The sequence below is a fragment of the Microbulbifer sp. genome (assembly GCF_051659245.1).
Lineage (GTDB): Bacteria > Pseudomonadota > Gammaproteobacteria > Pseudomonadales > Cellvibrionaceae > Microbulbifer.
The window spans coordinates 1-54,933 of sequence record NZ_JBOFOC010000176.1; the positions used below are offsets into that span (position 1 = coordinate 1).

Annotated in this window: 41 protein-coding genes, 1 tRNA gene and 1 other RNA gene; 12 read left to right on the forward strand and 31 right to left on the reverse strand. The window is 60.5% G+C overall.

The window, feature by feature from the left end:
* Positions 1 to 113: 113 nt before the first annotated feature.
* The 13 genes from ACRC0P_RS16670 to acs form a co-directional block, all read right to left on the reverse strand.
* A complete protein-coding gene (locus ACRC0P_RS16670) occupies positions 114 to 1,034 on the reverse strand; it encodes a DUF6999 family protein (protein WP_438632429.1) in 921 nt (306 codons plus the stop codon).
* Positions 1,034 to 1,711: an iron-containing redox enzyme family protein gene (locus ACRC0P_RS16675; RefSeq protein ID WP_438632430.1), complete on the reverse strand. Its 678-nt coding sequence runs from the start codon at positions 1,709 to 1,711 to the stop codon at positions 1,034 to 1,036. Before ACRC0P_RS16675 ends, ACRC0P_RS16670 begins: the two co-directional genes overlap by 1 nt.
* Positions 1,712 to 1,713: 2 nt before the next feature.
* Positions 1,714 to 2,841: a 3-oxoacyl-[acyl-carrier-protein] synthase III C-terminal domain-containing protein gene (locus ACRC0P_RS16680; protein WP_438632431.1), complete on the reverse strand. Its 1,128-nt coding sequence runs from the start codon at positions 2,839 to 2,841 to the stop codon at positions 1,714 to 1,716.
* A gap of 209 nt (positions 2,842 to 3,050) precedes the next feature.
* The gene (locus ACRC0P_RS16685) at positions 3,051 to 3,755 is read right to left on the reverse strand and encodes an aspartate/glutamate racemase family protein (protein WP_438632432.1); all 705 of its coding nucleotides are present in this window, start codon (positions 3,753 to 3,755) and stop codon (positions 3,051 to 3,053) included.
* The gene (locus ACRC0P_RS16690; RefSeq protein WP_438632433.1) at positions 3,752 to 4,123 is read right to left on the reverse strand and encodes a VOC family protein; all 372 of its coding nucleotides are present in this window, start codon (positions 4,121 to 4,123) and stop codon (positions 3,752 to 3,754) included. The genes ACRC0P_RS16685 and ACRC0P_RS16690 overlap by 4 nt, the downstream gene beginning before the upstream one ends.
* Positions 4,124 to 4,241: 118 nt before the next feature.
* Positions 4,242 to 4,745: a DNA-deoxyinosine glycosylase gene (locus ACRC0P_RS16695; RefSeq protein WP_438632434.1), complete on the reverse strand. Its 504-nt coding sequence runs from the start codon at positions 4,743 to 4,745 to the stop codon at positions 4,242 to 4,244.
* Between the two features lie 6 nt (positions 4,746 to 4,751).
* Positions 4,752 to 5,078 carry a low molecular weight protein tyrosine phosphatase family protein gene (locus ACRC0P_RS16700; RefSeq protein ID WP_438632435.1) on the reverse strand — a complete coding sequence of 109 codons (327 nt, stop codon included), beginning with the start codon at positions 5,076 to 5,078 and terminating at the stop codon, positions 4,752 to 4,754.
* Positions 5,079 to 5,087: 9 nt separating this feature from the next.
* Positions 5,088 to 5,510, reverse strand: coding sequence for a hypothetical protein (locus tag ACRC0P_RS16705; RefSeq protein ID WP_438632436.1), 423 nt, complete (start codon positions 5,508 to 5,510; stop codon positions 5,088 to 5,090).
* 16 nt (positions 5,511 to 5,526) lie between these two features.
* Positions 5,527 to 6,060 (reverse strand): GNAT family N-acetyltransferase, encoded by a 534-nt coding sequence (locus ACRC0P_RS16710; RefSeq protein WP_438632437.1) that lies wholly within the window; start codon positions 6,058 to 6,060, stop codon positions 5,527 to 5,529.
* A gap of 30 nt (positions 6,061 to 6,090) precedes the next feature.
* Positions 6,091 to 7,347 (reverse strand): alpha/beta hydrolase-fold protein, encoded by a 1,257-nt coding sequence (locus ACRC0P_RS16715; RefSeq protein WP_438632438.1) that lies wholly within the window; start codon positions 7,345 to 7,347, stop codon positions 6,091 to 6,093.
* A 105-nt stretch (positions 7,348 to 7,452) separates the two neighbouring features.
* Entirely contained in the window at positions 7,453 to 8,127 is a 675-nt protein-coding gene (locus tag ACRC0P_RS16720) for a hypothetical protein (RefSeq protein ID WP_438632439.1), read from the reverse strand.
* A 512-nt stretch (positions 8,128 to 8,639) separates the two neighbouring features.
* Positions 8,640 to 8,834 carry a DUF433 domain-containing protein gene (locus ACRC0P_RS16725; protein ID WP_438632440.1) on the reverse strand — a complete coding sequence of 65 codons (195 nt, stop codon included), beginning with the start codon at positions 8,832 to 8,834 and terminating at the stop codon, positions 8,640 to 8,642.
* 99 nt (positions 8,835 to 8,933) lie between these two features.
* Positions 8,934 to 10,871 (reverse strand): acetate--CoA ligase, encoded by a 1,938-nt coding sequence (gene acs, locus ACRC0P_RS16730; RefSeq protein WP_438632441.1) that lies wholly within the window; start codon positions 10,869 to 10,871, stop codon positions 8,934 to 8,936.
* Between the two features lie 141 nt (positions 10,872 to 11,012).
* Here acs and ACRC0P_RS16735 point away from each other — a divergent pair.
* Positions 11,013 to 11,093: non-coding RNA, sX9 sRNA (locus ACRC0P_RS16735), on the forward strand.
* A 22-nt stretch (positions 11,094 to 11,115) separates the two neighbouring features.
* On the opposite strand, the gene ACRC0P_RS16740 is transcribed toward ACRC0P_RS16735, so the two are convergent.
* The 3 genes from ACRC0P_RS16740 to panC are packed head-to-tail and all read right to left on the reverse strand — an operon-like array spanning position 11,116 to position 13,312.
* The gene (locus tag ACRC0P_RS16740) at positions 11,116 to 12,039 is read right to left on the reverse strand and encodes a histone deacetylase family protein (RefSeq protein ID WP_438632442.1); all 924 of its coding nucleotides are present in this window, start codon (positions 12,037 to 12,039) and stop codon (positions 11,116 to 11,118) included.
* Positions 12,040 to 12,064: 25 nt separating this feature from the next.
* A complete protein-coding gene (panD, locus tag ACRC0P_RS16745) occupies positions 12,065 to 12,451 on the reverse strand; it encodes an aspartate 1-decarboxylase (protein WP_183462159.1) in 387 nt (128 codons plus the stop codon).
* 12 nt (positions 12,452 to 12,463) lie between these two features.
* The gene (gene panC / locus ACRC0P_RS16750; protein WP_438632443.1) at positions 12,464 to 13,312 is read right to left on the reverse strand and encodes a pantoate--beta-alanine ligase; all 849 of its coding nucleotides are present in this window, start codon (positions 13,310 to 13,312) and stop codon (positions 12,464 to 12,466) included.
* Between the two features lie 143 nt (positions 13,313 to 13,455).
* Here panC and ACRC0P_RS16755 point away from each other — a divergent pair, with 143 nt between their 5' ends.
* From ACRC0P_RS16755 to ACRC0P_RS16795, 9 genes are all read left to right on the forward strand, one after another.
* A complete protein-coding gene (locus tag ACRC0P_RS16755; protein WP_438632444.1) occupies positions 13,456 to 14,145 on the forward strand; it encodes a DUF6515 family protein in 690 nt (229 codons plus the stop codon).
* Positions 14,146 to 14,408: 263 nt separating this feature from the next.
* Complete coding sequence (gene speA, locus ACRC0P_RS16760; protein ID WP_438632445.1) at positions 14,409 to 16,331, forward strand: biosynthetic arginine decarboxylase; 1,923 nt, start codon at positions 14,409 to 14,411, stop codon at positions 16,329 to 16,331.
* 282 nt (positions 16,332 to 16,613) lie between these two features.
* A complete protein-coding gene (locus tag ACRC0P_RS16765) occupies positions 16,614 to 17,822 on the forward strand; it encodes a saccharopine dehydrogenase family protein (RefSeq protein WP_438632446.1) in 1,209 nt (402 codons plus the stop codon).
* Positions 17,823 to 17,929: 107 nt separating this feature from the next.
* Positions 17,930 to 19,123, forward strand: a complete 1,194-nt coding sequence (gene nspC / locus ACRC0P_RS16770) for a carboxynorspermidine decarboxylase (protein WP_438632447.1) — start codon at positions 17,930 to 17,932, stop codon at positions 19,121 to 19,123.
* A 135-nt stretch (positions 19,124 to 19,258) separates the two neighbouring features.
* The gene (gene speB / locus ACRC0P_RS16775) at positions 19,259 to 20,125 is read left to right on the forward strand and encodes an agmatinase (protein WP_438632448.1); all 867 of its coding nucleotides are present in this window, start codon (positions 19,259 to 19,261) and stop codon (positions 20,123 to 20,125) included.
* A gap of 22 nt (positions 20,126 to 20,147) precedes the next feature.
* Positions 20,148 to 20,300 (forward strand): hypothetical protein, encoded by a 153-nt coding sequence (locus ACRC0P_RS16780; protein WP_438632449.1) that lies wholly within the window; start codon positions 20,148 to 20,150, stop codon positions 20,298 to 20,300.
* 76 nt (positions 20,301 to 20,376) lie between these two features.
* Positions 20,377 to 20,979 carry a DUF6515 family protein gene (locus ACRC0P_RS16785; RefSeq protein WP_438632450.1) on the forward strand — a complete coding sequence of 201 codons (603 nt, stop codon included), beginning with the start codon at positions 20,377 to 20,379 and terminating at the stop codon, positions 20,977 to 20,979.
* Between the two features lie 245 nt (positions 20,980 to 21,224).
* Positions 21,225 to 21,989: an SDR family NAD(P)-dependent oxidoreductase gene (locus ACRC0P_RS16790; protein ID WP_438632451.1), complete on the forward strand. Its 765-nt coding sequence runs from the start codon at positions 21,225 to 21,227 to the stop codon at positions 21,987 to 21,989.
* A 253-nt stretch (positions 21,990 to 22,242) separates the two neighbouring features.
* Entirely contained in the window at positions 22,243 to 22,959 is a 717-nt protein-coding gene (locus tag ACRC0P_RS16795; protein ID WP_438632452.1) for a FadR/GntR family transcriptional regulator, read from the forward strand.
* A gap of 44 nt (positions 22,960 to 23,003) precedes the next feature.
* Here the strand turns inward: ACRC0P_RS16795 and ACRC0P_RS16800 are convergent, their stop codons facing one another.
* The 13 genes from ACRC0P_RS16800 to rnr form a co-directional block, all read right to left on the reverse strand.
* Positions 23,004 to 24,086, reverse strand: a complete 1,083-nt coding sequence (locus tag ACRC0P_RS16800) for a winged helix-turn-helix domain-containing protein (RefSeq protein ID WP_438632453.1) — start codon at positions 24,084 to 24,086, stop codon at positions 23,004 to 23,006.
* 189 nt (positions 24,087 to 24,275) lie between these two features.
* Positions 24,276 to 26,987, reverse strand: coding sequence for a replicative DNA helicase (locus ACRC0P_RS16805; protein ID WP_438632454.1), 2,712 nt, complete (start codon positions 26,985 to 26,987; stop codon positions 24,276 to 24,278).
* Between the two features lie 270 nt (positions 26,988 to 27,257).
* Positions 27,258 to 27,704: a 50S ribosomal protein L9 gene (rplI, locus tag ACRC0P_RS16810; RefSeq protein ID WP_438632455.1), complete on the reverse strand. Its 447-nt coding sequence runs from the start codon at positions 27,702 to 27,704 to the stop codon at positions 27,258 to 27,260.
* Positions 27,705 to 27,740: 36 nt separating this feature from the next.
* A complete protein-coding gene (locus ACRC0P_RS16815; protein WP_438632456.1) occupies positions 27,741 to 28,571 on the reverse strand; it encodes a hypothetical protein in 831 nt (276 codons plus the stop codon).
* A 56-nt stretch (positions 28,572 to 28,627) separates the two neighbouring features.
* A complete protein-coding gene (rpsR, locus tag ACRC0P_RS16820) occupies positions 28,628 to 28,858 on the reverse strand; it encodes a 30S ribosomal protein S18 (protein WP_067084304.1) in 231 nt (76 codons plus the stop codon).
* 12 nt (positions 28,859 to 28,870) lie between these two features.
* Positions 28,871 to 29,329, reverse strand: a complete 459-nt coding sequence (rpsF, locus tag ACRC0P_RS16825) for a 30S ribosomal protein S6 (protein ID WP_438632457.1) — start codon at positions 29,327 to 29,329, stop codon at positions 28,871 to 28,873.
* Between the two features lie 212 nt (positions 29,330 to 29,541).
* Positions 29,542 to 30,240 (reverse strand): hypothetical protein, encoded by a 699-nt coding sequence (locus ACRC0P_RS16830; protein WP_438632458.1) that lies wholly within the window; start codon positions 30,238 to 30,240, stop codon positions 29,542 to 29,544.
* 759 nt (positions 30,241 to 30,999) lie between these two features.
* Entirely contained in the window at positions 31,000 to 32,310 is a 1,311-nt protein-coding gene (locus ACRC0P_RS16835; protein ID WP_438632459.1) for a tetratricopeptide repeat protein, read from the reverse strand.
* A 104-nt stretch (positions 32,311 to 32,414) separates the two neighbouring features.
* Entirely contained in the window at positions 32,415 to 32,942 is a 528-nt protein-coding gene (locus ACRC0P_RS16840; RefSeq protein WP_438632460.1) for a hypothetical protein, read from the reverse strand.
* Between the two features lie 39 nt (positions 32,943 to 32,981).
* A complete protein-coding gene (locus ACRC0P_RS16845) occupies positions 32,982 to 33,611 on the reverse strand; it encodes a hypothetical protein (RefSeq protein ID WP_438632461.1) in 630 nt (209 codons plus the stop codon).
* A gap of 20 nt (positions 33,612 to 33,631) precedes the next feature.
* Complete coding sequence (locus ACRC0P_RS16850; RefSeq protein ID WP_438632462.1) at positions 33,632 to 34,201, reverse strand: RNA polymerase sigma factor; 570 nt, start codon at positions 34,199 to 34,201, stop codon at positions 33,632 to 33,634.
* A 676-nt stretch (positions 34,202 to 34,877) separates the two neighbouring features.
* Positions 34,878 to 35,636 (reverse strand): 23S rRNA (guanosine(2251)-2'-O)-methyltransferase RlmB, encoded by a 759-nt coding sequence (gene rlmB / locus ACRC0P_RS16855; RefSeq protein WP_438632463.1) that lies wholly within the window; start codon positions 35,634 to 35,636, stop codon positions 34,878 to 34,880.
* Positions 35,637 to 35,938: 302 nt separating this feature from the next.
* Positions 35,939 to 38,437, reverse strand: coding sequence for a ribonuclease R (gene rnr / locus ACRC0P_RS16860; RefSeq protein ID WP_438632464.1), 2,499 nt, complete (start codon positions 38,435 to 38,437; stop codon positions 35,939 to 35,941).
* A gap of 262 nt (positions 38,438 to 38,699) precedes the next feature.
* Between rnr and ACRC0P_RS16865 the strand changes: the two genes are divergently transcribed.
* Positions 38,700 to 38,786, forward strand: a tRNA-Leu gene (locus ACRC0P_RS16865).
* Between the two features lie 297 nt (positions 38,787 to 39,083).
* On the opposite strand, the gene ppc is transcribed toward ACRC0P_RS16865, so the two are convergent.
* Positions 39,084 to 41,747, reverse strand: coding sequence for a phosphoenolpyruvate carboxylase (gene ppc / locus ACRC0P_RS16870; RefSeq protein WP_438632465.1), 2,664 nt, complete (start codon positions 41,745 to 41,747; stop codon positions 39,084 to 39,086).
* A 696-nt stretch (positions 41,748 to 42,443) separates the two neighbouring features.
* Between ppc and ACRC0P_RS16875 the strand changes: the two genes are divergently transcribed.
* Entirely contained in the window at positions 42,444 to 44,546 is a 2,103-nt protein-coding gene (locus ACRC0P_RS16875) for an Ig-like domain-containing protein (protein WP_438632466.1), read from the forward strand.
* A gap of 463 nt (positions 44,547 to 45,009) precedes the next feature.
* On the opposite strand, the gene ACRC0P_RS16880 is transcribed toward ACRC0P_RS16875, so the two are convergent.
* Positions 45,010 to 54,864 carry a beta strand repeat-containing protein gene (locus ACRC0P_RS16880; RefSeq protein ID WP_438632467.1) on the reverse strand — a complete coding sequence of 3,285 codons (9,855 nt, stop codon included), beginning with the start codon at positions 54,862 to 54,864 and terminating at the stop codon, positions 45,010 to 45,012.
* Positions 54,865 to 54,933 lie beyond the last annotated feature (69 nt).

The following is a 54,933-nucleotide window of genomic DNA, read 5'->3' on the forward strand; positions in this document are numbered from 1 at the left end:
GATTACGAGCGTACAGGGACGTATTTAAGGGGGGCGCCCAGCCCGTGTCCCGGAAAGAGGCACCCCTCCCGACCCCGCGCTGGACGAGCAGAACCATAGATCGCAAACAGGCTCTAAGCGCCCCCCGCCTCTACACAAAGCTGCTGCGCAACATCCTCACGCGCCGCGGCTGCCTTCAAATTACGCAGATAGCCGTGCAGCAATTCCGCATCCAGCCCGTGCAACATCAACCGGAAGCCGGCCTGCAACGTGGAGTGCGGCACCATCGGGTGCCGGTTGCTGACCAGGGACAGGGCGGTGCCGTCGTTCAGCAGCCTGCCGATATAGATGGAAACCGTCTCGTCCAGCTGCAGCGAGTTGCTCGCGCGCCAGAAATCGTGGTCCGAGAGAAACAGTGCGTACAGCGGCGTGTACAGTTCAATCGCGGTCTGCAGGTCGATCACATTGGTGAAATGCGCCTCGCCCGGGTCCAGCTCGAATTCCGCGGAGGAGATCGCACTGAAATCCAGTTGCCCAGGGGGCACGATCTCCCGGTTTTCCTCGCGCAGCTTCTGGCTCAGTTCGGCGACAAAATTGTAGATATTCAGGTCGTGGATCAGGAAGGTGTCGTCCAGCAGGTCTTCCAGCCGGCGCGGCCGCAGCGGCCGGGTGCTCTCTATCTCGACCCCGTCGATATTGTCGGCGATAAACTGCAGCAGTTCGGTGCCGATATTGAAGTGGCGCAGGATCAGGTAGTTGGCATCCGGGCGCACGAAATACTTGAGCCCCCAGTAGATGGTGCGGTGGAGAATTTTCGAGGAGTTCCAGCGCTCCGGAATTGCGATGCGCAGCAGCTGCACCAGCACGATACTGAGCCGCGCCAGCGGCCGCACCACCGGCAGCAGCAGGCGGCGGGACCAGGTATTGTGGCCGGCGAGCAGCGCCCGCTTGGCGCCCTCGTTTATCGGCAGGCTTCTGTCCAGATACAGGGCCAGCCAGGGGTTCGGGTCCCGCCGGTTGATGGTGCCCTGTTCGAAATCGCTGTTCCAGCCCATTAATAGTTCCCCAGCTCCTCCAACTGCAACAGATACAGGCGCCCGGTGACCCGCGCGGTTTCCAGGATGCGCTCCGCCAGGCCATCTGTGTCCAGGATGCCGGAGCCCAGCGTTTCCGCCAGTTCCGCCAGATGGTCCTCATCGTGCTGCGCATGGTAGAGGTAAAACGAGACCTGGTCTTCGCGCAGCCCCAGGTGCTTTTGCAGCGACTCGGCAAAGATGCCGGCGAAGTGTTTGCCCAAGCCCTCGATCATAAACATCGCCCCCAGCAGGTCCAGCGGGTTCGGCTGCGAGGCCCGGTGGTACATCCACGCAGAGAGGGCGTTGGAGCCGATATTTTTCCGCCCGCCGCGCAGCGTCGCGAGATCGCCGCCCACGGACTGGTAGTCCCGTTCCAGCATCCGGTAGTCCAGGTGCTCGGTTTTCGCGTGGGAGAGGAAGCTCGAGCGCAGCTCGAGGTGCCCGCGGTCGATGGAGGACACCGCGCGGGCGATCCAGCAGGCCCCCTCGATCACCTGCTGGTAGTGGTCGCAGAGGATGGTTCGGTAGTCCTCCAGGCGCAGCGCACCCCGCAGAGCGCGGCTGATCATCGGCACCTGGACCAGACGGCCCTCGAAATCCGCCCAGGTTTTGGTGAGTTCGCGGATCAGCCGCGCCGTCTTGTCGTTTTCATTCACTGTTAAACCACCGTCATACACATAAAGGCCGCCAGGCAGCGCCCGCTCTCCGGCACGAAGCAGAGCACCCGGTCGCCGGGTTGCAGCGCGGCCTCGCGCATCAGTTGATCGATCATCAGGAAAATGGAGGCCGAGCCCACATTCCCCACCCGGTGCTGGTTGTTGAACCAGCGCTCCTCCGGAATCATCGCCCCGGAGCGGGTCAGCAGGGTTTTCATCCGGTTGCCAAGGGATCTGGCCGAATAGTGAGGCAGAAAGTGGCGGACATCTTCCGGCGACAGCCGTCGTTTGTCCAACACCTCCAGAAAGTAACCCATCCACACCGGAAACATCTGCTGTAATAAATCGAAGTCCTGGCGCAGCGCCACGGCGCCGTCAGCGCAGGCCTCGGCGGGCGCCCCGTAGTGGGCCCAGGGTTTGAACTGCCCCGGGTCCGCCGTGCGGCTTCCGGCGTACATGCAGTTGGGAAAGCGGTCCGCAAAGGATTTCTGTTCTATCCAGTCGATGCGCAGGCGGGGCCGGCTGTCGTCGGCCCGGGATTCCATCACCAGCGCCGCGGCGCCGTCGGACAGCGTCCAGCGCAGGAATTCGTATTGCAGCGCCTCTTCCGCGGACAAACCGGCAAAATCGATCGCCGAGTAGAAACCCGGCTGGAACCAGCGGCTGGAAAACTCGCTGCCGCAGGCAACCGCAGTATCGTGCTCTCCGGCGCGAATATTCAGGTAACTGGATTTGATCGCCATCATGCTGCTGCCGCACACACTCTGGTGCGAGGAGACTTCCATCGGCCCCGCGCCAAGTCCGGCGTGCACCGCACTGGCGTGGCCCGGCACCAGCAGATCGCCCTGGGTGGTGCTGGTGGCGAGATAACCGATACGACGGGGGTCCAGTCTCGCCAGGTCGCAGGCGGAAAGAATAGCCTGTGCCGCCATTTCCGCATTGGTAAAAAGGTAATTGCCCCCGGCGTCGATGGCGTAGTGCCGGGACTTGATGCCGTTTTGCCTCAGGGAGGCGGCTTTCAGTTTTCGGCTGTGTTCGCTGAGGAGGCCGATGCGCTCCTCCATGCTCCCATTGTCCACCGGCGCGCCCGGCAGGAAGCTGCCGGTCCCGGTGATAAAAACATCCTGCATGCAATATGTGCCTGTTTATTGGTTTATGGTACCTGCTCGCCCCCCCCCGGGACTCGGGAACAAAGTACCGGAGCTTGATGCGAAGGCCCTGATACCGGGAGCCGTTCGAGAAAAGCGCCTGCGGATAAATAGACCGATGAGGCTGTTGAACGAACGGCTACCGGTAGCAGGGCCGCCCAGGCCCCGGCTTAGTGTCACAGGGGTTACGTTTATTGTTTTATGTCGAGTAGGGCCCGGTCCACCGCCGCCTGCGCGTGTATTTCAGTGGTATCGAACAGCGGCACCCGAGCATCCGCCGTCGTTACCAGCATACCGATCTCTGTGCAGCCGAGAATAATCCCTTCCGCGCCCCGCTCCACCAGGCGCCGGATAATGTCCCGGTAGACAGCGCGGGACTCGTCGCGCACAGTGCCCAGGCAGAGCTCCTGGTAAATCACCTGGTGCACCAGCGCCCGCTCTTCGGCATCCGGCAGCAATACGGGGATGCCGTGCTCCTCCTGCAGGCGGCCGCGGTAAAAATCCTCCTCCATGGTAAAGCAGGTGCCCAGCAGCCCCACGGTGCGGGCACCGTCGCGCCCGATCTCCGCGGCAGTGGCATCGGCGATATGCAGCAGAGGAATGGAGACCGCCGCTTCCACCGCCGGCGCAATCTTGTGCATGGTGTTGGTACAGATCAGCAAGAAGTCGGCGCCCGCCGCCGCCAGTGACCGCGCCGCGGCCGCCAGCAGTTCACCAGCCTCTTCCCAGCGACCGGCGTGTTGCAATTGCTCTATCTCGTGAAAATCGACACTGTAGAGCAGCAGGCGCGCCGAGTGCAGGCCGCCGAGGCGCTCCTTCACCAGTTCGTTGATACGCCGGTAGTAGATCTGGGTGGACTCCCAGCTCATTCCCCCAATCAGGCCGACGATCTTCACGGCTGCACCGGCGTGTGGCAGACCGCTTCGATGTTGTGCCCGTCCGGGTCCATCACGAAGGTGCCGTAGTAATCGGGGTGGTAGATCTCGCGCAGGCCGGGCGGGCCGTTGTCCTTGCCGCCGGCATCCAGCGCGGCGCGATAGAATGCGTCGACCATTTCCCGGCTATCCGCGCGGAAGGCGATATGCAGCCCGGGCCTCACCTGCTTGCCCACCTGTATCCAGAAATCCGGCTTGCCGCCGATTCCGAAGCCGCCCCAGTCGGCGTACTCCAGGATCAGCTGATAGCCCAGCGGCGCCAGTGCTTCCTGGTAGAAGGCCTTGCTGCGCTCGTAACTGTGCACCTGCAGGCCGATATGGTCCAGCATCCTTCTCCTCCTCAATCCGTTTTGGCGTTCCCGAGCCTGGCGATGGTTCCATAGGCTACAGGCTGGCTGACGAGCACTTCACGCCCCATGGGCAATAACGAATCCATGATAACCTCTCTTACTCAACGATAGCGCGCCACCGCTCGAGTTTACCCGAAAAGCTGAGCGAGGCGTGGGCCGGACTGGTGGAGGGCAACCTCAGGGCGGGAAGAGCGGCGTATTGCTCGGGCAGTGTTGGAAGTACATATTTCCGGTACATCTGCTCCGCCTTGGCGCCGTTGAAATAGATATGCCCGATTCCCGGGTGATCGGCGAGAAATCCGGCAAAATCGTTCGGTACTATGGACGAAGCGACAATATCCGAATCCAGGCTGCCCGATCGGGTGCAGCTCTTCACTACATCCCAGAGCGCGATCCGATGCTTTACCAGCTGTGCACAGCGTTGCTCGTAGCTCAGCCCGGGGGCAAGCGCCAGCACCGATTCAATAATTCGCCAGAAGGCATTGCGCGGATGAGCGTAATACTGCTTCGCGCGCAGCGAAGCCCTGCCCGGCATGGAACCGAGGATCAGGCGTTCGACGCCCCCGGCCGCAATCGGTTCGAAGCTGTGAATGCAGGTCATTCGGCTTTAGTCCGGGCGGAGGTATTCGGATACTCCGGACTCCAGCAATTCCACAAGCTCCGGGTCCATATAGGCAAACCTGTCAGGGATATTCAGGCACACCAACCGCCTGTCATTGAGCAGATCCGGGTATTTTTCCAACAGCAGTTCCCGGTGGAAGGCCTCCATAACAAATACCCGGTCCGCCCACTCGATCAAGTCCCGGCTCACCGTCCTGGCCGCAGCCGGATTGATCCCCGCGCCAAGCGCATTGACACCCCGGTAATGTGAAAAAACCGCTTCCGCAGTGGGGCTGCGCAGGCGGTTTTCACTACAGACAAACAGCAGGTTCACGGCTCCGCCCTATGTTGTCGGCACCAGCAACCACAGATAGAGGCCGTAGCAGGCCACGCCGGTGCCAAAGATAAACTGGCCGATAAGCAGCGCGCGTATCGCGAAGGTGTATCGGACAAAGCTGCCCTTTTCCGCGCTGTCCCGGGTAAACAATCTGCACTCCTCCGAAAGATCGCCTTCCAGTTTTTTGAGCCCTGGAACCGCCAGGCTGAGCAGCTCCCGGCTGCGCGCGTCAACCAACCAGAAAACCGATGAGAGTATCACCACAAAACCGCCGAGCAGCGCCAGGCTCAGGGGATGGAAGCCCTTTTCAACCGCGGTAAAGATACCGCCTTCGGCGAACATCGACAGAACGACGAAAAAGTTGAAGCCCTTCAGCCGCTGCTCGGCGTTGAACCTGTAGTGTTCGCAAAGATACTGCTGTTCGTTCACCCGGCGTCCCCAAAACCTATTTGCAGGGATATTCTGCACGTTCCAGGCGAAAGACGAAACAGTCGTCCTCGCCAAACTGGCGCCGCTCGACAAACCTGAAGCCGACCCGCTCGTAAAAACGGTGCGCACGAACATTGCTTGCCAACGGATCGATCAATACCGCCGTCACCGCCGGATCCGCGAAACAGCGGTCGAGAGCCAGTTCCATCATCCGGGTGCCGTAGCCCCGGCCCAGGTCCCGCGCCTCGCCGATCCAGATATCGATGGCGCGGAGATTCCCCGGCACATCGCCCCAGTAGTGGCTGTCCTCCAATGCGGGATCGATAATCTGCATAAAACCGATCGGCCGGCTATCCAGCTCGGCGATCAGTTGCTCGCGCCAGTCGGGATTGCGCGCCAGCTCCTCCTCCCAGTCCCAGTCGTCGTTCGGGTCTGCGGCGATCACGTGGGGTTGCTCGTCCCAGTGGCGCAGCAGGTCCAGATCGGCGGGAGTGGCCAGGCGCAGTTTCATGGCCGACTGCCCGCAGGGGGTGGCTGGTGTATCGGACATAGCTGTGTTCCTGTTGGGTAATTTTCAGGGTCAGGCTTCGGTGCGCATCAGAGCCGCATTAAGAATGTTCATCTGCCACTGCCCCGCATTTTGTCGCTCCGCCAGTACGGCGGCCCTCTGGTAGTATTCGCGGGCCTTCCGGAGGTTATCCAACTGTTCATAGACGCCGGCGATTTCCTGCAGGTACTTTACCGAAGCGGAAAAACGGGACTCCGATTCCCGGAGTATTTCCAGCGCCCTTTTCGGGGAGTCGAAATGGCCCGCATAGGCGGCCTGCATAATGATAAAATCCCGCTCAGACACGGGGAGATCCCGCCTCACCCGCGCAACCAGTGCGTCAATTTCCCCGGTCCTCTCCCGGTTATACAACGCCCGAACCACGCTTTTTACGCTGGACGTCGGTATGGGCTGGTTGATGCCGAATGCATCCATCCGCGCCCTGTAATGCGCCAGGACACCGTCCGGTTCCATTGCGGATATCTCGCTCCCGGACAGGTACCAGCCGTCGAAGATATCTTTCAGGCTGTCGCGCAGCGCGGGCAGGCCGACGGAGTTATGGTTTTCATCCCCGTAATGGGTGAACTGCCATTCGATGCCCTGCACATCCTTCCGGTCCAGCACTTCCAGGAATCCGTAGACCCCCATACGGGTCTCGTCCGCCAACGACAAGTGGAGGGTTTTCCCCCGATAGCTCTTTTTGCCGACCAGCTCCGCCGCGTTTTTTTCCAGTTGATGGTCACTTACCCAGAGAGCGGGACTGATGGCCACGTAATGGTCGAAGCTGTCCGGCTTTTTCAGTAGTGCATTGATCGTGAACAGGCCACCGATGGACTGCCCCACCAGCGTCGCGTTTGGCGCGGACCGATAGTGCCGGTCGATATAGGGTTTCAGCTCCTTTTCCAGGAAATTCAGGAATTGACCGGCTTTCCCTCCCTTGCCGTCGCCGTTGGCCGGCGTCATATTCTCCCGGTAGCGGAGTGTTCCCTTGTCGGCAATCCCGACAAGAATCACTTCCGGGATCATCTGCCCCTTGTTCGCCAGCAGGTCGAGCATGCCGGACACGCCGTGAAAGTTATAGTCCCCGTCCAGCAGGTAGACCACCGGGTAGCTGGTGTCTTTATCGACCCAATAACCCTCCGGCAGGAGAACCTGTATCGCGCGCTCCTCCTGCAGCACCTCCGACTTCAGGGCGATGCGCTCTCCGGAGGCACCGGCGTTGGCAGCGGCACCCAGAACACAGAGCAGAAGAAGTACAACTATCGAGTTGATGTCGGTATTTTTATTCATTATTTACACTCATTGGAATTATCTTCTCCCCGCTGCCAGCAGGTATATCGATAAAAACCCAAAGCCGGTAGCCGCCAGCATCAGATTTCCCGGAATGATTATCGCCTATTGTGAATCTTCCTTGACGGCCTGCATAAGAGCCCTAAGAAGATCCTGTGTCATTTTTTCCCTGTGAGCCGCCCGCAGGTTTTTCATATACACAGATTCCAGTGGAACTTCAATTGCCGGAAGCAATTCTTTAACAGCCTCATCTCCATCCCACTCCACTGTCGCCCTGCTATCGAAGCTCGTACGAAATTTTATAAATTTATCTTCTGCGATAAACACATAGGCATTGGAGTGAAGCATTACATTGTCTTTACTATGCAGGGCGAATGAAGATTTTCCGCCTTTGAAATTTCTCTCCCCTGAGCTGAAGCTCCAGGCACCGGTTTCCTCCTCCTCCCGAGAGGCGTAGTAGCCATACTCAATTGCTCTGTCTATCTCCTGGAGCACAGATTTCAACTCGTCATCTATTACAGAATCCCGGTCGTCCCAGTTGGTCCTGCTGACTGGATATACAAACACATCGATATTATCAGTTGGATATCTTTTGTTTTCGTATTCCAAAATGATTCCGAGCAGAGGGTCGTCATAGACCTCTTTATTGACGAGGACAAAATTTTCCGTCTCTTCGGGAGCCCGAAGATCGACCTCATAGTTCGAGGCTTCTTTTGGACGTACCGAGGCACAAGAAGCAATAAGGATAGACAGCATCAAAGCTATTATTTTGTTTTTCATTGGAATTCCCTTATCAACACAGCAATCAAACCGGGCAATTGCCCGGTATCATTCTCGTTTTCACCTGTCGATCAGCTCGTCCCCCACCGACGGGTCCGGCAGCGTCGATACACCTAACCGATCTCCACCAGCGGCTCCCTCTGCTCAAAAAGTGCAACCGCTCCGGGCAAAACTTCAATAGCACTGAGACGGCAGGGCAATTTTCGCAGGATTCGCTGGGCAAGACCTTTTTAAGGCAGTCCACATAGGGTAACTACTCCCCCTGTAGGAGCCTGCTTGCAGGCGAAAAAGCTACGAAGCTCTGACCCGTTCGCCTGCAAGCAGGCTCCTACAGGGTGGTTCCCTTAGATCACTGCGGGATCCCCTATGGGTGAGCAGTTACGTTTGAGGTATTGCCCGAGGTGATCCACAACAAAAAAATTCATTGCCCGCGGATATCGACAGCCCAGCCATTGCACCGAGTAGGATCCGATGCCAAATTCCTTGCCGGCCAGGATCGGATGGTCAGTGCATCAGGCAGCGAACTGTAGCGCGGCAGAGATGTCTTCCGGCTCCAAATCGGGCATTTCCGCCAGTACCTGCTCGGTGCTGAGCCCGTTTGCCAGCAGGTCCAGTACATCGGATACGCGGATGCGCATTCCGCGGATGCAGGGGCGCCCGCCGCACTGTTGTGGGTTTATGGTGATTCGTTCGCTCAGGGTGGACATATCGGCAACCTCGTTGGTGCTACCTCCCAACTTTAGCGACCTTCCCCGCCCCGGGCAAACCACAAGCCGGGCATTGCCCGGCCTCTCCGATGGCGGTGATCAGCGATTGGCCCTGTGCTCGATCAGTTGATCCACCACCGACGGATCCGCCAGGGTGGAGGTGTCGCCGAGGTTGTCCAGCTCATTGCCGGCAATCTTGCGCAGTATGCGGCGCATGATCTTGCCGGAGCGGGTCTTGGGCAGTCCCGGCGCCCACTGGATCACATCGGGTTTGGCGATGGGACCGATCTCCTTGACGCAGAGGTCGATCAGTTCCTTGCGCAATTCGTCGCTCGGCTCGTGGCCCGCCTTCAAGGTCACATAGGCGTAGATCCCCTGGCCCTTGATATCGTGGGGATAGCCCACCACCGCGGCCTCGGCGGTGTCGTCGTGCAGGACTATGGCGCTCTCGATTTCCGCGGTGCCCAGGCGGTGGCCGGAGACATTGAGCACGTCGTCGATACGGCCGGTGATCCAGTAGTAGCCGTCGGCATCGCGGCGGGCGCCGTCGCCGGTGAAGTAGTAGCCGGGAAAACTGGAGAAGTAGGTGTCCACCATGCGCTGGTGGTCACCGTAAACGCTGCGGATCATGCTGGGCCAGCTGGATTTCATCACCAGCGCGCCCTCGCCTTCGCCCTCGATCTCTTTGCCCTTTTCGTCCAGCAGTGCCGGCTGCACGCCGAAAAAGGGGACTGCGGCGGAGCCGGGTTTGAGCTCGGTGGCGCCGGGCAGCGGGGTGATCAGGTGGGCGCCGGTCTCGGTCTGCCACCAGGTGTCGACGATGGGACAGCGCTCGTCGCCGACCACCTTGTAGTACCACTCCCAGGCTTCCGGATTGATCGGCTCGCCCACGGTGCCGAGCAGTTTCAGCGAGCTGCGGTCGGTTCTGGTGACGAATTCGTCGCCGGCTCCCATTAAAGCGCGGATGGCGGTGGGGGCGGTGTAGAAGATATTGACCTTGTGCTTGTCCACCACCTGCCAGCAGCGGGAGGCGTCCGGATAGGTGGGCACGCCCTCGAACATCAGGGTGATAGCCCCCGCGCATAGGGGCCCGTAGACGATATAGCTGTGGCCGGTGACCCAGCCCACGTCGGCGGTGCACCAGAAGACGTCGCCCTCCTTGTAGTCGAAGACGTACTTGAAGGTCATGGCGGTCATCAGCAGATAGCCGGCGGTGGTGTGCAGCACCCCCTTGGGTTTGCCGGTGGAGCCTGAGGTGTAGAGGATAAACAGCGGGTCCTCCGCATTCATCCGCTCCGGTGCGCAGTCGGCTTCCATCTCCGCAACGGATTCGGCATACCAGATATCGCGCTTGCTGTTCCAATCGATATTGGCGCCGGTGCGCTTGACCACGACGGCGGTGTGTACGTCGGGGCAGTGGGCGAGGGCCTTGTCCACATTCGCCTTGAGCGGGACTTTTTTGCCACCGCGCACGCCCTCGTCAGCGGTGATCACCAGGCGGCAGTCGGAGTCCAGGATGCGGTCTTTCAGCGAGTCGGGGGAGAAGCCGCCGAACACCACCGAATGCACCGCGCCGATGCGCGCACAGGCGAGCATCGCGTAGGCGGCCTCGGGGATCATCGGCATATAGATGCACACGCGATCGCCCTTTTTCACCCCGCGGGATTTAAGCAGATTGGCGAGACGGCAGACATTTTCATGCAACTGGCGATAGGTGATCGTCTGGCTGTCGGCGGGATCGTCGCCCTCCCAGATAATCGCGGTCTGCTCCGCGCGATTGGGCAGGTGGCGGTCGATACAGTTGACGGTGACGTTGAGCTGGCCGTCGGCGAACCAGGCGGCGTGGCCGCGCTTCAGGTCTTCCTCGACCACCCTGGTGAACGGCTTCTCCCACTGCAGGAAATCCTTGGCCTGTTGGGACCAGAAGGCCTCCGGATTTTCGACCGACTCGCGGTACATTTTCTCGTAGTCTTCGGCGCCGATATGCGCTCTATCGGCGAATTCTGCGGGTACAGGGCGGGTATGTACTTCAGACATCATTTTCTCCCTTATTATTCAGATGTTTCTCTCCATAATAGCCCGATGGCAATGGGCTTTCATAGAAGCTGCTTCATAACTACTGCGCGGGCGCCTGGCGGCGTCCGGCGGTGCTGGTGCGCCAGCCCGGTCGGCATCCTCAGGTACTACGTGTACATTCCGGTGCCTCCGCTCCGGCGGCCGCCACCAGCCACCCGCTCGCTACGTTATGAAACGGCTTCTACCCGGGGAGACCAATTGGCCGCTAACTGCCGATCAGACCCTGAAGGTGGGCGACGACGCTGCGGCCGAGCGCGCTCAATGCATAGCCACCTTCCAGTGCGGATACGATACGCCCGCCCGCATGGCGGTCGGCGACCGCTTTGATCGTTTCCGTAACCCAGCGGTAATCGTCCTCAACGAAGCGCAACTGGGCCAGGTCGTCTTCCCGGTGGCCGTCGAAGCCGGCCGACACGAACAGCATCTGCGGCCGGAAATTCTCCAGGGCCGGCAGCCAGGTATCCTCGACGGCGCGGCGCAGCCCGGCCCCGCCGGCGCCGGCCTCCAGCGGTGTATTGATCACATTGTCCGGCAGCTCGCCGGTGCCGGAAAACGGGTAGTAGGGGTGCTGGAAGCTGGAGCAGAGCAGGTAGCCCTCCCGCCCCTTCACGAAATCTTCCGTGCCATTGCCGTGATGCACGTCGAAATCGACGATGGCGACGCGCTCCAGGCCATATTGCTCACGCGCCCAGGCCGCACCGATAGCAATATTGTTGAACAGGCAGAAGCCCATGGCCCTGTCCCGCTCGGCATGGTGGCCCGGCGGGCGCACGGCACAGAAAGCGGAGGGTATCTCCCCGGCCATCACCCGGTCCACCGCCGACACCACCGCGCCGGCGGCGTGCAGCGCGGCGTCCAGCGAAGCCGGATTCATGCAGGTGTCCGGGTCCAGCTGTTCGATGCCCTCCTTGGGCGCGCGCGCAAAGATGGATTCGACATAATCCGGATCGTGTACCAGCTCCAGCTGCGCGCGGCTGGCCGCCGGCGCGTCGAAGTGACGCAAGGCTACATCGATACCACTGGAGAGCAGCTGATCGCGAATCGCATCGAGGCGCGCCGGGCACTCCGGGTGCCCTGCCCCCATATCGTGGCCGGTGCAGGCGGGGCTGGAAATAAAACCGACGGGCATGGCGGCAAGGCTCCTACGAGGGGAATCAGGCTTCGGCCAACTGCACGGGGATGGTATTGGTACTGCGCTCCACCCGATTGCTTTCGTCCAGGTAAACCAGTTTCGGTTTAAAGCTGTCGGCCTCCTGCTCGCTCATTTGCGCGTAGGACGCGATGATGATGCGGTCGCCCACCTGCACCCGGCGCGCCGCGGCGCCGTTCATGGAGATGGTGCCGGAGCCGCGCTCGGCGAGAATCACATAGGTGTGGAAGCGCTCGCCGTTGCTCACGTTATAGATATCGATCTTCTCGAATTCGCGCAGGCCGGCCAGCTCCACCAGATCCTGGTCGATGGCGCAGGAGCCGTCGTACCAGAGTTCCGCCTGGGTGACGGCGGCCATATGCAGTTTGCACTTCAACAGCTCAATTTGCATCTTCACCCCCCTTTAAAGTTGCAGGGATACGTTGTCGATCAGCCGCGCGGCGCTGGTGTAGATGGCGCCGAGCACGGTGATCTCCCCGTCGTCGTCCGCGGCGGGCTCCAGGGTTCTGCTGTTGCAGATGGAGAAATAGTCCACGCGGAAACCCGCCTGCTCGATACGTTTCTTCGCCTCAGCCTCCAGGTCGGAGAAGTCGCGGCAGCCGCTCTCAATCTGCTCCCTGGCCCAGTTCAGCGACTGGTTGAGCACCGCCACCCGCGGGCGCTCCTGCGGGGTGATGTAGCCGTTGCGCGAACTCATGGCCAGGCCGTCCGCCTCCCGGTGTACCGGCGCGGCGATGATCTCCACCGGGATGCACAGGTCCTCCACCATCCGCCGGATCACCGCCAGTTGCTGGAAATCCTTGATACCGAACACCGCCCTGTGGGGCTGCACGATATTGAACAGCTTGGCCACCACCGTGGTCACACCCTCGAAATGGCCGGGTCGGCTGGCACCGCAGAGCACGTCGGTCATCGCCGGGCAGATCACCCGGGTCTGCTGGTCCATCCCGTTCGGGTAGATCTCGCTCTCCTCCGGGTGGAACAGGAAGTCGCAATCCGCCTCGCGCAGGCGCGCGGTATCCTGTTCCAGGGTGCGCGGGTACTTGTCCCAGTCCTCGTTCAGGCCGAATTGCAGCCGGTTTACAAAGATGGATACGACTACCTGGTCACAGTGCTGTCGGGCGGTTTTGACCAGCTCGATATGGGCGTCGTGCAGGTTGCCCATGGTGGGCACGAAGCCGATGGTCTTGCCGGCGGCGCGGGCCTCCGCCAGCGCCCGGCGCAGGCTGGCCACATGGTGAAACACTTGCATCGCGATCTCTACCCCTGTGGGAGGATGAGCGCGGCATCATAGCAAAAAAAGATTTCGCCCGGTTCAGGAATGATTCAGTCCCCCGGGGACACACTGGCCACCAGTATTACGAGATGCCGTTCAACGGCACTGGAGAGAGCGCCATGAAAAAGCCCCTGAGCAAACTGACCACCCTCGCCGCCATTGCCGGCCTGCTGTTGGCGGGACCGGCCCTGGCGGACCGCGACGACCGCTTCGGTTACAAGGGCCCGGAACGCAAACTGTCCTACGCCGCCGGACCGGCCCACCGCGAAGATCGCGGGCACGACCGGGGCCGGGGACATCGCGACAAAGGCCGCAAGCACCACGACAAGGGCCGGAGGCATCACGACAAGGGCCGGAGGCATCACGACAAGGGCCGGAGACATCACTACAAAGGCCGGAGGCACCACGACAGGGACTGGGGACACCACAACAGGGACTGGGGACACCGCGACAGAAAGCGCCACTACGGTGATCGCCATCACTACAAGCACGGCTACAGGCACCGCCACCGCTGGCGCCCGCGCCACTACGGCTACGGCTACCGCTGGAACCGCCTGCCGCGCAACTTTGTACGCATCAGCTTCGGCGGACTGGGCTTCTATTACAGCGACGGCATCTTCTACCGTCCCCACCGGTACGGCTATGTGGTCGCACAACCGCCGATCGGCGCCATAGTGTACAGCCTGCCCGCCTCTGCGGTGACCCTGGCGTTCGGCGGCCACAACTACTACGTGGCCTACGATACCTACTACCTTTGGGACGCTCGCCATCGGGGCTACCGGGTAGTGGCCAACCCAGGCTTCTACTGAGTTTTCAACCCCTGTTGCCGGCGGCCCCTGTGGCCGCCTTTTTTTTGTGGAAAACGGGTTGCAGCGCCCCGCCCCGTTACTTACTTTGCGCCGGCGAGGCTTACTCGCGCACTTCATCTGGATCTTCTTCCACCCGGCAAAAACTGAACAAAAATTTAATTTTACCCGCTAAAAAACAGCGTTTTTCTTATCTATAGTTATTGCTTTCCGCCCTTTCTGGGCCCAAGATTCGCGCCCCGAAACACTCCAACCAAACAGGCGCCATGAAACAGCGACAAATACAGGACTGGACCTGCGAAGACTCCGCCGAACTCTACGGAATCCGCAACTGGGGCGCCGGCTATTTCGACCTGGACAAGGCCGGTGAAGTGACCGTGCAGGTGGAGACCGCGAGCGGTGAAACCCGCGCCGTTTCCCTGATGGACATCGCCCGCGGCGCCACCGAGCGCGGCCTGGGCATGCCGCTGCTGCTGCGCATCGAGAACCTGCTGGACGCGCAGATCGCCCGTATCAACGAATCCTTCGCCCGCGCCATCGCCGACTGCGGCTACCGCAATGTGTTTCGCGGCGTCTTCCCCATCAAGGTGAACCAGCAGTGCCAGGTGATCGAGGAGATCGCCAGCGCCGGACGCCGCTTCGGCCACGGATTCGAGGCGGGCAGCAAGGCGGAGCTGATCGCCGCGCTGTCGATCCTCGACAACACCGAATCGCTGATTATCTGCAACGGCTACAAGGACGAGGAATTCATCAACCTGGGCCTGCAGGCCCAGCGCCTGGGCGTGCAGATTTTCTTTGTGGTGGAAACCCCCGCGGAAGTGGAAACCATCATCCGCTGCGCGGAGCGGGAGCAGGTGCGCCCCAACATAGGGGCGCGCATCAAACTCGCCTCCAAGGTGGGCGGCTACTGGAACGCCACCAGCGGCGACCGCAGCATCTTCGGCCTGGGCAGCAACGACCTGATCGCCATGGTGGACCAGTTGCGCCGCCACGATATGCTCGACTGCCTCAAGCTGCTGCACTACCACCTGGGTTCCCAGGTGCCGAATATCCGCGATATCCGCACCGGGGTACTGGAAGCCTGCCGCTACTACGCCGACCTGGTGGAAGAGGGGGCGGCCATGGGCTACCTGGATCTGGGCGGCGGTCTGGCGGTGGACTACGATGGTTCCAAAACCAACTACACCCACTCCAAGAACTACTCCCTGAACGAGTACTGCGTGGACGTGGTGGAAGCCATTATGGGCACTCTGGACAGCGAGGGCGTCGCACACCCGGTGATTATCACCGAGTCCGGACGCGCCACCGTGGCCTACTCCTCGGTGCTGCTGTTCGATATCCTCGACACCACCCGTTTCGAGCCGGTGGAGCTGGAACACACCAAAATCAACGAGGGCGACCACCCGATGCTGCGCAACCTGCAGGATGCGGTGAACAGCGTCAGCGCGAAAAACCTGCAGGAGAGCTATAACGACACCCTCTACTATCGCGACGAGGTGCGCGCCCTCTACCTGCACGGCCAGGTCAGCCTGCGCGAGCGCGCCAACGCGGAAAACCTGTTCCTGCAGGGCGCGCAGAAGATCCGCGCGCTGCTCGACGAAGCGGAGGAAGTACCGGTGGACCTGCAGGCGCTGCCGGAAGTACTGTCGGACATCTATTACGCAAACGTCAGCGTCTTCCAGTCGCTGCCGGATATGTGGGCCATCGACCAGGTATTCCCGGTGCTGCCGATCCACCGCCACGGCGAAGCACCCACCCGCTCGGCGATCATCGCCGACATCACCTGCGACTGCGACGGCAAGATAGACCGCTTTATCGGCCGCCAGGAGGAGCACAAGACGCTGCCGCTGCACCCCCTCGTGGGCGACGAGGACTACATCCTCGGCGCCTTCCTGGTGGGCGCCTACCAGGAGACCCTGGGTGACCTGCACAACCTGTTCGGCGACACCAACGTGGTCTCAGTGCGCATTCACGACGACGGCAACTTCGACTACAGTCGGGAAATCCACGGCGACAGCATCGCCGACGTGCTCAGCTACGTGGAGTACCGGCCGCAGGACCTGTTCGAGCGCTTCCGCAAGCTCGCCGAGCGCGCGGTGAAGGACGGCAAGATCAGCCCGCAACAGCGCAAGCAGATTTTGCACACTTATACCGCTAGTATGAGTGGTTATACGTATTTTGAAAAATAAGGACTCGGGACTCGGGACTCGGGACTCGGGAAAGATTGTAGGGTGGATAAGCGCCAGCGCATCCACCAACCTTTCGCGGCGGATGCGCGTGACGCTTATCCGCCTACGCGCTGAGGCGAAGGCACTGATGCCGGTGGCCGTCCGCGAAACGATTGCCGATGAGGCTGTTGAGCGGACGGCCACCGGCAGCAGGGCCGCCCGTACACCCTATCGAGGGTATAGCACTTTCGGCATCCTAAAATTTTAAGCGGCTTAGGTTCCGCAAAGAATAAGGAGATTTTTATGGCCAATGTACTGATTATCGGCGCCGGCGGCGTCGGCCAGGTGGTCGCGCACAAGTGCGCGCAGGTACCGGAGGTATTCGAGAAGATCACCCTGGCCAGCCGCACCAAGAGCAAGTGCGACAAGATCGCCGAGATGCTGCCGCGCAAGATCGACACCGCGCAGGTGGACGCGGACCACGTGGGCGAAATGGTGGCGCTGATCGAGAAGGTCAAGCCGGATATGGTGATCAACGTGGCCCTGCCCTACCAGGACCTGCACATCATGGACGCCTGCCTGGAAACCGGCGTGCACTACCTGGACACCGCCAACTACGAGCCGCCGGAAGAGGCCAAGTTCGAATACAAGTGGCAGTGGGCCTACCACGAAAAATTCGAGAAAGCCGGCCTGATGGCGCTGCTCGGCAGCGGCTTCGACCCGGGCGTGACCAGCGTGTTCACCGCCTACGCGAAGAAGCACCACTTCGACCGCATCAAGACCCTGGATATTCTCGACTGCAACGCCGGCGACCACGGCCTGCCGTTTGCCACCAACTTCAATCCCGAGATCAACATCCGCGAGATCACCGCCAACGGGCGCTACTGGGAAAACGGCGAGTGGGTCACCACCAAACCGATGGAAGAAAAGCGGGTTTTCGACTTCCCGGCAGGCATCGGCGAAAAGGATATCTATCTCCTCTACCACGAGGAACTGGAGTCCCTCAGCAAGCACTTGCCGGAAATCGAGCGCGCGCGTTTCTGGATGACTTTCTCGCCCAACTATTTGAAACACCTGGAAGTGCTGCAGAACGTCGGCATGACCAGCATCGAGCCGATCGAATTCCAGGGCCAGGAAATCGCGCCGATCCAGTTCCTGAAAGCGCTGCTCCCCGACCCCGCCAGCCTGGGCCCACTGACCAAGGGCAAAACCTGCATCGGCAATATCATCCGCGGCATCCCTAAAGACAGAACAGGGGGCGACCAGGAAAAAATCTACTACGTCTACAATATCTGCGACCACCAGGAGTGCTACAAGGAGGTCCAGTCCCAGGCCATCTCCTATACCACCGGCGTGCCGGCGATGATCGGCGCCAAGATGATGTTGGAAGGCAAATGGATGAAGCCCGGCGTGTGGAACATGGAGCAGATGGACCCGGACCCATTTATGGCCGACCTCAACCAGTACGGCCTGCCGTGGCAGGAGACCTGGCTGGACAAGCCGTTCCAATAGAAACTTGCGGCCACCTGTAGGATGGGCAAAGCGCAGCGTGCCCATCAGCGCAAATTGATGGGCACGTCGCTGCGCTCCTTTGCCCATCCTACGAGACAAAGCTGCCTATGGACCTGACTCCCCGAATCGACTACTTCGGCAACTTCGACCCCAGCCGCGTGCCGTCCCCCTGTTTCGTCGTCGACGAAAGAGCGCTGCGCGACAACCTGGAAGTGCTGGCCGATGTACAAAAACGCAGCGGCGCCAAGGTGCTGGCGGCGCTGAAAGCCTTCTCCATGTTCAGCGTCGGCCCCATCGTCGCCGAGTACCTGTCCGGCACTGCTGCCTCCGGCCTGTTCGAGGCGAAACTCGGCTACGAGGAGTACGGCGGCCGCGCCCTCGACAAAGAGGTGCACGTATTCAGCGCCGGCTACAAGGAGAGCGAACTGCGGGAAATACTGCAATTCGCCCACCATGTGGTTTTCAATTCCTTTTCCCAGTGGAAGCGCTACAAAGATCTGTGTCTGGAAATGCAGAACAAAAGGCCGGAGTTGCGCTTCGGCCTGCGCATCAACCCGGAACACTCCGAGGGACACACAGACCTCTACGATCCCTGCGCGCCCTGCTCGCGCCTGGGCATAGTGCGCTCACTGTTCGACGGAGAGGATCTCCACGGTATCAGCGGCCTGCACTTCCACACACTGTGCGAGCAGGATTTCAAACCGCTGGAGCGCACCATCGCCGCGGTGGAGGACAAATTTAAAGACCTGATCCCGCAGATGGAGTGGATCAATTTCGGCGGCGGCCACCATATCACCCGCTGTGACTACCAGGTGGATGAACTGGTGAACGCAGTGCGCGCCTTTGCCGACAGACATAATGTGCAGGTTTACCTGGAGCCCGGCGAGGCGATTTCGCTGTTCGCCGGCGTGCTGGTGGGCGAAGTGGTGGATCTCACCTGGAACGGCCGCAATCAGGCGATCCTGGACACCTCCGCCACCTGCCATATGCCGGACGTGCTGGAAATGCCCTACCGCCCGGACATCACCGGCGCCGCCCGCCCCGGCGAACTGCCCCACGACTACCGCCTGGGCGGCCAGAGCTGCCTGGCTGGCGACAGCATCGGCGAATACAGCTTCGCCGATCCGCTGAAAATCGGCGACCGCCTGGTGTTCGAGGAAATGGCCTACTACACCATGGTCAAAACCAATACCTTCAACGGCATTCCGCTGCCGGCGATCGCGCTGTGGAATTCGAAAACCGACGAGCTGAAAATTGTCAAAGAGTTCGGCTACGAAGACTTCAAGGGCCGCCTTTCATAATTCGGGACTCGGGACTCGGGACTCGGGACTCGGGACTCGGGACTCGGGACTCGAAAGAATAGCTCCCCTCTCCCGCTTGCGGGAGAGGGGCCGGGGGAGAGGGGCCAGGGGCCGCTCCTACTAAGGGGTTAATTCATGGACGACGAGAAAGCCATTTTCCTGGGCTCGGAAATCGAACAACCCAGACCGGAAGAAGCCCTGTTCCATATCCTGCCGATTCCCTACGAGGCCACCGTGTCCTACGGCGGCGGCACCGGCCGGGGCCCCGCTGCGATTATCGAGGCTTCGCAGCAACTGGAAACCTTCGACAACTTCTCCTCCCCCTGCGAATTGGGCATCTATACCCGCGCTGCGGTGGACGTCTCCGGCAAGCCCGAGCAGGTGATGGGCAATATCGCCGCGGCCACCCGCGGGATTCTCGAGCTTGGCAAAATGCCGGTGGCCATCGGCGGCGAGCACTCGGTGACCTGGGGCGTGATCAAGGGCTACCTGGACGCGGGTGTAGAGGACTTCGGCGTGGTGCAGATAGACGCCCACGCGGACCTGCGCGACCGCTATGAAGGGGAAAAGCACAGCCACGCCAGTGTGATGCGCCTGGTGGTTGAGGCCGGTATTCCGCTGTTCCAGTTGGGTATCCGCGCCTACTGCGAGGAGGAAATGGGCGCGCGCGACAAGTACGGCGTGCACTACCTGGACGCCCACCAGCTGGTGCCTACCGATGTGCAGGAATTCGATCTGCCGGAGGACTTCCCGAAGAAGGTATTCTTCACCCTGGACGTAGACGGCATAGACCCGTCGGTTTTCCCCTCCACCGGCACTCCGGTGCCCGGCGGGCTGGGCTGGTACCAGACCCTCAACCTGTTCGAGTCGGTGGCCCGGCAGCGGGAGATTATCGGCTTCGACCTGCTGGAATTCGCCCCTATCGAGGGCTTCCATGCCTACGACTTCGCCGCCGCGCAACTGCTGTACAAGCTGATGGGAATCGTACAGCGCAACCGCTGACGCATTTTGTAGGAGCGGGCCAATGCCCGCGACTGGACTACACTACGAAGCGGGCTCGATCGCGGCCATGGGCCGCTCCTACGCAGACCTCTCCAGTACATCGATGACCCTGTGGTCCGCGGATAACCTCCAGCGACCGCCCGGCGAAGGCCGGCGTCCGTTTGGCACTTCTTAACGCGCAGGCGTGGCGCTCCCGGCCCAAAGAGGGTTAATATTTAAACGATGTAAGTAATCGCTTAGTAGGAAAGGCTGTGAAAACGTTAAAAACCCTGATCGGCGCCGCAGCTATCGTGGCCTTGGGGGCATTCGCCTTCATCCCACCCGCCGACGCGCGAACACCCGGCCACCAGCGCCACGGCTACGACCATCACCACCACTACCGGCACGGCCGCCGTTACCGTGGACCGCGGATATCCATCGGCTTCAGCGCCCCCATTCTGCCATTCGGCTACATGAGCCTGGCAGTGGGCGGCCGCCCCTATTACTACCACAGCGGCTATTTCTACCGGCCGGCACCGGCGGGCTACGTGGTGGTCTCCGCCCCCCTGGGCGCCTCGGTGATGACGCTGCCGACCAGTGCGGTGCGGCTGGAGATCGGTGGCGCCACCTACTTCCAGTACGCAGATGCCTACTACCAATGGCACCCGGCCAGCCGCGACTATGTGGTGGTCCCGCCGCCGGTGACTGCGGCCAGCACCTCTTCCGACTATACCCCGGGAGAAGTGGTGGAGACCCTGCCCCCCGGGTACACCGCGGAAACCGTCAACGGAGTGCAGTACTACCGCTACGGCAGCGACTATTTCCTCCCGACCCAGCGGGATGGCAGGGAAGTCTATGTGGTGGTGAGGCTCTGAGAGCAAACGGCTTTTATCGCCACTGATCGCGGCCAGCGGCCGCTCCTGCAGCAGGAGCGGCCGCTGGCCGCGATCGGTTTTGCCCCTTAACCACCCTGCCGCAGCCCCGGATAACGGAAGTCGCCTGGAGGTTGTCCCGCTTTATGTGGCCGGAAACGGATAGAAACCGCTTGGCAGACCCGCGCCGTCAATTTATCATATAAATATGCATAAAATCATAAGGCCATAAAGGGGAAAGTGCAGCGATGGCAGTAACGACCTATTCCGATCTCAAAGACACCTCGGTCTTTATCACTGGCGGCGGTTCCGGTATCGGCGCCGCCTTTGTCCGCGCCTTTGTCGCCCAGGGGGCGCGGGTCGCCTTTGTGTCCCTGGACGCGGACAAGGCCGGGCATCTGTGCGACGACATAGAGGCCCAATCGGGTGCGCGGCCCTTCTATCGGAGCTGCGATATCTCCGATGTGGACCACCTCAAGGCCTGCGTGGCGGAAGCGGTACAGGAGATAGGGCCCATCGATGTACTGATCAACAACGCCGCCCGCGATACCCGCCACACCCTCGACGAATTCACCCCCGAAGACTGGGACCAGTCCATCAACACCAACCTGCGCCCCCACTTCTTTACCGCCCAGGCGGTAGCGGCGGGTATGCGCGGGAAAGGGCAGGGCAGCATCATCAATGTGGGCTCCAACTCCTCCCTGCTGGGACTGAGCGGTTACCCGGCCTACGTCACCGCCAAGGCGGCGATCATCGGCCTCACCAAGGCACTGGCGCGGGAGCTGGGGCCGGACAATATCCGCGTTAACGCCCTGATTCCCGGCTGGGTGATGACCGAGCGGCAGAAGGAGCTGTGGGTGACCCCGGAGGCATTGCAGGAGTGCCTCGACCAACAGTGCCTGAAAGACACCATTTCCGAGGAGGATTGCGCAAATTCAGCGCTCTTCCTCGCCTCCCGGGCGTCGAGGATGATCACCGGCCAGTCCCTGGTGATCGACGGCGGCCGGGTGTAGAGATGGACGCCTCCGGCCACTGGCGAATGGCCCGTGGCCGGGAGGCGGGAGGCGGGAACCTGCCGGGCAGAGATCTCTCACCTGGTTCCAGCATCATCTTCGAAACGATGGCGAAATATCGTGATATCATCGCCAAATCACCCCACCACTCCTCCGAACACCGACAGCCAGACTCGAACTATCGTACCGGGGGTAGCCGTGGCCATTGTGTAGATTTATCATATGAATATTCACTCCACGGACCGACGTTAAGATGGATAGAGAACAGAGTGGGCGCAACCTGACCCAGCAACTGGTGCACACCCTGGGGGCCGCCATCGCCAGCGGCCGCTACAGGGTCGGCGAGGGCCTGCCCTCGGAGGCCCACCTGTGCGAGGAGTTCGGCATCAGCCGCAGCGCCACCCGCGAGGCGATCAAGATGCTCACCGCCAAGGGGCTGATCAGCTCGCGTCCGCGCCAGGGTATCCGCGTACAGCCGCGGGAGACCTGGAACATGTTCGACCCGGATGTACTCGGCTGGATACTGCGCGGCCAGCCCACCCTGGAAATGCTCAAGGAGTTCCTGCAGCTGCGGGTGGCCATCGAACAGGAAGCGGCCGCGCTGGCGGCAGAGGACCAGGACAAGCCCAAGATCGCCGCAATCGGCGCGGCCCTGCGGCGCATGAAAGAGGCGGAAGAGGGGCTCGGCGATCCGGTGGAAGCGGATATCGCCTTCCATATCAACATACTCAAGGCCACCAACAACCCCTTCTATATGCAGCTCTCCAGCTTTATCGAGACGGCGCTGCGGGTGAGCATCCGCTTCACCAACCGCATCAAAGGAGTGGAGACGGCCAGCTACAAAAACCACAAGCGGCTCTACGACGCCATCGACCAGGGCAATGTGCGGGCCGCGCGCAAGGCCTCGGACACAATGCAGATAGAGGCGCTGGAGCTGATCAAGAGCGAGCTGGCGAACAAGGTGGCCTAGAATCAGGGGCACAGCCCCTTTGTTCGCGGCGCGCGCGGCGCACCCTACAGGGCCTGGGCCTCCAGGCCGTGGAAACGGGCAAAGCCCGCCAGGGCGCGGGTAAAACTGGTCTTCAACGCCGCGCCCGGGTCCGCCTTCCAGTGCAGGGATTTGATCCGCAACAGCCCGCCCTCCCGGTCCGCCTTCAAATCCGCCACACCGGCAAATTTATCCCCGTACAGAATCGGCAGGCAGAAATAGCCGTAGCGCCGCTTGTGTGCCGGCAGGTAGCACTCCAGCTGGTAGTCGAAATCGAACAGCCTTTTCAGTCGCTTGCGCTGCAACACCAGCGGATCGAAGGGGGACAGCAGGCGCGCCCGGCGGGCCGGCCTGGCCGGAGTCGGCCGCCCGTCCTCCGCCAGTATCAGCTCCTTCCCCAACGGCATCAGTTCGCCGCTTTTCAGCATGGCGTCCACCGCGCATTTGATCAGCGGCTTGTCGTGGCGGCGCAGGTAGGCGATCTCCTCCGGCCGGCCCACGCCCTGGCAGCGCAGGAAAGTGCGCACCAGGTGGCGGCCGTAGTCGGCGTCGCTGGCGGTATCGGTGGCGATATGGGAGGGCAGCAGGCGCTCCGGCAGGTCGAAGACTTTCTGGAAGCCGTCGCGGTGGCTCACCATCAGTTCGCCCTCGTGAAACAGCTGCTCCAGGGCTTTCTTTTCATCGGACCACTCCCACCAGCCGCCCTTCCCCTTCACGAAGTCACTGGCCTTGAGCGCGCCCTCGGCGCGCACCCGGTCCAGCACATAGCGGCACAGTTTGGCGTTTTTCTCAAACCAGTGCCGCTGTCCCTCGCGGAGGCGGTCCATGCGCACCCGCGCGTAGCGGTAGTGCTCCATGGGCAGGTAGGCGGCGGCGTGGGACCAGTACTCGAAAATCTCCCGGCGCCGCTCCGCTTTCTGCAACTGGCTCTCGCGGTAGCGCGACAGGCGGTTGTAGAGCTGGTGGTGGTGGGCGCGGGCGATCACCTGGATGGCATCCAGCTGCAGCGCGCCCAGGTGGCGGATCAGCGCCGGCAGGTCGCCGGGCCAGGGTTTGTGGATATGCTGGCGTTCAATAACCAGCGCGCGGGTTTCTTGTACGGATAACAATTCAACACTCCCGTAGGGGCGGACCTTGTGTTTACCCTGTTGCGGGCCTGGGCCCGCTTGCGGAGCTGGAGCTCCGCGGTCCCGGGTTCGGCGAACACAAGTTCACCCCTACACCGTGCCGTTGGCCACCCTGGGAACGCGGAGCTCCAGCTCCGCATGCCGGCCAGCGGCCGGCCATCTCCGACGCGATCAATCTCCCTGGTAGTACTCCGGCGCCAGGTTGTCGAAGCGGGTGTACTTGCCCACGAAGGCGGCGCGGCAGGTCCCGATCTCGCCGTTGCGCTGCTTGCCGATAATCAGCTCGGCCATGCCCTTGTCCGGGCTGTCCTCGTTGTAGTATTCGTCGCGGTAGATAAACAGGATCACGTCCGCGTCCTGTTCAATGGCACCCGAGTTATGGCTGACAATACCGTCCGCGAACCAGCTTTCGTGGAGGGGCACACTGAGATCGTAGACATCTTCCTCGCCGTCCGGCTCCACCCGCACCACCCGGTCCCAGAAGAGGTCGCTGTCCGCCTGCTGCACCAGATCTTCATCTTGCAACAGCTGCGCATAACCCCGCACAGTATCCCGTGACGGCGCGAAGTTGAAATGGGCCGAGCCCCCGTAGGATGTTCCGCGCAGGGCCGCCATCCGCCGCTGTGAAACACCCCGGGCCCGCATGGTTGCCTTCACCTGAGAGAATATCGAAGGCGGCAGAGTGTCCACATTGGTATTCCCCCTTACCGACGCCAACCTCTTGCTCAGTGCGTCGGCCTGGACAGCCCTGGGCCCGAAACCGCCTACGAGGTCGAGGAACCGGCGCTGCATGTCGGCGCCGGTAATACACACCAGATAGCCGGGGCGATGGTCTCCTTTCTGGTTTTTCTGTATGCGGGCGATGATCCCCAGCCTCTGCAACAGGAGCGCAACGTCCCGGGCCAGTTGCGGGCTATTGGTGGAATAGTGGATGAGGTTGCTGCCCCTGCGCTCCGCAGGGCGCGTATAGATGGTCCCGTCCGTCGCCCACAGATGTTGCAAAAACAGCGCCACCTGTCTGTCAGACAAAGAGAAAACACCACCGGGAATGCATTTTTCGTGGGAGCGTTGGTCAAATACGCCCAGCTCCCGCAGCCATAAATTCATTCCCGCCGGGTGCCAGCGATTGCCATTGCCACTAAAAACCAGTTGGTGCCAGCTCGCATCCTTGTGGACGTGGCGGTTGACGGCAACTCCAAACTCTTCGCTTGCCGCACGCCTGACAGCCTCGCTGTTAGTCTCGGAATTGGTGGTATAGCGCAATGGCTGGCCTTTCAGGTAGCTGCCGTCACCGATCAAATGACCGAGCAGAACCACCTGCTGATCCGGCATCTCCTCAACCTTTTCGGGCTGCGGCAATTTGCGCGCGAGCGCCAGGCGGTCCCCGACAGAGATTTCTCCAACCGTTTTCCAAGACATATCCACCAGCAGGCGGTGTTCGGCCGTGGCGCGAATGCTGCGGCCGCTGGCCAGTTGGATTTTAAACACCGGCTTGCGCCCGACCTTCCAGACCTTACTGCTGGCGGCACTGACGATTTTCCCCGCCTTATCCAGGGCCAATACTTGGGGCGCCTGCCCTTCCAGTTCGCGGATCGGCATCCGTTTACCATCGGCCAACAGGACGGGGGTGTCCCCGGTTACACACTCCCTCAAGTCGGAGTTCATCGGTCGCTTGTTGGGGCGCTGCTCCACACCGCGGTTGAGCTGGGACAGGGCGATCACCGGGCAATCGTACTCCTTCGCCAGGGCCTTCAAAGACCGCGAGATCTCGGAGATCTCCTGGGTGCGGCCTTCGGTGCTGCCGGCCACCTGCATCAGCTGCAGGTAGTCCACCATGATCAGCGCCGGCATGCTTCTGCGCTCGGCCTCCTCTCGGCTGAGTTTGCTGTCCGCCTGCATCAGCCGGTTGGTGTGGTCGCGCACCGTGCGCTTGGTGCGCGCGCGCACTTCGCTGGGGGTCAGCGCCGGGGTGTCGTCGATGTACAGGGCCCTGCCTTTCATCTTCTGTACCGCGCTGGAGAGCTTGGGCCAGTCCTCTTCCTGCAACTTGCCGTTGCGGATGCGCCCCTGGTCGATGCGGCCGATGGAGGACAGCATACGCATCACCAGGCTGTCCGCGGGCATCTCCATGCTGAACACCAGGGTCGGGCGCTCTTGGGACAGCATTGCGGTTTCCACGAAGTTGAGCGCCAGTGCGGTCTTGCCCATGGAAGGGCGCGCGGCGAGCACAATCAGCTCCCCCGGCTGCCAGCCGGAAGTGCGCTGGTCCAGCTCGGTGAGGCCGGTGCCCAGGCCGGTGATGTCCCCCTCGGATTTGAACAGTTCGTCGATGCGCTCGACGGTCTTTTTGAGCAGCGCATCGACGCCGACAAAGCCCCCCTCCTTGGCGCGCCCCTCGGCGATCTCCGCCACCCGGCGCTCGGCCATCTGCAGCAGGTCACTGGAGGCCAGACCGCCGGGGTTGAAGCTGGTGCGGCTGATCTCGCCGGCGGCGGCGATCAGCTGGCGCAGCATGGAGCGCTCGCGCACGATTTTGGAGTAGGCGACGATATTGGCCGCGGAGGGCGTATTCTCCGCCAGTTCCGCCAGATAGGCGGGGCCGCCCACTTCCGCCAGCAGGTCGCGGCTGGCCAGCGCCTCCGCCAGGGTGACGATATCCAACGGCTGCTCGCCGTTTGCCAGTTGCACCATCACCGAGAAGATCACCCGGTGCCTGGCGACGAAGAAATCCTGCTCCCCCAGCTGTTCGGCGACGCTGTCCAGGCGGCTGGAATCCAGCATCAGCCCGCCCAGCACCGACTGTTCCGCCTCTACGGAGTGAGGCAGCGGCGAGGATTCCTCGGTCTGTAGTTCATCTTCGGGGACGGCGTACTCGTCGTGCATAGGGATTTGCCGGTTACCAGAAACAAAGCGGGCGCTGAATCCGCGAAGGAATCAGCGCCCGATTGTAGCGCGACAAATTCGCCCGGAGCGAATTTGGACAGCCGAAGGCTGCCCGCGAAGCGGGCGAGCCACAGGGACGTAGCGAGTCAGTCGCGTCCCTGTAGGAGCGGGCCATGCCCGCGATCGGCCATTCTTCGTAGCGAAAGCCGATCGCGGGCATGGCGGATGGCCGCCCCGCCGCTCCTACAGGAGTAAACAGGCGAGGCCGGTTTACTCGGCTTCGATGATGACCTTGACGGTGGGGGTCACATCAGAGTGCAGCTGTACGTCGACTTCGTACTCGCCCACTTCGCGCAGCGCGCCCTCCGGCAGCTTGACTTCAGCCTTGGTCACTTCCACGCCGGCGGCGGTGATCGCCTCGGCGATATCGCGGGTACCGATAGAACCGAACAGCTTGCCTTCGTCACCGGCCTTGGCGGTGAGGGTTACAGACAGGTCTGCCAGCTTGGCGGCGCGGCCCTCGGCTTCGCCGATCTTGGCCGCAGCGGCCGCTTCCAGTTCGGCGCGCTTGGCTTCGAACTCGGCGACATTGGCTTCGGTGGCGGCCACGGCCTTACCGGTGGGCAGCAGGTAGTTGCGGCCGAAACCGGCCTTCACTTCAACGCGGTCGCCCACGTTGCCCAGTTTGCCGACTTTATCGAGCAGAATAACTTCCATCTCGGTTTCCTCAATTTCAATTTTGTGCGGGACCGCCTATTTGGCGGCGCGCCCGCGAATATCTATCCAGCTATCTATCAGCGCCAGCCCACAAAGGAAGCCAGCCAGCGGCAGTGCCGCGATTACCAGCATCACATACAGGGCCACCAGCGGTCCCCTGCCCCAGCCGCGCCTTGCCACCAGCCAGTGGATCAGGGCGATGCCGGCCACGACCATCGGAAAGGCGACCACCGCCCCCCAGAACACCAGGCCCTCGCTCACCAGGCCGAAGACCCACAGCAGCATTCCCGCAGCCGCCAGCGGCAGGGGCATGCGCAACTGGTGAAACTCCTGGCGAAAACCTCCGGGGTTGTACAGCAGCGCTTGCCACCAGCGGCCCAGCACCAGGGCCAGGGCCACAGTGATCGCCGACACCCAGCTGAGGTAGCCGGTGGCCAGGGGCTCGCTGCCGAACACCTGGCGCAACTGCTCCGCCTGGCCGCCGCCGGAGGCCTCCGCGGCTTCCAGCAGGCTCTGCAGCAGACCGCCACTAAAGTGGGCGGTGAGCAGAATTCCCGCTGCCGCCACCGCGGTGACCCCCACCAGCGCCGCACCCCAGGAGCGGGTGCCGCGCAACAACATCGCGCCGCAGAAGACCGCGGCGAAATGACTGGCGGCGAGGCCGGTCATCAGCGGCGACATATAACCGCTCAGGCCCGCGGCAATCACCGGCAGCAGGGCCCAGGCCAGGACCATCAGGCCTTCGCTGCCGCCGCGACGCAGGCTCACCAGAGCCAGCGCCGCCGGGCTGATCAGCGGTATACCCACCATAGTGATGAGCACCGCGCGCACACGCCCGCGCATGATGAATTCGGCCAGGGCGCGCACGACTAGATAGCTTCTCTTGTAAAACGTCTAAGTCCGAAAACCTCTGGTTCCCGGGCTCAGGCCTCGTGGCTGTCCGTGTACGGCAGCAGGGCCAGATAGCGGGCGCGCTTGACCGCGGTGGCCAGCTGACGCTGATACTTGGCTTTGGTGCCGGTGATACGGCTCGGAACAATCTTGCCGGTTTCGGAAACGTAGGCTTTCAGGGTATCGAGATCCTTGTAGTCGATACGCTTGACGCCTTCGGCGGTGAAACGGCAGAACTTGCGACGACGGAAAAAACGTGCCATCTGATAATCCCCTTACTCTTCGTCTTCGGCGGTATCGGAAGATGTTGCTTCCGCTTCATCGGAGGAAGGTTTTTCTTCCTGCTCGGTGCGCTCGCGGCGTTCAGTGCGTTCGCCGCGCTCCGCGCGTGCGGCCTTGCGCTCGCGGCTCTCTTTCTCCGCCTTCATGATCGGGCTTTCTTCGCTGATCGCCTCGTCTTCGCGCATCACCAGGTTGCGGATGATCGCATCGTTGTAACGGAAGTTGGTGGTCAGCTCGGCCAGTGCCTCTTCGCCGCACTCGACGTTCATCAGCACATAGTGCGCTTTGTGGATCTTGTTGATCGGGTAAGCCAGACGGCGGCGGCCCCAGTCTTCCAGGCGGTGGACCTGACCACCGCTGTCCTTGATGGTCGCGCTGTAGCGCTCCACCATACCGGGCACCTGCTCGCTCTGGTCGGGATGGACCAGGAATACAATTTCGTAATGACGCATTTTCGCTCCTTACGGGTTAAACAGCCTCCCGGACAATCCAGTGAGGCAAGGAGAACAACGGACCTTTTGAGGGGCACATTGCGGGCGGCGTATTCTATGCACTCCCCCCGCTGCTTGCAAGTTGATCAATTCCCCCGGGAGGCCGCCCCAAACACAAAAACGGCCGGGCGCAACCGCCCGGCCATTCATACTGCGGGTCTCTGCTTCCGGTATCAGCCAGCTGAAGCTGCCTCCCCGGCATCGTCCATGGCGTCTTCGGCTGCTTCGTCGGCATCCTCCAGCGCCTCTTCAGCAGCTTCTTCAGCGGCGTCCTGAGCCTCCTCGGCAGCTTCTTCGGCAGCTTCTTCAGCGGCGTCCTGAGCCTCCTCAGCAGCGTCTTCAGCGGCTTCCTGTGCCTCTTTGGCAGCTTCTTCGGCAGCCTCCAGGGCTTCTTCGGCGGTCTCCCGGGCCTCCTCGGCAGCTTCTTCGGCGGCCTCCCGCGCCTCTTCGGCAGCTTCTTCGGCGGCCTCCCGGGCCTCATCGGCAGCTTCTTCGGCAGCCTCCCGTGCCTCTTCGGCGGCCTCCCGCGCCTCTTCGGCAGCCTCCCGCGCCTCCTCTTCGGCTTCGCGCGCCTCCTCCGCCGCACCGTCCATATCGTCCAGCGCGTCCTCGGTGGACTCGTCTATATCGTCGCTCTCGAATTCCCCGCGCTGGCGCGCCGCATTGGCGGTGGCCAGACCGAAGGCCGAGGCCTCTTTCGCCACGTCGCTGGCCTCTTCGGGGAGTTCAATCACCTCCACCGCGTCCTCGACACCGCCGTCGGCCTCGACCACAGCCACTGTCACATCCAGGTCGTCGTCAGCAATGGCCGGAACCGCCATTTGCGCGGAGACGAACATCGACAGGACCATTGTCTTCTTGAATATATTCATTTTTATTGAGCCTCATTTTTTAGAAAAAATTTTCAAATCATCGTCGTCGAATCGAAGGGGCTGCCGTACCATCCTGAGTCCCCCGGCGTACTCGCGACAGCCGCACCCGCGGAGGTAGATCAACAGGGCGCTGCTGTTCCGCTCGCGCATCAACCCCAGCCCCCGCCTGCCTGATTGCAGTCCAACCTCGCCTCCTCGACACCGGTTAACACGCTTGGCTGCCGCCAATGGTTCCCGGTGCCAGAGACCTTCAGTCTTTCTTGAAGCGGATTGGGAATACGGGGGCCCGTTGTCGGGGCAGTGAACCGCCGGCTGGAGGGGAAACCGGTCGTAATCCAGAGCCTGACCTGAATGGCACTGACTTAAGCACAAATGGCCTGTGGATAAGCGAAGCGCATCCACCAGTTACAAGGCCTGGGGCGGCGGATGCGCTTCGCTTATCCGCCCTACGGGAGCCGGAAACCGCTTAAGTCAGTGCCATTCGAGCCCGACCTCTTGATAGCTGGCGGGCTGGGTGGGACGCCTTTAGCGGCGGATGACCCGCGCCGTCCCTGGCGCGCGCCCTAAGGGCACCTTCGCCGTCCAAATCCGTTGTCGACGAGTTTGTGAGGCGGGGAGACCGATTAATGAGCGGCGACCTACAGGGATTGCGGTAAAAAACGCAGGGAGCCGTTTTCTGCCGGGGATGTATTCACTGCATGTCCCGCAAAAAAAACCATCCCACCCGGTTGCCGGACATGCAGGGTTATAAAGAGGCTCTCAGAAGACGTATCTCACTCCCAGGCTGGCCTCGGTCTTGTCGTGGGTATAGAGGCCGAAGTTCTCTTCGTTGTCGCTGACAGAGATCTTTCCTGCCAGCTGCAATCTGGGCGACAGTTGCAGCTGGGACCCCAGCCAGGTTTTCACCCGGTCGGCCTGCCTCACCTCGTTCTTCTGTACCCCATCGGTATCGGTCAGACTGTTGCGGCCGTCGTATTCGCTGGCCCGGTACTCGAAGCCGGCGGACAACTCCCAGCTGTCCAGCAGCTGCCAGTCCAGCTCCAGGCCCAGACTGTGCCGGGTGGGGGAATAGCTGTAAAACTCGCCCTCTCCGCCCTCGAGGTCGGCGCGGTCCTCGATATCCAGCCGGTAGAGGGCATTGGCGGTAACCGTCGCTCCCAGCGGGCGCTGCCACTTCGCCTCCAGCCGGTGGCGCCAGCCGTCGAGGTGGGTGTATAGGTCCCCCCCGCTGTAGCGGGCGGGCAGGTAGGCGAGCGTCACCCGGGCGTCGCCGAGGCGGCGCTTAAGCCGGGCGACCAGGGCGGTTTTGTCGGTGAGATTTTCCCCGTCCAGGGAGGTGCGCTCCGCGGCGATACCCAATTCGGTCTGCCAGCTGCCCCACCGCATGTCGCGGGACAGGCCCAGGCTGTAGCTGTTGAGGTCCAGGGAGCTGTACTCCCCATAGCGGCGGCTGAAGCCGAAACCCTGCAGCCGCCAGCCGTCGCTCGCCGTCCCTGAAAGCCGGTACTGGCCCCAGGCAAACAGCTCCGAATAGTTGTCCTCGCCGGTGGACGAGTCCTGTTGCAGCTCCTCCTGCAGCGCAAAGACGTTGTCGTCGTAACCCGCCGAGGCGCTCACCAATCCCAGCCAGGAGGACCTCGGCTTATTGTTCACCGCGCGCGATTCCTCCGGGGCCAGGGCGGCCAGCCTCTTGTCCGCGAGGCGGCGCAGCTTGGCCGATTGCGACCGCTTTGCGACCTCTCGATAGAGACGAACCGCGCGATCTTTGTGCCCCCGTTTCTCCGCCGTCAGCGCCAGTTGGAAATGCGCCAGGTCCCGCCAGTGGGGATCGTCCCCCAGTTGCAGGAAGGTCCGTTCCGCCTCGTCATAGTCGCCAAGCTTGAAATGGGTGACGCCTATGTTGTAAAGCAGCTTGCCGTCGCTGTTGCCGCTCCGCCGCTCCCCCTCGAACAGCGCCAGGGCTTGCTGGTAGTTTCCGCTTTTGAAAGCGGCCGTGCCGCGGCTGAAATTGTCCTGTGCCTGCGCCTGTGCCACCAGCGCCGCCCCCAGCAGCCCCCCTAGAGAAATCATTTTTATCGCTTTTGCCAACATTATAATTTTCCCGCATCATCAAAACGTAAAAAGATGGCTGGGCAAAGAGCTCAGCCATCGAAGCCACTACGAGGGAAGCCGTATCAACTGCCCGGGCGATGTTCCTCCCCCGGATTTCCGGCGTCGTCGATCACCGAGCCCGGATCGATCGGCAGTCTGTCTTTTACATCGCCGGGGATATTGTCCAGTACATCCTCCGGGACATTTTCCGTGCCGCCGCCGGAGAGCGCGTTCTTCACCGCCTCCTCCGCGGCCTCATTGGCGTTCTTGGCGGACTCCCGAGCCGCTTCCCGCGCATTTTTGGCGGCTTCCTTCGCCTGCTCGGCGGCTCCTGCGGCCTCGCCTTCTATCTCGTCCGCCCCCTCTTCTCCGCGCTGGCGAGCGGCGTTGGCGGTGGCCAGACCGAACGCGGCGCTCTCTCTCGCCACCTCGCTGGCCTCTTCGGGCAGTTCGATGGTGTTCACCGCATCCTCGACATTCTCATCGGCCTCCACCACGGTCAGGGTGATCTCCAGCTCGTCGGTATCGACCTCGTCATCGGCCTGCGCCGGAACAGCCAGCTGCGCAGCGAAGAAAAGAGCCATTACCAACAGTTCTTTGTGCACCTTCATCCTATAAACCTCTCAGGTTTTTCTCCGGGGAAAAATTGTTCAAACCTTGTGTACCGGCTCCGCCGCCATCTGGCCGCCGGATTTTTGCCGAACGGGCACCCGGAACCGCTTGCGCGCGCCCCCGTGCTCCACTTCGATCAGCACTTCGCCGACGCTCTCCGCGCCCTGCAACTGCACCGGCAGGGTGAGCCGGTTACTTCCGGCGCTCAGATTCGCCCGCCACTCCAGCTCCTGAACCCCGGGGTAGCCATCCAGCGCCAGGTGGGGCGGCAGCGACACCCGGATAACGGCGCCCTCCAACGGGCGGGCGCTGTCGAGGGATACGCTGACCGGCAGCGTCGAGACGACCTGCGGCGAAGCGGGCTGCGGCGACTGCCAGCGGGGCACCGTCATTATTACCGCCAGCAGCAGACTGGCGGCGGTCGCCAGTTGCCAGCCGCGCAGCCGGGCCTGCGGCTCCACCCGGGACTGCGGAAGCACCGACTGCAGCACCCGTTTCTCGAAACCCTCCGAGGGTTCCGGCGCGGGCATGCCGCGCAGCAGGCGCACCACCCGGAGTTCTTCCGCGTAGTCGCGGCAGTTGGCACACTGGCGCAGATGATGCAGCAGACTTCCGTCGTTCTGCTCGCGCATCAAGTCCAATTCCTGTTTTGCCCGATTGCAATTCATAATCATCTCCTCGCCACCGGTTAACACGCGTGGGCGCCCTCAATGGTTCCCAGCTGCAGCGCCGCTTTCAGTTTTTTTCTCGCACGGTGGAGGCGGGATTTCACGGTGCCCACATTGATTTCCAGGATTTCCGCCACTTCCAGGGCCGAATAGCCCTCCACGTCATGCAACAGCACCACGTCGCGCCAGCCGTCATCCAGCTCTTCCAGCGCCCGGTTCAGGGCCCGCTTCAGTTCCAGCTGATGGAAATGGTTACGCTCATCCAGAAGGTGCCCCTGAAAGAAAGCGTCATCGCTGCTCCAGGAAACGCTGTCGTCGACCGGCGAATTGAGCCGGCGGCGGTAGAGGTCCACGTAGCGGTGATAGAGCACCTTGACCAGCCAGGGGCCCGGCTTGTCCAGTGCGACCAGCTCCTCCAACCGCGGGAACAGGCGGGCCAGCACGTCCTGCACCAGATCCTCCGCCTCCGACTGGTTTTGCGTCCAGCGGTAGGCCATCCGGTACATCAGCTGGATATGTGGGCGCACCAGGGCGGTAAAGCGGTCCCCCGGCGCCGCGCGCCGGCGGAAAATCTGTATCAGGCTCGTCAAGCCATCACTCCTCTCGCGGATTACTCCAATCGACCTGTTAACACGCAGGGCAATCCGGAAAGGTTCCCGAAAATTCAAAATTTTTCAAATAAACTTCAGGGCCAGTGGGGCTTGCACCTGTTCGTCCCTGGAGTCGTAAAGAAAAATTGTTCCAATCAATCGTTAAAATAGGAATTTAATTCTACTAAAGTCTCTGGCCGCGCTACTTTAGCGCCAAAAAAAACTCCGCCGACTTCATTCGCCGGATTTTTGAAAAAATCGGTGTGGCACCAGTGGTAGGCCACCGGACACCGATCTCGGGCCCCATTATCCATAGATGGCGTTTGTGCCATCGTCGGGCATTTCTATCAGTCTGGTATTCGGAGTGGAGAGTATGGATTCGCTGATTCTGCTGCTTGAGAATATCGCCCCCCGGAAGCCTGCGATCATTTGATCCGGCGCTTTCGCGAATCCCCGGACAAACAGCCGGGCCGGACGGCTCCGGAGTGGATCGCAGCAAGAAAACAGTTCCGACCTGAATGGCAAGAGGATTGCGCTGTAGGAGCCTGCTTGCAGGCGAACATTCCCGGTGCTTTGCCGCGACCTCAATTCGCCTGCAAGCAGGCTCCTACAGGAAAGTTCTGTTTAACTTGGTCATTTTGGTCAGGGCCGACCGGCGCCAAGACCAGGGGTAGGTTTAAATTCGCACGCGTTGCCGAACCGCTTCAAACAGACATACACCGGTAGCTACCGAGACATTCAAACTGCTCACCTCCCCGGCCATGGGGATCCTGATCAGGTGATCACAGTTTTCCCGCGTCAGCCGGCGCAGGCCGGAACCCTCGGCGCCCATGACCAGTGCCATGGGGCCTGTGAGCTGGCTCTGGTAGATATCCTGCTCCGCCTCGCCGGCGGCGCCGAAAATCCATATTCCCGCCTGCTGTAACTGCTGCAATGTGCGCGCTAAATTGGTGACGGTGACAAAGGGCAGCACCTCCGCGGCGCCGCAGGCGACTTTTCTGGCGGTGGGTGTCAGGCCGGCGGATTTGTCCTTGGGAGCGATCACCGCGTGTACGCCGGCGGCCTCGGCGGTGCGCAGGCAGGCGCCGAGGTTGTGGGGGTCGGTGACGCCGTCGAGGACCAGCAGGAACGGCGCTTCGGATTTCTGTTCCAGTTTCTGCAAGAGGTCTTTCAGAAAACGCTCGTCGTGAACTTTCGTTTCGCCGGCGCATAGGGCGATCACGCCCTGGTGGTTGCCTTCGTCGCCGACCTTTTCATCCAGGGTGCGGCGGTCGACAAAACGCAGGGGAATATCGTTTTGTTCCGCCTGTTTGAGAATTTTCTGCAGGCGCTGGTCTTTGCGGCCGCGCAGCAGAAGCAATTCCTGTACTTGGTGGGGGGAACTTTTCAGCAGTGCCTGTACGGCGTGGAGGCCGTAGACCAATTGTTGGCTCAAGGTTTTCCTCGACAATTATTGACTGAAGGGGCGCAGGTAACTCAGGGTGATGGGCACGCTACGCTTTGCCCATCCTACGCGCATCTTCTGCGAGTCCCGAGTCTACTTTTTCTTTTTGCCTTTAACGGCCTTTTTCTTCTTGCTCTTGCCGTTTTTGGCACCGGCCTTTTCCGCTTTTTGTGCGGCCTTGCGCGCGGCTACCGATGGGCGCTTGCCGCCCTTGCGGGGCGGGGTGCGTTTGGGGCCGCGCTTTTTGCGCGGTGCCTCTTCCTCCGGGGCGGGTGTTTTTTCCGGCTGGGCCTCTACCGGTTGCGCTTCGGTGGAGCCGACTTTGCGTTTCCGGAAGGGCGTCGTCTTCCCCGGGATTTCCTCGCGCCTGGTCCAGGGGCTGGTCTTTCCTTCCTTTCCTTTCGGGGTTTTTCCGGCGGCGTCTCTGCTTCGCCTTTCGCGCTCGCGCTGGTGCTCCACGGCCATTTCCATAGCGCGCGCACTAACTTGCGGATTCTCTCTGGGCTTTTTTGTTTTTTTTTAGTCTTGCTCAGCAACTCGCCGAAGGCGAAGTCCACCTTGCGCTCTTCGAGATCCACCCGTGCCACCTGCACGGTGACCAGGTCTCCCAGGTGATACCGGGCGCCGCTGCGCTCGCCGATCAGGCGCTGGTGGGCCTGTTCGAAGCGGTAATAGTCCTTGGGCAGGGCGGTGACGTGGACCAACCCCTCCACGTAGAGGTCCTCCAACTCCACGAACAGGCCGAAGCCGGTGACGGCGCTGACCACGCCGCGGTAGACCTCGCCGACATGTTCCTGCAGGTATTCGCATTTGAGCCAGCTGACCACGTCGCGGGTGGCGTCGTCGGCGCGGCGCTCGGTCATGGAGCAATGCTCGCCCAATTGGACCATGGCGGGCATATCGTAGGGGAGGATGCGCTCCCGCGGCAGCGCCTTGGCCCCGGGCTCTACGTGGACCTTTTTCGCCACCATGCGCTCGTTGACGCTGCCGTTGCGGACCAGCCAGCGCAGGGCGCGGTGCAGCAGCAGGTCCGGGTAGCGGCGGATGGGGGAGGTGAAATGGGCGTAGGCGCGGTAGTCGAGGCCGAAATGGCCGCGGTTTTCCGGCTGGTACACCGCCTGGTTCATGGAGCGCAGCAGCATCATCTGGATGATGTGCGCGTCCGGGCGCCCCTCCACGGATTCCAGCAGTGCCTGGAAGTCCTTGGGCTGGGGTTCGGCGCCGCCGGGGAGGCGCAGGCCCAGTTCGCCCAGGTACTCGCGGAGGTTACTGAGCTTCTCCTCCTTGGGGGTATCGTGCACCCGGTAGAGCATCGGCAGCTCGGACAGCTCCATCAGTTCCGCCGCACACACGTTGGCGGCGAGCATGCACTCCTCGATCAGCTTGTGGGCGTCGTTGCGCTGCACCGGCACGATGCGTTCGATCTTGCGCTTCTGGTCGAAGATGATGCGCGTCTCGGTGGTTTCGAAGTCGATGGCGCCGCGGCGGTCGCGGGCCCCGCGCAGGGCCTTGTAGAGGTCGTGCAGGTTGTCCAGGTGCGGCGTCAGGGCGGCGAACTGCTTGCGCAGGCCGCTGCTGCGCTTGCCGCGTTCCTCGATCATCTGTCCCACCTGGGTGTAGGTGAGGCGCGCGTGGCTGCGCATCACGCCCTCGAAGAAGCGGTAATCGAGGATGCGGCCGTCGACGTCGATGTGCATCTCGCACACCATGCACAGCCGGTCGACGTCGGGATTGAGGGAGCAGAGGCCGTTGGACAACTTCTCCGGCAGCATGGGCACCACGAAGTCCGGGAAGTAAACCGAGTTGCCGCGGCTGTGGGCCTCCTCGTCCAGGGCGCTGCCGGGGCGCACATAGTGGGAGACGTCGGCGATGGCCACCAGCAGTTTCCAACTGTCGTCCTTTAATGCCTCGCAGAAGACGGCGTCGTCGAAGTCGCGGGCGTCCTCGCCGTCGATGGTGACCAGCGGCAGCTGGCGCAGGTCGACCCTGTGGACCTTGTCCTCCTCCCGCACCTCGTCGGCAATGGCGTCCACTTCGCTCTGCAGTCCCGCCGGCCAGGTGTGGGGGATGCCGTAGTTGCGGATGGCAACATCGATTTCCATGCCCGGCGCCAGGTGGTCGCCGAGCACTTCCGTTACTTCGCCCTGGGGCAGGCTGGTGCGGCTGGGCTGGGTGACGACATCCACCACTACATACTGGCCGTGACTGGCGCCGGCGGTCTTTTCCGCCGCCACCATGATGTCCAGGTTGATGCGCGGGTTGTCCGGGCGCACGAAGCAGATGCCGTTCTCGCGGAACAGGCGCCCGGCCAGCTCCCGGGTGTTGTGCTTGATCACCCGCACCACCGCCGCCTCGCGCTTGCCGCGGAAGCCGCCGGGGGTCTCGCGCACCAGCACTTCGTCGCCGTCGAACACCTTCTTCATCTGGCGGTGGGAAAGATAGAGGTCGTCGCCACCATCCCGGGGGGAGACGAAGCCAAAGCCGTCCCGGTGGCCGATGACGCGACCGCGCACCAGGCTCATCTTGTCCAGCACGCCGAAATCACCGGCGCGGTTGCTGGCGATCTGGCCGTCGCGGGACATGGCGATCAGGCGCCGACGCACCCCCTCGCGGCGGTCTTCGTCGTGGATATCCAGGGCGTCGGCCACCGTCTCCCAGGAGACCGGGCCCGGCTGCTGCTCCAGCAGTTGCAGCAGGTACTCGCGGCTGGGGACGGGTTTTTCGTATTTCTCGGCCTCGCGCTCGGCGTGGGGATCGGCCTGGGTGTGGTGTGTGGGTTTCTTTTGAGTCAAAGCAGCATCCGTTGTTCGAGGTGACCGCCGGTCTGCGGCGGCTCCCGGGACAGGGTCCGGGGATTGGTAGATTGCGACACGGGGCTCGGCCAATAACGGCGCCAAGGGCCGCGGCAGAAGGTCGCATTGCTGGCAGTATAAGCCATTTCCCGCCCTATCCCGACTCCTGCGAACGATGACGAAGCAAACGCAAATTGGCCGTTGACACCCCTGGGGCAAATCTCTATAGTTCGCGACCTCAACGGGGCACACCGTTGAATTTGCCCAGGTGGCGGAATTGGTAGACGCGCTAGCTTCAGGTGCTAGTGGCCTTACGGTCGTGGAAGTTCAAGTCTTCTCCTGGGCACCATATTCAAAAAGGCCGACTCGCGAGAGTCGGCCTTTTTTATTTGGCCCTCGCCACCACTAAGCGAAGGCCCGGGCGGCCCCGCTGCCGGTGGCCATTCGGGAAAAAGCCTGATCGGCACAAATCGGCAGGACAGCCGATTTGGACGCCGTAGGCGCCCGAAGGGCAAGGGCCATGGATGGCCCGAGTCAATCATTTCCCAAATGGCCACCGGCATCGGGGGCTTCGCATCAAACTCCAGTATTCTTCTCCGCCCCCGGAGTGAGTGGTCACCGACTCTCACCAAAACCCCGCACAGCATCATCCGGTGTTGCGCATCCCCGCGGCGATTCCCGCGATGGTTACCATCAACGCACTTTCCAGCACCGGGTCCGCGTCCCGCTCGCGCAGGCGGGCCATCAGTTCCGCCTGCAGCAGGTGCAGCGGATCGGTGTAGGGGTCGCGCACGCGGATCGACCAGCGCATCACCGGGTTGTTGTCGAGGAGGCTGTCGTGGCCGGTGAGGCGGTGCAGTGCTGCCACAGTGTCCGCCAGGTGCTCGCGCAGTGTGTCGCCGAGGCGGATCAGCTCCCCCTCATCCGTAAGCCGCTCCTCATACCAGGACGCGACCCGGGTGTCGGTCTTGGCGAGTACCATCTCCAGCATATCCACAGCGCCTTGAAAGAAGGGCCACTGCTCGTTCATGGCGTGTAGGATGTCGGTTTCGTCACGGCTCCCCAGCGCGCTTTCCAACGCCGCGCCGGTGCCCAGCCAGGCGGGCAACATCAGGCGGATCTGTGTCCAGGCGAACACCCAGGGAATGGCGCGCAGGGTTTCCACCCCGCCGCCGGGTTTGCGCCGCGCCGGGCGGCTGCCCAGGGCCAGGCGGCTGAGCTCGGTTTCCGGGGTTACGGTGCGCAGGTAGGCAACCAGAGCCGGATCGTCGCGCACCACCTGGCGGTAGCCCTCCACCGACACTTCGGTCAGGCGGTCCATTTCCGCGCGCCACTCCGGGCGCGGTTCCGCCGGGGGCATCAGTGTGGCTTCCAGGGTGGCGGCCACATACTGCTCCAGGTTGTAGGCCGCCAGCGAGGGGCGGCCGTATTTGACCCGGATCATTTCGCCCTGTTCGGTGACGCGGATGCGACCGGCCACCGAACCCGGCGGCTGCGACAGCAGCGCCATGCGGGTCGGTGCCCCGCCCCGGGAAATGGAACCGCCGCGGCCGTGGAACAGGGTCAGTGGAATACCGTGCTCGCGGAAAATCGCGGTGAGCTTTTCCTGGGTGCGGAATTGAGCCCAGGCGGCGCCGAGGAAGCCGGCGTCCTTGGCGGAATCGGAATAGCCGATCATCACTTCCTGACCGTCGCTCACACGCTGTTTGTACAGCGGAATATCGAGCAGCGCGCGCATGGTGTCGCCGGCGTTATTGAGGTCGTCCAGGGTTTCAAATAGCGGCACTACGCGCATCGGCTGGCGCACACCGGCGATCTTCTGCAACAGCATCACGGCGAGCACATCGGAAGACGTCCTCGCCATGGAAATCACATAGGCGCCGAGCCCTTCCGGGCCCTGCTCCGCGATCACCTTGCAGGTGTCCAGCACCTCGCGCACGTCTTCATCACAAAGATCGCTGTGATAGAAAGCCTCGTCCACCAGCGGACGCCGGCTCTCCAATTCGCTGAGCAGGAACTGCTGTTTCTGCGCCTCATCCCAGTCCGCGTAGCCACCGAGATCCAGGTAGCGGGTGATGGCGTCCAGCGCGTCGGTATGGCGGGTGGACTCCTGGCGGATATCCAGGCACAGCAGGGTGATGCCGAAACAGTTGAGCCGGCGCAGTGTGTCCTTGAGCTGGCCGTCAGCGACGGCCGACAGGTCCACCGCGCGCAGGGAGCGGTCTATCAGGCTCAACTCGTCGAACAGTTGCCGACCGCTGGTGTAGCCCTCGCCTTCCGGTTCCGGGCGGCCGGCCACCCGGGCCTCCATGCGTGCGCGGGTGGTGCGCAGGTGGTCGCGCACGCGGCGCAGCACCAGCCGGTAGGGTTCGTGGCTGGGGCCGGTATGTGCCAGCAGTTCGTCGCTGGCCCGGTGCATGGACAGGTCCGCCAGCAGGTTTTCCACGTCCCGCAGGTACAGGTCGGCGGCCATCCAGCGGGCCAGCAGCAGCACCTGGCGGGTCACCGCGGCGGTGACATTGGGGTTGCCGTCGCGGTCGCCGCCCATCCATGAGGCGAAGCGGATCGGCACCCAGTCCGCGGGCAGCGGTTCCAGGCCGGCCAGGGCCAGTTCCGCTTCAATCTCGCGCATGCCCCGGGGCACCGCCTGCCAGAGGGACTGCTCGATGGTGGCGAAGCCCCACTTGGCCTCGTCCACCGGCGTGGGCCGCTCGCGGCGGATTTCGTCGGTACTCCAGGCGGAGAGAATCTGTTCGCGCAGGTGACGGCGCAGGTCCTGCACCTCTTCTTCGGTGAGATCGGGCCGGTCCAGGTCGGTGAGCAGGTCGGCGATCCGGTCGTACTTGCGGATCAGGGTGCGACGGGTGACCTCGGTGGGATGGGCGGTGAGCACCAGTTCCACGGACAAGTCTTGCAGCACCGACCTGACCTTATCCTCGCCGACGCCGGCCTTTTTCAGCTCCACCAGCACCTGGCGCAGGCCCCGGTCCGTATCCGGGTCGCCGGGATAGCGCTGGTGATGGCGGTGCAGGCGTTCGCGGTGGCGTTGCTCGGCGATATTGGCCAGATTGAGGAACTGGCTGAATGCCCGCGCCACCTCCAGCAGTGTTTCGTCGTCGAGCGGGTCCAGCAGCTCACGCAGGCGCTTCACCGGCATCTCGCCCTGGCTGCGGCTTTCCACCGCCACCTGGCGGATGGTTTCAACTGTATCGAAAAGTTGCTCGCCGGCCTGCTCCCGCAGTACCGCGCCGAGTTCCTCGCCGAGCAGGCGGACGTCTTCTCGTAGGGGGACGTTTTGATCCCGATTCACAGATATCTTCTCCCTGGAGGAATGATTTGGGACATTTTCGCATATATCCACGGAGAGGGGCCGATCCGGTGTTGGCTAACGGCAAGTATGGACGGGCCCAACGCTCGCAACCATCCGGACTGAGCTTGTGATCACAACCACTACCGCGTCGAGCGAAACGAGAAAGACATCCAGATGATGATGCCGCCTGCTTTTGGCAACAGCTCTGCATTACATACGATTACAGAGACCTAGCACTGCCCCCCCAAATAACTACTCCAATGCTTTGAAGTGGTAGCAACCGATTTCTCTAGTCCAAAGTGCGATTTACCTCACTAATTGCGACTGCGTTGGTGGATATGGCATTTGTCTGTGGGTAAAATCTGTGCTGAATAGCCACGGAGGTGGCAGGAAAACTGCCAGGGAATTGAGATATGCCTGCCAGCATAGCGGCCAAGCAAACAGCTAATTACACCTCCTCCCGGATACACCCAATCCGGCTCTCCTGGTTACAATCGACTGCCGGTAGCGGGCTTCACCAGCCAGCCTTTCACCCTGCCCACAGTCAGTCCTATTTACTGCGGCTGCAGAATATGCATTTTACAAAAATAATCGAATAGCCTCCTTGAATTAAAAAGCAAATACCGGTCTATCAAAGAATACCTTACAGCAACACTATCGAACGGACCCTACACAGTCAGTTGAAAAGGAATAGCAATGTTCACAACCAGTAACAGCATCAGCCAGGGGCTTGAGGGCCTTACCGGCAAATTACCAGTACTACTTCTGACCGCAATGCTGGCGGCCTGCGGGGGCGGGGGCGGGAGCAGTGACAATGGGGGCGGCAGCTCCAGTAGTAGCAGCTCCAGTAGCAGTAGCAGTAGCGGCGGCGGCGTCGATACACAGCCTCAAGCAGTCGACGACACCGTCACCGGCGACGAAGATACCGACATCGTTATCGCTGTGCTGCAAAACGACGATCTTGGAGAAAATGGAATCAGCACACTGGTGGTGAAGACGCCACCCCAATACGGCCAAGCGACGGTCAACGACTCCGGCACACCCGATGACGCAAACGATGACACCATCACCTATGTTCCCAGTGTAGATTTCAATGGTGAGGACAGCTTTACCTACGAAATCTCCGACGCGGATGGAAACGCCTCCGAAGCGACGGTGACGGTGACGGTGACGGTTACACCCACCGCCGAGCTGTCAGCGAGCGCCGCGGCAGGCGGTGACGGCACAAATCCGAAAAAGCTGAAGATAAGCTGGACGATCGATGTGCCCGTCGATCACTATCGCGTTGAAGTCAATCCGGATGGGAGCTCCGGCTTCACAGACTCAGGGTTTGAAGTCATTGCTGGTGACCAGACTGAAGTGGAATTCGAAGTTCCGTTGCACCTTACGCTCTGGGACAGAGCTCGCCTGCAGCTGATTGCACTGGATCAGGATGAGCGAATTATTGAGCGCTCGAATGAAATCGCATTGGATGAGGTGGATACGAGGTCCATGATCGGATACTTCAAGGAAACTTTACCTGAAAGCGATGATGCCACTCCTGATGAATTTCTGAATTTTGGCAGCGCCATATCGCTTTCCGCAGACGGGTCCGTTATGGCCGTTGGTGCCCCGGGGTACGGGAGCAGAAGCTGGGGAGGTGTATACATGTTTTATAAAACGGCGCAGGGATGGGCTTCGTATCTCAATAGCGCGGGAGAGCCCTTACAAACCGAAACGGCAAGAACAAGAATTAGCAATGATAATTTTGGCGAGGTTCTTTCCCTCAGCGCAGACGGAGAATTCCTGGCGGTCGGAATGCCAAGTTCAGGATTGATGCTCGATGGAAGTATTTACACAGACAGGGACAACGGCGCCATTTACTTCTTTTCATACGATGCCAGCGCTGCAGAAAATGAAAAATGGAAACTGCTCTGGAAGGACGCCAATCCGCTAGAGGACGAAAACCGCTACGGGACAACATTAGAACTTTCAGGAGATGGACGAACTATTGTGGTCTCCTCCGGAGATTATTTAAGCACTGGCCTGCGCAGAGTCGATGTTCTGAAACTGGACGGAGCTCACCAAATTTCCAGCAGACAGACAATTTATACGGAGGAAACCACTTATCAACTCAGTGTGGCAGTGTCTGAGGATAGCAGCACCGTGGCCGTAGGCAGCCCCAGCAATAATGAAACTTACCTGTATAGCGCCGATGATAATTATTTAACCAAAGAAACCGTTGTTGGAGAATCACTTGACACAGAAGATTCTTTCGGCTTCGCCATTGAGCTTTCCAGTGATGGCAAAACGCTAGCAGTGGGCGCCAAGGGCGACGACACTTCAGGCGCGGGCATAGATGCAACACATGACAATCTACTACCGAATTCAGGCGCCGCCTACATATTTGAGAGAACAGTCTCTGGCTGGCAGCAATCCGCTTTCATCAAGCCGTCCAACCCCGAGGAAAATGCTGAGTTTGCACAATTTCTTTCACTTTCCAATGATGGCAATAGCCTGGCCATCGGCAGCTATGACGACAGTTCAGGCATAGGCGTCAACCCTGCCCATGATGGAACCGCTACAAAATCTGGTGCTGTATACACTTTCCGTAAAACTGGCGATCAATGGGTTGAAAATAACTTTGTGAAAGCCTCGAATACCGGAGAGTATGATCAGTTCGGCAGTGCTATAGCACTCTCCGAGGATGGCAGCACGATGGTTGTTGGTGCACCTAGGGAATCAAGCATGTCGACAGGGATCGGCGGAGATCAGGAAGATGACAGCAGCGACGGTGCCGGCGCCGTGTATATCTATTAAGCTTTTCTGATCTATCTGCTACGAGCATCTTATTTTTTGTCAACCCTACAGCAAGGCCGACTCACAAGGAATCGGCCTTTTTTAGTCCAAAAAAAGACGAATACCGATAGAAAGTAAATTGCTGAGGAAATTAATGATGCTGCCCATGGCGACCTTCTGGAGGATTCAGATTCAGGTGCTGAATATGTGTTCGAAAAAACTGAATCTGGATGGAAGCAGGTAGCTTATATCAAACCATCGCATCCTGAAAAAATATCTATTTTGGTCAGCCTTGGTATTTCCGGCGGACAGTAAACACTTGGCCGTAGCATCCAGTGAAGAATTGTCTGCCTGCGATGCTTAGTCAGCTTGGCAAAGCCGTCTAAAGAAAGGGCCGACTCAAGTGAGTCGGCCCTTTTATTTGCTATGGACTGGACTACCTCAATGCATCCGGAAAAGATCTCCAGATCGCAGCCTACAGCGATCAGCCTCCCAATTCGGCGGGGGCCAGCGCGCTACGCTTGCGCTCTTCCTCAGCGGAGTCTTCGTCCTCTCCTGGCTCAGCGGACCTGCCCGGAAGCCTTTCCTCATCGTCAGGCGTTGCGGAGTTGGCCGGAACCAGCGCCTCGCCCGTTAAACGCATCTCCGGCGTATTGACCGCATCCACGCCAGTACTGTAGGGATTAACCGTGTTGAAGATACCCGGGTCCACCTGGGCGAAATCCTCCACCGCATTCTGCACCGCCGACTTGAGGCCCTGAGCGGCCTGGGCCCCGGCCACGGATTGCAGCTCGTCACCGGTACTGGTGAAAGCTGGGATCTGGCCGATAAAGTCCGGCTCGAAGTAGCTGATGGATAGGATATCCACCGACTGGGAGACATCCATGCGCAATGGGTTGATCGCACTGCCGATCACGGTCCACTGCTGCAACTCGGAGCCCAATTTCACGGTGCCGGCCGTCAGGTGAGTATCGCCGAAAGCCTCCGCAGTAAGGCTACCGAAGCTGGCACTGTTCAATGTGATATTGCCGCGGCCTGCGTTGATCTCATCGATGATCAGGTCCTTCTGCGCCAGCACTGAGATATCGATATCGTCACCGGACGCCTGGATATTGAGTATGTTCACGTCAGTGGTGATATCCACATTGCCGGCAACGGTCAGGTCGGCGCGATTTGCCTGGAAATCCCCACTGATAGTTTCGGTATTGGTGCTGGTAATGGTGACGTCCCCACTACCATCGTAGCCCAACCGCATACCGATGCTGGAAAAGAGAATTCCGGCTCCGTTGCGATTGAACGTCGCGGAGTTGACACCGCCATTATCAAAGTCAAAATTCAGGTCGGTTTCCAGACTCAAACTACTGGTAGTGTTATCCAGCCACTCGAACCCGGTAAAATGGAAGTTCCCCACCCGACTACTATTGCTGGAAACCTGCCAGGTTTTACCGGCAACATTAAACTGGAACTGATCGTCACCGCCGCCGCCGGATAGAGCAACGGCCTGGCTGCTATCGGCGTCGATCTGCAGCAGGTCGTTCCCTTCGCCGAGCGCCAGGCTATCGAGAACAGTTCCGGCAAGCAACACCGTATCATTACCTGCACCGGTATCAATGGACGTGAATTCTCCCCCGGAAAGAGTAAACTGGTCGACGCCGCTACCCGCAATAATTGACTCCACACCGCTAAATACCAGGGACTCACCGCCACTGCTGATGGTGCTTCGCGTATCGTCCGCAAACCACTGCGCATCGATATCAGCACCCCGGAGTACATCGGCACCGCTACCGGCGGTCAGACTGCCAAGGCCGGCAAAGGTAACGCCAGCTACAGTCATTGTATCCAGGCTGGTAAAGGCGTATTCAGTGTCGATATCCTGGCCCACATAGGCGCCGGCGTTATTGACCAGTTCCAGGTTTTCGAACAGCACTGTCAAATTGTTTACCGAAGCCACTGCACTGCCGTCGACGAGTGCACCTCCATTACTCGTCGAGGTCCAACTGGCGCCGCTGGAATTGACCGTGTCGAGGCCCCCACCAGCAGCCACCCGCTCCAGGCCACTGAAATTGATACTGGCCACGCTGATATCGCCGGTCTCCGTCAGCTCAAAATTGTCCGCGGCCGAAGTTCCCTGCAACAGATCGCTGCCGCCGCCGGCCACCACCCGGGTAATACCTTCGAAAGCCATGCCGGCAACGCCCAATGCGTTCTCGCCCACGAGGGCAAAGATTTCGGTATTGTCTGTGCCCTTCAGAAGCGCGTTGCTGGCAATTACCTGGTCGATACCCGCGAAGTTCACGCCATTGACGGACAGTTCACCGTCGGCACCAGTCAGCTGCCACTCGGCGGCATTGCTGGTTACCGAGTCCCCCGAGTCAGTACCGGCAGAAACACTGGCGACAGAAGAGAAATCGATTCCTCGCACACTGAGCGCTTGTCCGGAATCATTCAATACAAAATTATCACTGGCGTTGTTGCTGGACGCGTCGACCAGCAGATTGCCCCCGGTTATGGCTTCAATATTCGCAAAGTTGATACCCGCCGCCGCCGCGCTGCCATTCGCCGACCCCAGCACCCAGGCCTCACCGTCGGCGGAAGTGACCGTGTCCGTACCTCCGCCGGCATCCACGTCTGTGATGGCGGTAAAGGCGATGCTGTTGGCCGTCACCAGGTTATCCGCGGTGATAGTGAATTGATCACTGGAAGCTGAACCGATCAATACGCCATTGCCACCACTGGTGGTCTCCAGGCCGGTAAACTCGATACCGCCGTGACTCAACGCTTTATTGGTGCCGCTCAGTTGCCAGGCTTCAGTGCCAAGGCCAATCAGGTCGTCGCTGCCTCCGGCGGCGGCCACCGAGGTGACGTCCTCAAAGCGAATTCCATAGCTGTCCACTTGGTTGTTTGCCACCACAGTGAATTGGTCCGCCCCGCCGGTACCTGCCAGAGCACCAGCGCCAGTCACCGTATCGATGTTGGTAAAGTTGATTTCACCAGCGGTCGCCGCATTCGAGCCATTTAGCGAGACAGTACCCAACACCGCCACTGTATCGCTGCCACTGCCCGCATTCACCGCCACCAGTCCACTGAAGCTCAGCCCGGTGGAATCGATGGTGATAGCGTCATTGGCAGTCATGGTGAAGCTTTCGGCGCTGCCGGTCGCTGTCAGAGTCGATTCCTGGCCAGCGAAAACTTCCGCACCCGTAAATACAATACCGTCGTGAGTAACAGAACCGCTGTTCAACTGGTAGCCCTGACCATTGCGACCTTGAATGCTGTCGCTTCCCATACCGGCATCCAGGGTGTCCACGCCGGAAACAGTCAGGCCGTAGGCACTCAGGGTGCTGTCGGCGATCACCTGGAATGTGTCGTCTCCGCTGGTGCCAACCAGGTCCGCCACCACCAGGGATTCAAAGCCGGCGAAATTTATGCCACTGGTTGAAAAGCTCCCATTTGCACCACTCAATGTGGCGCTGGAAATTGCATTGAGTGAATCGGTGCCGGAATCCCCGGTGACCTCGGTGATTCCGCTAAAGGCCATACCGTCGACGGCCACTGTACCGACTCCATTGACGCTATAGCTGTCACCACTGGTATGCCCGACCAGGGTGCCATTGCCACCGCTAAAGGATTCCACGGCACTGAAGGTGATGCCCGCGTGAATGGCTTCATTGCTGTTTGCCGTCAGGCCCCATCCATCGGAAGCGACGCTGCTCACACTGTCATTGCCGGCGCCTGCGAATATACTGTTAACGCCACTAAAGCTGATTCCCGCTGCATCCAGTGCGCCTGCGCCAGTGATACTGAAGCTGTCCGCGCCAGTGGTGCCGGTCAAAGCAGTAACCACGGCGTCTTCGATATTGCTGAACACCAGACCGCCGGCGGCCAGCTGCTTGTCTGTGCCGGTAAGCGCCAGCCCCCCGGCATAGGCGTCGGCATTCAGCGAGTCGCTGCCGCCCAGGGCATCTACGGCACTCAGTTCAAGAAAGGTCATGTCGAGCAGCTCGACAGTGCCATCAGCCCTCAGGAAGAAATTGTCATTGCCACTGGTGCCTATCAGGCCGGCATTGCCAGCACTCAAAACTTCCACATTGCTGAAGGTGATTCCGCTGTTCTCGGCCGTATTGTTGCCGAGTGCCGTCCAGTCAGCCCCGCTGAATCCGACGACCGTGTCGCTGTCGCCCCTGGCATCCACACTACTGATACCACTAAAGGCAATCTCATTGGCCGTTACTGCATTGGCACCGGTGACTGTAAAGATATCAGCACTATCCGATCCCTCCAGGCTACCGCCTGTAACGATATCGATTCCCGTGAAGTCGATACCGCTGGTCTGCGCTTCCTTAGCGCCCCCGGTCAGGGTAACCACACCCATCGCCGCCACTGTGTCGCTGCCCGTACCGGCGTTGACACTGCCCAGGCCAGTAAAGGTGATATCCGCAGCATCGAGGCTATTGGCCCCGGTGATGGTGAACAGATCTGCGCCGGTACTGCCAGCCAGTGCCGAGGTTATCGCACTCTGGATGTTGCTGAAGATTATGGAGCCGGTGCGCAACTGGTTGTCACTGCCGGTGAGCGCTAGGCCCGCCGCATAGGCGCTGGCATCGAGGGCGTTGATACCGGCCAGGCCATCCACAGAATCCAGCCCGCTGAAGGACATTCTGTAACTATCGACATCGCCATCAGCCTTCAGTACAAAGCTGTCGTCACCGGCGGTGCCGACCAAGCCCCCGTTAACTGCGGTCAGTACCTCCACATTCGAGAAAGTGATGCCGTTGTTTGCCGCCTCATAATCTGTGCCGGTCAGTGTCCAGTCGGCACCGTCGGCACCGGTAACACTGTCGTTACCCAACTTGGCATCGACGCTGCTGATTCCGCTGAAAGCGATTTCGTTGGCGGTTACCGCATTGGCGCCGGTAATGACAAAAGTGTCGGCACTGTCGGATGCCTCCAGACTGCCGCCTGTGACGATATCGATTCCCGCGAAGTCGATACCGCTGGTCTGCGCTTCCTTAGCGCCCCCGGTCAGGGTAACCACACCCATCGCCGCCACTGTGTCGCTGCCCGTACCGGCGTTGACGCTGCCCAGGCCAGTAAAGGTGATATCTGCGGCATCGAGGCTATTGGCCCCGATGATGGTGAACAGGTCTGCGCCAGTACTGCCCGCCAGTGCAGAGGCAACTGCATCCTGGATATTGCTGAAGATTATAGAGTTGGCACTCAACTGGTTATCATTGCCGGTGAGCGCCACACCCGCCGCATAGGCGCTGGCATCGAGGGCGTTGGTACCGGCCAGGCCATCCACAGTATCCAGGCCGCTGAAGGTCATGCCATAGATACCAACGTCGCCACTGGCCTGCAATACAAAACTGTCGTCGCTGTCGGTACCGATCAGCCCTCCGTTGACCGCGGCCAGGACCTCTATATTGGAGAATTTGATACCGTTATTGACCGCTTCGTAATCGACTCCGGTCAGTGTCCAGTCGGCACCGTCGGCACCGGTAACACTGTCGTCGCCCAGTTTGGCGTCGACGCTGCTGATTCCGCTGAAAGCGATTTCGTTGGCGGTTACCGCGTTGGCGCCGGTAATGACAAAAGTGTCGGCACTGTCGGATGCCTCCAGACTGCCGCCTGTGACGATATCGATTCCCGCGAAGTCGATACCGCTGGTCTGCGCTTCCTTAGCGCCCCCGGTCAGGGTAACCACACCTGCCGCCGCCACTGTGTCGCTGCCCGTACCGGCGTTGACGCTGCCCAGGCCAGTAAAGGTGATATCCGCAGCATCGAGGCTATTGGCCCCGATGATGGTGAACAGGTCTGCGCCGGTACTGCCAGCCAGTGACGAGGTTATCGCACTCTGGATGTTGCTGAAGATTATGGAGCCGGTGCGCAACTGGTTGTCACTGCCGGTGAGCGCCAGGCCCGCCGCATAGGCGCTGGCATCAAGGGCGTTGATACCGGCCAGACCATCCACAGAATCCAGCCCGCTGAAGGACATACTGTAACTATCGACACCGCCATCAGCCTTCAGTACAAAGCTGTCGTCACCGGCGGTGCCAACCAAGCCCCCGTTGACCGCGGTCAGTAGCTCCACATTGGAGAAGGTGATGCCGTTGTTTGCCGCCTCATAATCTGTGCCGGTCAGTATCCAGTCAGCCCCATCGAAGCCGGTAACACTGTCGTTGCCCAACCTGGCATCGATAGTGCCTGTGATGCCGCTGAAGGCAATACCATTGGCGGTTATCGAATCACTGCCGGTGATGACAAAGGTGTCGGCCAAGTCTGAAGCCACCAGACTACCGCCCGTAACGGATTCGATATCGGTGAACAGGATATCGCTGGTAATGATCTCTTTGCTCACTCCAGTCAGCACCACATCTACAGCCAATGCCTCGACAATATCGTCACTGCCAGCTCCTGCGACCTCATTTACTGAACTGAAGCTGATGCCGGAGGCGTCCAAGCTCTTGCTGCCGGTGACCGTGAAGGTATCGATACCGGCACTGCCGGTCAATGTGGCAACCTGTACGGTGTCTATATTGCTCAGCAGCAGAGAACCGGTATCCAGCTGTTTTGCAATGCCTGTCAGGCTCAAGCTGCCGCTGTACAAGGCGCTGGCATCCAGCGAGTCGCTGTCGTTCAGACCACCGTCCAGTGTCGCCAAGCCGGAAAATGTCATACCGCGCACCTCGACGGTGTCGTCTGCGGTCAGGACAAAGCTTTCAGAAAAATCACTACCTCTAAGTGATAGAGAAGTGCCACTTATATTTTCTATCTGTCTGAACAGAACACCCTGGACCTGGAGATCAGTCACAAACTGGTATTCTTCGCCGTTGAGGGCCAAATCCCCCAAGCCATCAGAGAAGTCGCTAAAATCTATGGAATCTGAACCAACAAGCCCATCGATGAACTTGGCGTTCTGTATGGACATATTTTGTATTCCGACAAAGCCATTCTCATCTACGGTAAAAACATCATCTCCAGCCGTGCCCAGAATTCCGGCATTTTTGGCGATAAGGCTGGTAACGTCACTGAAGTGAATCCCATAGTTTTCGGCTTCATTGTCGCCTTTGATTATCCAATCAGCACCGTCATACCCGGTAACGCTAAAGGCCCAGCCATTGGTCTCCAGATAACTAACACCGACAAAGTAAAGATCACCCTCCCCCTCCAGAACCGAAACCAAATAGCCATCGCCCAGAATTTCAAAATCTCCACGCTGCCACTTATCCAAAGATATTTTGTTTGCATTAAATTTCTCAACATTCTGAAACTCTATTCCGTTGACGCCTCCCCCGAGCTCAACATCAGAGGCAGATACAATATCCTCACCACCTAAAGCATCAACCAGAGAAAGCCCGCTAAATACTATCCCGTAAGCCTTTAAAGTAGTGTCAGTTTCGAATGTAAATAAATCGTCATTATTAGTACCGTATAAGGTGGCTACTTGGGTAGCGTCTATATTGCTCAGTAGCAGGGAACCGGTATCCAGCTGCTTTGCAGTGCCGGTCAGGCTCAGGCCCCCTGCATAGGCACTGGCATCCAGGGAGTTGGTGCCGGCCAGCCCGTCCACGGTATCCAGGCCACTAAAGGTCATGCCATTGACCGCAACATCACCACTGGCTTGCAGTGCAAAATTGTCATCGCCGGAAGTTCCGAGCAGGGCCCCGTTAATTGCAGCCAAAAGTTCTACGTTGGAGAAGGTAATGCCGCTGTTCTCTGCCTGATTACTAGTTCCGGTCAATGTCCAGTCTGCGCCATCCAAACCGATCACGCTGTTATTGCCCAACCCGGCATCGACATTGCTGATGTCATTAAAGGAAATATCATTAGCCATTACCGCATTGGCGCCGGTGATGGTAAAGGTATCTGCGCTGTCCGAGCCCTCCAGGCTACCTCCGGTGACGGATTCGATAGCTGAGAAATTGATACCGCTGGTGATCGCTTCCTTGCTGCTGCCTGTCAGGGCCACCGGCCCCAACGCCACCACTGTATCACTGCCCGCATCGGCATTGACGCTGCTCAGGCCGGTAAAACTGATAGCCGCCGCATTGAGGGCGTTGTCTGCAGTAATGGTGAACAGGTCTGCGCCGGTAGTGCCCGCCAGCGTCGAGGCGACTGCATCCTGGATATTGCTGAAGGATATGGCGTTGGCGCTCAGCTGGTTGTCATTGCCGGTCAGGGCCAGACCCGCTGCATAGGCGCTGGCATCCAGGGTGTTGGTGCCGCCCAGAGCGTCCACAGAATCCAGGCCACCGAAGATCATGCCATCGATAGAGACATTGCCAGATGCTTGCAGCACGAAGTTTTCATCAGCAGCGGTACCGATCAGCCCTCCATTTACCGCGGACAATACCTCGATATTGGAGAAAGTAATTCCACTGTTTACCACTTCACTAGCGGCACCCGTCAGAGTCCAGTCGGCACCGTCCAAGCCGGTTACGCTATCGCTGCCCAATTTGGCATCGACACTATTGATACCACTGAAGGCGATATCATTGGCCGTCAGTGCATTGGTGCCGATGACCGCAAAAGAATCCGCGTTATCCGAACCTTCCAGTCTGTCACCGCTGACAGACTCAATACCCACAAAGGAGATACCGCTGGTTTGCGCTTCGCCGCTGACGCCGGTGAGAGATACGATTCCCTGTGCCGCCACGGTATCGCTGCCTATATCGGCATCGACACTGTTCAAGCCGGTAAAACTTATACCTACAGCATTGAGGGCATTAGCGCCGGTAATAGTAAATAGATCCGCACCTGTGCTGCCAGCCAGCGCCGCCGTTACCGCATTCTGGATATTGCTGAAAACCATCGAGCCGGCGCTCAGCTGATTGTCATCACCGGTCAGAGTCAAGCCCGCCACGTAGGTGCTGGCATCCAGGGAGTTGATACCCCCCATGCCGTTCACGGCGCTCAACCCACTGAAGGTCATGCCGTTGACATCCACATCACCACTAGCTTGCAGCACAAAGCTTTCATCAGCGCTGGTTCCGATCAACCCTCCACTGATCGCGGATAATGTCTCCACATTGGTGAAGGTGATACCACTGTTTATTGCCTCATTGTTGAGACTCGTCAGTGTCCAATTGGAGTTCGTGTCATCAGTAACGCTATCGCTACCCAGTTTGGCATCCACACTGCTGATACCATCGAAGGCAATATCATTGGCCGTTAGCGCATTGGTGCCGGTAATCACGAAGGTATCGGCATTGTCCGAACCTTCAAGGCTGTCACCACTTACCGACTCTATGCCCGAGAAGCTGATACCACTGGTCAGCGCCTCGCCGCTGTTGCCGGTCAGGCTGACCAGCGTTTGAGCAACCACTGTGTCGTCACCCAATTTGGTATCGACGCTGCTGATACCACTAAAGGCGATATCATTACCCGTCAGCGCATTGGTGCCGGTGACAACGAAAGTATCGGCATTATCCGAACCCTCAAGGCTGCCACCACTTACCGACTCTATACCCGAGAAGCTGATACCACTGGTTAGCGCTTCACCGCTGTTACCGGTCAGGCTGACCAGTCCCAGGGCTGTCACCGTATCACTACCGGCAGCGGCATTGACGCTGCTTAAACCGGTGAAGCCGATACCTGAAGCACTGAGGGCGTTATCGGCGGTGATGGTGAAAAGATCCGCACCGGCACTGCCCGCCAGCGTCGTAGTTATCGCATCCTGGATATTGCCGAAGATTACAGACCCGGTACTCAGCTGGTTGTCAGTATCGGTCAGGGACAGGCCGGCGACATAGGCGCTGGCATCCAGGGTGTTGATACCGCTCAGGCCATCCACGGTATCCAGGCCGGTAAAGGTCATGCTGTTGATATCGACATCACCGCTGGCCTGCAGTGTAAAATTGTCGTTGCCAGCAGTGCCTATCAGTCCGGCATTAACTGCGACCAGCGCATCCGCATTGGAGAAGGTAATGCCGCTGTTCTCTGCCTGATTACTAGTACCGGTTAAAGTCCAGTCGGCGCCATCGGCACCGGTGACGCTATCACTGCCCAACCCGGCATCGACATTGCTGATGCCATTAAAGAAAATATCATTCGCCGTTACCGCGTTGACACCGGTGATGATAAACGCATCCGCGCCGTCCGAACCCTCCAGGCTATTTCCGGTGACGAATTCGATAGCTGAGAAATTGATACCGCTGCTATTTGCTTCCATGCTGTTGCCTGTCAGGGCAACCGGCCCCAACGCCACCACTGTGTCACTGCCCGCATCGGCATTGACGCTGCTCAGGCCGGTAAAACTGATAGCCGCTGCATTGAGGGCGTTGTCTGCGGTGATGGTAAACAGGTCCCCGCCGGTGCTCCCCGCCAGGGCCGAGGCCACTGCATTCTGGATATTACTGAAGAGAATGGAGCCGGCGCTCAGCTGGTTGTCGGTGCCGGTGAGGCCGAG

Excerpts from the sequence above, each read along its gene's own strand:
- ACRC0P_RS16670 (WP_438632429.1), bottom strand. The coding sequence starts at position 1,034 with ATGGGCTGGAACAGCGATTTCGAACAGGGCACCATCAACCGGCGGGAC.
- ACRC0P_RS16680 (WP_438632431.1), bottom strand. The coding sequence starts at position 2,841 with ATGCAGGATGTTTTTATCACCGGGACCGGCAGCTTCCTGCCGGGCGCG.
- ACRC0P_RS16690 (WP_438632433.1), bottom strand. The coding sequence starts at position 4,123 with ATGCTGGACCATATCGGCCTGCAGGTGCACAGTTACGAGCGCAGCAAG.
- ACRC0P_RS16695 (WP_438632434.1), bottom strand. The coding sequence starts at position 4,745 with ATGACCTGCATTCACAGCTTCGAACCGATTGCGGCCGGGGGCGTCGAA.
- ACRC0P_RS16710 (WP_438632437.1), bottom strand. The coding sequence starts at position 6,060 with ATGTCCGATACACCAGCCACCCCCTGCGGGCAGTCGGCCATGAAACTG.
- ACRC0P_RS16715 (WP_438632438.1), bottom strand. The coding sequence starts at position 7,347 with ATGAATAAAAATACCGACATCAACTCGATAGTTGTACTTCTTCTGCTC.
- ACRC0P_RS16720 (WP_438632439.1), bottom strand. The coding sequence starts at position 8,127 with ATGAAAAACAAAATAATAGCTTTGATGCTGTCTATCCTTATTGCTTCT.
- ACRC0P_RS16725 (WP_438632440.1), bottom strand. The coding sequence starts at position 8,834 with ATGTCCACCCTGAGCGAACGAATCACCATAAACCCACAACAGTGCGGC.
- acs (WP_438632441.1), bottom strand. The coding sequence starts at position 10,871 with ATGTCTGAAGTACATACCCGCCCTGTACCCGCAGAATTCGCCGATAGA.
- ACRC0P_RS16740 (WP_438632442.1), bottom strand. The coding sequence starts at position 12,039 with ATGCCCGTCGGTTTTATTTCCAGCCCCGCCTGCACCGGCCACGATATG.
- panD (WP_183462159.1), bottom strand. The coding sequence starts at position 12,451 with ATGCAAATTGAGCTGTTGAAGTGCAAACTGCATATGGCCGCCGTCACC.
- panC (WP_438632443.1), bottom strand. The coding sequence starts at position 13,312 with ATGCAAGTGTTTCACCATGTGGCCAGCCTGCGCCGGGCGCTGGCGGAG.
- ACRC0P_RS16755 (WP_438632444.1), top strand. The coding sequence starts at position 13,456 with ATGAAAAAGCCCCTGAGCAAACTGACCACCCTCGCCGCCATTGCCGGC.
- speA (WP_438632445.1), top strand. The coding sequence starts at position 14,409 with ATGAAACAGCGACAAATACAGGACTGGACCTGCGAAGACTCCGCCGAA.
- ACRC0P_RS16765 (WP_438632446.1), top strand. The coding sequence starts at position 16,614 with ATGGCCAATGTACTGATTATCGGCGCCGGCGGCGTCGGCCAGGTGGTC.
- nspC (WP_438632447.1), top strand. The coding sequence starts at position 17,930 with ATGGACCTGACTCCCCGAATCGACTACTTCGGCAACTTCGACCCCAGC.
- speB (WP_438632448.1), top strand. The coding sequence starts at position 19,259 with ATGGACGACGAGAAAGCCATTTTCCTGGGCTCGGAAATCGAACAACCC.
- ACRC0P_RS16780 (WP_438632449.1), top strand. The coding sequence starts at position 20,148 with ATGCCCGCGACTGGACTACACTACGAAGCGGGCTCGATCGCGGCCATG.
- ACRC0P_RS16790 (WP_438632451.1), top strand. The coding sequence starts at position 21,225 with ATGGCAGTAACGACCTATTCCGATCTCAAAGACACCTCGGTCTTTATC.
- ACRC0P_RS16795 (WP_438632452.1), top strand. The coding sequence starts at position 22,243 with ATGGATAGAGAACAGAGTGGGCGCAACCTGACCCAGCAACTGGTGCAC.
- ACRC0P_RS16805 (WP_438632454.1), bottom strand. The coding sequence starts at position 26,987 with ATGCACGACGAGTACGCCGTCCCCGAAGATGAACTACAGACCGAGGAA.
- rplI (WP_438632455.1), bottom strand. The coding sequence starts at position 27,704 with ATGGAAGTTATTCTGCTCGATAAAGTCGGCAAACTGGGCAACGTGGGC.
- rpsR (WP_067084304.1), bottom strand. The coding sequence starts at position 28,858 with ATGGCACGTTTTTTCCGTCGTCGCAAGTTCTGCCGTTTCACCGCCGAA.
- rpsF (WP_438632457.1), bottom strand. The coding sequence starts at position 29,329 with ATGCGTCATTACGAAATTGTATTCCTGGTCCATCCCGACCAGAGCGAG.
- ACRC0P_RS16830 (WP_438632458.1), bottom strand. The coding sequence starts at position 30,240 with ATGAATATATTCAAGAAGACAATGGTCCTGTCGATGTTCGTCTCCGCG.
- ACRC0P_RS16835 (WP_438632459.1), bottom strand. The coding sequence starts at position 32,310 with ATGATTTCTCTAGGGGGGCTGCTGGGGGCGGCGCTGGTGGCACAGGCG.
- ACRC0P_RS16840 (WP_438632460.1), bottom strand. The coding sequence starts at position 32,942 with ATGAAGGTGCACAAAGAACTGTTGGTAATGGCTCTTTTCTTCGCTGCG.
- ACRC0P_RS16845 (WP_438632461.1), bottom strand. The coding sequence starts at position 33,611 with ATGAATTGCAATCGGGCAAAACAGGAATTGGACTTGATGCGCGAGCAG.
- ACRC0P_RS16875 (WP_438632466.1), top strand. The coding sequence starts at position 42,444 with ATGTTCACAACCAGTAACAGCATCAGCCAGGGGCTTGAGGGCCTTACC.